The organism is Microbacterium sp. UBA1612, from assembly GCF_002321605.1.
Lineage (GTDB): Bacteria > Actinomycetota > Actinomycetes > Actinomycetales > Microbacteriaceae > Microbacterium > Microbacterium luteum.
Genome location: NZ_DCMW01000003.1, coordinates 252,816 through 295,984 on the forward strand (window position 1 = coordinate 252,816; position 43,169 = coordinate 295,984).

A 43,169-nucleotide genomic window follows, 5' to 3' on the forward strand; every position below is an offset into this window, starting at 1 on the left:
CGAAGGCGAGGCGTAATCGCAGGCGAGGCCTACATATGTAGGGATGGCAAGCAAACGGGAGCGGAAGTGTCACGGTCGGCTCGGCGGCACCACTCTGACCGGGGAGAACATCAGATAGAGCACGGCCAACCCGGCAGCAGCGGGAACCGCGACCCATGCCGGGAACACCGCGAGGGCAATCAGGACGATCGCCGCGAAGACGAGAGGAACCCATCGTTGCCACTGCCGCGTCTCGCGCATGTTGTCCGCCAATCGATCCGGTGATCCGCGAATCGAGGCTATATCTACATATCTAGCTAAAGCAAGTGGCGCGACGTTCTCGACGCTTTCGGTGGCTCGCCCGTGGGTGCGGCGATCAGCCAAACGAGCAACCCTAGAGCCACGATGGCAATGAGGAACCAAGGGGGAATGAAAGCCACTGACATCAAGAGCGCGCCGGTGATGAGCGTGGCTCTCACCCATCGCCTCCGACACCATGCGGATGGACCCCGGCGAACCGCGAAGGTGACGGCGCCGCGCGCGATGTCGCCGCAATCTACGCCGAGCTCGTCGGCGTAGTCCAGATCGGCCGCCCACGTCTCGGCCATGATTCGGCGCTCTGGGCGGGGGAGCAGCGCAGCGGCCACCCTTACCGTGAGCCGTGCTGCCCGCCTCCTGCTGTCCATGTCTAGGCTTCCGCCAGGCCCGCCGGCCGGACCCGCGATGAACGCATCGTCTTCTGCTTGTTTTCCAGGGTGGTCACCGCCGCGGCGGCTAGCTCCCGCGCTTCCTGCTGAAGCTGGTAGTAGCGACGCCTCGGGCCCCGCCGGGATGTGTCGTCCTCCCACGCGCTGGAGACCCAGCCCGAAGATTCGAGGCGATCGAGGATCGGATAAACGCTGCCACTCGGCCGACCCGTCGTCTTGACGATCTGAAGCCCCCACACAGGACCCTCAGCCGCGACGAGCATCTTCAACACGTCAATCGTGGCCGGCGTCAGTCGAGACAATCGCTCCATATGTCGAGATAATACGCCGGACAATCCAGCGAAACCCACAGCGATCAGTGTCGCAAGGATCAGCAACTCCGCACGATGTTCGATAGGGAGACCGCCTGCCGCTGGCGAAGGGGGACGCCATCCCGCGCATCCGCGGCGTCCTGGCGGCAGGAGCCCCGTGCGGCGGGCGCGGACGACGCCCCAATCGTTCGGCGACGACATCTGAGAGATCACCCCCTCATAGGGCAAGCCATCACGGGCGGCGCTTATGGGGCGGCTGTATTCGAGTCTGAGGATGTCTGAGCGGATGAGCTTGACGACTCTGCCCATCAAGCGGCTGCCTGCGACGCCGAAGGTGGGCGAGGAGCAGCCAAGCCGGGATTGCACTTTACCTGGTCGAGATCGTGGTGGCCTCGCGCCTGCAATCGTGGACTGGGCGCGCTCTCGGAGCTTATGACTCCATCCGACACCTCAAGCAGCAGCCGAGAAAAGTGCTAATGAAAGTGCTAAGCAACCTGTAGGTCGGGGCATCGCGGTGAAGTTATCCACGGGTCACATGCCGTAGATCGTTGATCTTATGCGGCAGAACGCCGAACCGAGATTCGCGGGGCGAGGGGGTCGAGGTCAGTTCAAGTCCCCCCTCGCGCACAGTCCGAAAGGGTCCCGATATCGGGGCCCTTTCGTCGTTACGCTCCGTCGCCGCTCCCTCGCCGCTCGGCGCCGCTCGGCGCGAGAAACCACAAACGCCGCGAGAAACCACGCCTTGCGTGGTTTCTCGGGGAAAACGGCGTTTTTCGACGGGAGGCGGCGAACGTCAGGCCACGCCGACGCCGAACAGCAGCCCCAGGACGTAGGTGACGGCAGCCGCACCCCACCCGATCGCGAGCTGGCGCAGCGCGCGACCCATCGGCGGTGCCCCCGACAGGATCCCGACGAGTGCGCCCGTGGCCAGCAGTGCGAGGCCGACGAGTGCGAGGGCGAGGAGGACCGCTGCGAGTCCGGTGAGCCCGAAAAGCCACGGCAGTACGGGGATGATCGCGCCCGAGGCGAAGAACAGAAAACTCGAACCCGCGGCTCGCCAAGCGCCGCCGATCACGTCGTCGCCGTCGAGGTCGGCGGCCACGACGAGGGACGTCGAGCCGCCTTCGCGCGCCGAGCCGACCACCTGGCGGGCGCGCGCATCGGCCTCGTCGGCCGGCATCCCCCGCGTGCGGTACACCAGGGCGAGCTCGTTCGCATCCAGATCGAGGTGAGCGAGCGCGTCGTCGGCGTAGTCGCTCGGGCGCGCTGCCTCGAGCAGTTCCCGCTGAGAACGCACCGACACGTACTCGCCCGCCCCCATCGACAGCGCGCCCGCGAGCAGCCCGGCTATGCCGCTGAAGAGCACGAACTGCGGCGCTACTCCCGTCGCGCCGATGCCGAGCACGAGCGCGAGGTTCGACACCAGTCCGTCGTTGGCACCGAACACGGCCGCGCGGAACACCCCCGACAGGCGACGTCGTCCGCGCGCCGCGAGGCCTCGGACCACCTCGTGATGCACGCGCTCGTCGGCAGCCATCGCCGGCGTCGCCGCCGGATCGTCGTCGTACGGTGAGCGGGCCTCGGCGTTCTGCGCGAGAGCGAGGGCGAAGACCGATCCGAAGCGCGTCGCCATGAACCCGAGGATGACGCTGGATGCGCTGCGATGCGGCAGCCGTTCGGGCTCTCCGCCGAGAAGTGCGAGCCAATGCGCCTCATGACGGCCCTCGGCCTCGGCGAGGGCGATGAGGATGGCGCGCTCTTCGCCCGTACGGCGAGACGCGAGACGACGATAGACGTCGGCCTCGGCGCGTTCGTCGACGAGGTATCGCGCCCAGCGGCGTCGTTCCCTCGGGGTGGCGATCGGTGTGGTCTCGGGCACACTTCACGCTAGCCATCGCGGGCACCTACGCCACTCGTGTCGGCCGGTATTGCCAGCATTTCGGAGCTCCGAAGCCGCCGGAAGCGGTGCCGTCGACGTCAGGAGCGCACGCGGGAGCGCAGCACATCGATGCGGGACTGCAGCTGCGCCACCGTCGCCTGTGCGACCGCCGGTCCGCCGCACACCCGCCGCAGCTCGGCGTGGACGGCGCCGTGCGGCTCACCCGATTGCCGGGCATAGAGTCCCACGAGGCTGTTGAGCAGCTGCCGCTGTTCGCGGAGCGTCCGGTGCAGCGCCGGCGGGAGCGTCTGTTCCGGCGAAGGCGGCTGATCGGTGGCCGACTCCCTCGACTCGCGTTCCTTGCGATGCCGGCCCTGTCGGGCCTGACGCTGCATCAGAAGCTCGTGCACGTGCTCGGGTTCGAGGAGTCCGGGCAGACCGAGGAACTCCTCCTCCTCCGGGGTTCCCGGCACGGCCAGCTGACCGAATTCGCGCCCGTCGTAGAGCACGCGGTCGAAATGAGCGAACGATCCGAGCGCCTCATAGGAGAACTCCTCGGTGAGCGCGTCGGAAGCCTTCTCGTCGCGCTCGGCCGCGTCCATGAGGTCTTCCTCGGCGTTCCAGTCTTCGTCGCCGTCGGAATCGCGATCGAGGGCATGATCGCGCTGGCGCTCCAGCTCGTTGGCGAGAGCGAGCAGCTGGGGGACGTTCGGCAGGAAGACGCTCGCGGTCTCGCCGCGACGGCGCGCGCGCACGAACCGCCCGATGGCCTGCGCGAAGAACAGGGGTGTGGATGCGGAGGTGGCGTACACGCCGACGGCCAGGCGCGGCACATCCACACCCTCCGACACCATGCGCACCGCGACCATCCAGCGCTTCTCACCGCGCGCGAACTCCTCGATGCGCGCTGACGCCTCGGCCTCGTCGGAGAGCACCACCGTGGGCGCCTCGCCGCTGATCTGCTCGAGGATCGCGGCGTAGGCGCGCGCCGCGGTCTGATCCGTCGCGATCACGAGTCCTCCGGCGTCGGGCACATGCTCGCGCACCTCGCTCAGCCGTCGATCCGCCGAGCGCAGCACCGCCGGGATCCACTGCCCCTCCGGGTTCAGGGCCGTACGCCATGCCTGGGACGTGATGTCTTTCGTGTTGTCCTGGCCGAGGTGGGCCTCCATCTCCTCACCGGTCCTGGTGCGCCAGCGCATCTGCCCCGCGTAGACCAGGAAGATCACCGGCCGCACGACGCCGTCCTCGAGCGCGCGGCGATAGCCATAGCTGTAGTCGGTCCGCGAGAGTCGGATACCCTTCGCGTCGGGGTGGTACTCGACGAACGGGATCGGCGCGGTGTCGCTGCGGAAAGGTGTGCCCGACAGGAGCAGACGACGCGTGGCGCGTCGGTACGCCTCCCGCAGCGCATCCCCCCAGCTGAGAGCGTCGCCGCCGTGATGCACCTCGTCGAGGATCACCAGCGTGCGACGGTCGAGCACGAGCTGCTCGTGCACCGAGGCCTTGACGGCCACCTGGGCATAGGTGACGGCCACACCGTGGTAGTGCCGAGCGGGAGCGACGTGACGATTGCTGAAGGCGGGATCCAGGCGGATCGACACCCGGGCAGCGGCATCCGCCCACTGCGTCTTCAGGTGCTCGGTCGGGGCGACCACGACGATGCGGTCGACGACGTCCCGCCGCAGCAGTTCCGTCGCGAGGCGAAGCGCGAACGTGGTCTTGCCGGCGCCGGGGGTCGCGGCAGCGAGGAAGTCGCGCGGACCGGAACCCGGACCATCGGGGCCGTCCATCGAGAAGTACAGGTCGAGCGCTTCGGCCTGCCAGGCACGCAGACGCTGCGCGGTGCCCCACGGAGCGCGTTGCGGGTACGTGGGCGAGAGGTGTTCGGCCGCGAAGCTCCCGAGGTGAGCGTCGGAAGGATGCGCGCCGTTTGCGGGAGGAGACTCGTCGAGCACCCGGCATCCCTCCCTGTCGTGTGATCCGCTGATGCGACTGACTACCTTAGACGAGCCCCGCGACGTCGGCTCCCGGCGGCGGCCGCGCGGGGATAGCCTCGTATCGGTCACGAACCGAAGGAGATCCATGGCAGGCGCGAGCGCGAACCGCACCCCGTTCGTCGAGAACACCGGACCGCATCCGTGGCGTCGTTACGTCGCGATCGGCGATTCGTTCACCGAGGGCATCGGCGATCCGGAGCCGGCTTCGCCGGGTGGGCATCGGGGATGGGCGGATCGGGTCGCCGAGGTGCTCGCCGACCAGGTGGAGGACTTCGCGTACGCCAATCTCGCCGTGCGGGGGCGCCTCATCGGGCAGATCGTGGCCGAACAGGTCGAACCCGCGCTCGCGCTCAAGCCGGACCTCGTGACGTTCTCGGCGGGGGGCAACGACGTCATCCGCCCGGGGAGCGACCCCGATGCCGTCGCCGAACTGTTCGAGGACGCCGTCGCACGTCTGTCGCGCGACGGCGCGACCCTCGTGGTCTTCACCGGGATCGACACCGACTTCACGCCGGTGTTCCGCGGCATCCGCGGCAAGGTGGCGATCTACAACGAGAACATCCGCGCGATCGCCGACCGCTACGACGCGATCGTCGCAGACCAGTGGGCGCTGAAGGAGGTGCAGGACATGCGGTTCTTCGACGACGACCGCCTGCACATGAATGCGCTCGGTCACCACGAGGTCGCTCGCATGGTGCTTCGGGCACTGAACGTGCCCAACGATCTGCTCGCCATGCAGCCCGACCCGCTCCCCCGGCAGACGTGGCGCAAGGCCCGGTCCGGCGACCTGGTGTGGGCGCGGGAGTATCTCGTGCCGTGGGTGCTGCGCCGCGTGCGGCATCAGTCCTCCGGCGACCACGTCACCGCGAAGCGTCCCGATGCCCTGCCGCTCGGTGGTGCGGCCGGCCGCGTCATCGACGACGGGGATTGAGCGCCCAGACGGCCACCGCACCGGCTGCGGCGACGTTGAGGGAATCGACGCCGCCGGCCATCGGAATCGTCACGACGCTGTCGGCGGCCTCGACGGCGCGGCGACTGAGCCCGTCACCCTCGGCACCCAGCAGGAGCGCCACCCGATCGTGATCGGCGGCCGCGAACGCGTCGAGGCCGATGGCATCGTCGGACAGCGCGAGAGCGGCGAGATGGAATCCGGATGCGTGGAGCATCGTGCGCGCTTGCGGCCAGGCCGGAAGGCGGGTCCACGGCACCTGGAAGACCGTCCCCATGCTGACGCGCACACTGCGCCGGTACAGCGGGTCGGCACACCGCTCCGTGATGAGCACGGCGTCTGCTCCCAGAGCCGCGGCACTGCGGAACACCGCTCCGACGTTGGTGTGGTCGACGATGTCCTCCAGCACCACGACCAGACGCGCTCCGGCGACGGTCTCATGCACGCTCGGAAGGGCCGGACGCGCCATCGAGGCGAGAGCGCCCCGGTGAACCGCATAGCCCGTGACCTGCTCGGCGATCTCGGCCGGGACGACGTACACGGGGGTATCCGGATGCGCCGCGAGAAGCGAGTCCGCGTCGTCGAGCCACTTCTGCTGCACCAGAAGCGAGCGCGGGGCGTGACCGGCCCCGAGAGCGCGAGCGATGACCTTCGCCGACTCCGCGATGTACAGACCGCCTTGCGGCTCGCTCACGCGTCGGAGCGCGATGTCGGTCAGGTCGCGGTAGTCCCGCAGCCGGGGATCCCCCGCATCGTCCACGCGTTCGACCCGCACGTTCGGCTCCCTTCCTCGGCCCTGACGTAACATCCTCGCAACTGCAGGCGAATACACTCGCATCGGAGGTGACCGGGTGACACTCACGACGGCGGGCGGTGCGGCGCTCTCCCCCACGGTGGCGGACGCCATCGACGCCCTCGCGGGGCGGCGGGTCGCCGTGCTGACGGGCGCGGGCGTGTCGACCGACTCCGGGATCCCCGATTACCGCGGCGAGGGGGCGCCCGTGCGCACCCCCATGACCGTCGAGCAGTTCCTCTCCAGCGACGAGGCCCGGCGCCGATACTGGATCGGCAGCCACCTGGGATGGCAGGCTTTCGCCGGTGCCGCTCCGAATCCCGGGCACGCCGCACTCGCGACACTCGAGGAGCACGGCGTCACGACGGGAGTCATCACGCAGAACGTCGACGGACTGCACGTGCGCGCGGGGAGCCGCCGCGTCGTGGAGCTGCACGGCACGATGCGACGTGTCTTCTGCACCCACTGCGGACAGGTCTTCGATCGTCGCGACCTGGCCGAGAGAGTCGAAGCGGAGAACCCCTGGATCACCGTTCCCGACAGCGTGGAACTCGGGCCCGACGGAGACGTGCTTCCCGGAACCACGGACGGTTTCGTCGTGCCGGTGTGCACCGTCTGCGGCGGGATGCTGAAGCCCGACGTCGTCTTCTTCGGCGAGTTCATCCCCGCCGAGAAGTTCCGCGAGGCGGAGCAGCTCGTCCGAGCCAGCGATGCCCTCGTCGTGGCCGGATCCTCCCTCGTCGTCAACTCCGGCATCCGGCTCCTCGAGCGGGCCCGTCGTCGCCGACTCCCGATCGTCATCGTCAACCGCGGGCAGACCCGGGGCGACCGCCGGGCGACGGTGAAGGTCGACGCCGGCACGACGGAAGTGCTCCAGGCGTTCGCCGCCGCGTTGCCCGCCCGGGTCGGCGGCGCGTCTAGTCTCGAGGGGTGACCTCCCTCCTCCTCGTCCGCCACGGTGAGACCGATTGGAACCGCCAGCGGCGCATCCAGGGTTCCACCGACATCCCCCTCAACGAAGCCGGTCGGGCGCAGGCCGCTGATGCCGCGCGCCACCTGCGCGACATCCTCGACACCAATGCGCCCGTCGCCATGGCCGCGAGCGATCTGGGTCGCGCTCGCGAGACCGCGCAGATCATCGCCGACGCTCTCGGCGTGGGCGGCGTGGGTGTTTACCCCGATCTGCGCGAGCGCGCCTACGGTGAGGCGGAGGGCCTTCGACCCGAGGAGTTCTCCGAACGGTGGGGCTCCTGGGACCGCGCGGAGGTGCCCGGAGCCGAGGCGTGGCCGGATGTCCGACGCCGCGCCCTGCGCGGCCTGCGCTCGGCGGTCGGCGACGCCCGCAGCCGTACGGCGCCGGGGACGAGCACTGTCATCGTGGTGAGCCACGGCGCGCTCATCCGCGAGGTGATCCGCCACGCGAGCGCGGGCGAATTCCCCCTCGACGGTGAGCGCCTGCCGAACGGCTCGATCCACCGCCTCCGCTTCGAGCACGACCATCTGAGTCTGCTCTCGTACGAAGCCGCCGAGGATGCGCTGCGCATGACCGCGACCACCGAGGCCGTCGCGCCGGCCGGCCGCACGGCCTGACTCACGCGCCGGGGGCGACCTCCGCGCGTCGAACGATCGATCGCGCATGCCGAAGCACGGGCTCGTCGACCATCCGTCCGCGGAAGGTGAAGACACCCCGCTCCCCTTCGGCCGCCGCGAGGACCGCCCGCGCCCACGTCGTCTCATCGGCACCGGGCGCATAGGAACGGCGGATGACTTCGACCTGCGACGGATGGATGCAGGCGGTCGCCGAGAAGCCGGAGGCGGCCGCGTCGACCGCTTCGCGTGCGAGACCCTTCGTGTCGGCGATGTCGAGGTGCACCGCGTCCACCGCGATCCCGCCGTGGGCCCCCGCCGCCAGGAGGACCCGGGCGCGCGCTGTGCGTGCGATGTCACGGTAGCGTCCGTTCTTCTTCCGGCTGGAGGTGCCCCCGAGGCTGGCGACGAGGTCTTCGGCGCCCCACATCAGGCCGGAGACGTTCGGCAGCGACGCCAACGCCTCGGCGGCGACGATTCCGGTGGCCGTCTCGCACAGTGCGATCACCCGGAATCGCGCGTCGATTCTCGCGAGCTGGCGCGGATCTTCCGCCTTGGCGACCATGATCGTCCGGAAATCGGTCTGCGAGAGAGTCGCCATGTCCGCCACGAAGTCCGCCGTGCCCGTGGCATTGACCCTCACGATGACGCGATCGGGGTCGAGCTCGGCCTCGATGAGGGCGCCGCGTGCACCCGTCTTCGCCCCTGAGGCGACCGCGTCCTCCAGGTCGATGATCACCGCATCCGCGCGAGCCGCCGCGGTGGCGAAGCGTTCGGGCCTGTCGGCGGGGCAGAAGAGCAGAGCCGGTCCCCACGGTGCGTCGGTCATGACTCCCCTTCCGGATCGGGTGCGAACCACATCAGTGCCGTGCGCGTCGCCGTGGCGACCACGTCGTCGCGCTGGTTGCGTCCGGTGTGACGCATCGTCACCACGCCCTGTCCCGGCCGCGACGCGGATGGTCTGACCGCGAGGATCTCCGTCTCGGTGTAGAGCGTGTCACCGTGGTGCAGCGGGGCCGGAAACGTGACGTCGGTGAGTCCGAGCTGCGCGACGAGCGTGCCCTGCGTGATCTGGGTCACCGAGGCCCCCACCATCGTGGCGAGGGTCCACATCGAATTGACCAGCCGCTCGCCGAACGGCTGCGTCGCAGCGTAGGCGGCATCCAGGTGCAGCGCCTGAGTGTTCATCGTCAGAGCGGAGAAGAGGGTGTTGTCGGTCTCGGTCGCCGTCCGGCCCGGTCGGTGCCGGTATCGCGCGCCGACCACGAGCTCGTCGGCGTAGAGACCGCGCTGCTCGACCACGTGGTCGGACGGCGGGTGGGAGGAACGAGCGTCGGCGGCATCCATCGCGGCCACGCTACCCCGCGAGTCCGAGCGCCCGCGAGATCACCAGCAACTGCACCTCGGTGGTGCCCTCGCCGATCTCGAGGATCTTCGCGTCGCGGTAGTGCCGCGCGACGGGGAACTCGTTCATGAAGCCGTTGCCCCCGAAGATCTGCGTGGCGTCGCGGGCGTTGTCCATCGCCGCCTCCCCGGCGGTGAGCTTCGCGATCGCCGCCTCGGCCGTGAACGGCTGACCCGCGCCGCACAGCCGGGCCGCGTGGTGCCATGCCAGGCGCGCGGTGTGCACGCGCGCCTGCATGCGCGCGATCGTGAACTGGATGCTCTGACGCGAGGCCAGACGCTCTCCGAACACGACGCGCTGCCGCGCGTAGGCGATCGCCTCCTCCAGGCACCCTTCGGCGGCCCCGGTGGCCAGCGCCGCGATCGCGATCCGCCCTTCGTCGAGGATGTTCAGGAAGGCGGCGAACCCGCGTCCGCGCTCGCCCAGCAGGTTCTGCTCCGGCACACGCACCCCGTCGAAGACGAGCGGGTGCGTGTCGGAAGCATGCCAACCCACTTTGTCGTAAGCCGGTCCGACGGTGAAGCCCGGTGTTCCGCTGGGCACGATGAGCGTCGAGATCTCCTTTCGGCCGTCGCGCTCACCCGTGACGGCGGTCACCGTGACGAAACGCGTGATCGGCGTGCCGGAGTTCGTGATGAACTGCTTCGCGCCGTCGATGACCCACTCGTCACCCTCGAGGCGAGCCGTGGTGCGCGTGGCGCCCGCGTCGGATCCCGCCTCGGGTTCGGTCAGGCCGAACCCGGCCAGGGCTCGCCCCGCGACGAGGTCGGGCAGCAGCTCCTGTCGCTGCTCCTCCGAGCCGAAGCGGTGCACGGGCATCGCGCCCAGGCTCACCGCCGCCTCGAGGGTGATGGCAATGGACTGGTCGACGCGCGCGAGGGCCTCCACGGCCAGGCACAGCGCGACGAGGTCGCCGCCCTGCCCGCCGACGTCCTCCGGGAACGGCAGTCCGAACAGGCCGAGTTCGCCCATCTGTGCGACCACGTCCATGGACAGCGTCCGGGTGCGGTCCGCTTCGTAGGACTGGGGCGCGACGACGTCCTCGGCGAACTCCCGCACCAACCGTGCGAGCTCGCGCTCCTCGTCGCTCAACCCGTGATGTTCCATGTCTCCCTCTCCCTCCGCTGAGCACGCGACCGCGTCATGCGTCGGTCGGTCCGGCCACGTCGACGACCACGTCGCCGCGGCGCACGTGATCGCCCATGGCGACGCGCAGCCGCGCTCGCCCGGCACGCGGCGCGAGCACCGGGTGCTCCATCTTCATGGCTTCGATCGTCACCAGCACCGCACCGGCGGCGACCTGTTCATCGTCAGTGACGTGGACCGCCACGACCGAGCCCGGCATCGGCGCGACGGCATCGAGGGCGTCGACGCCGGTGCTCCCGCCGGACGCCGCGCGCCGGCGCCGTGCGACCTCGTTGCGGGTGAGCGGCCTCGCCGACACCGTCTCGCCGCGTCGATGCGCCCACCAGGTGCCGTCGCTGGCGCGTGCCACGATCGCGTCGGCAGCCGCGGCGTCATCCGCTGCGGCCTCCTCGATGTCGTCCTCGACGAGGAAGGGGATGCGGGCGCCGTCGGCGCCGGACAGGCGCCATCCGTCCCGGCGGCCCCACGGCGAGCCGGTCGCGGGCGCAGGATGCCGGCCCAGCTCCGCGGCCGCCCACCGGGCGAGGTCGTCCGCGTCGGGTCGGGTCGCTCGGGGGATCTGACGTCGTCCGATGAGTCCGGTGTCGAGGCGACCGGCGCGCACATCCGCGTCACGCGCGAGAGCGCGAAGGAAGGAGATGTTCGTGTCGACGCCGAGCACGATCGTTTCCGCGAGGGCCCGGTCCAGAGCGTCCCACGCATCCTCCCGTGTGGACGCGTGACTGATCACCTTCGCGATCAGCGGGTCGTAGTGCTCCGTCACGGTGGCACCCGTCTCCACAGCAGCATCTGTGCGCACCCCCGGCGCCGCCCGCCACATCGCGATCTCACCGGTCTCGGGGAGGAACCCCCGCGTCGGGCTCTCCGCGTAGACCCGTGCTTCGACGGCGTGACCGTCCAGGCGCACGTCGGCCTGGGCGATCGGCAGCCGTCCCCCCGCGGCGACATCCAGCTGCATGGCGACGAGGTCGCGCCCGGTGATCATCTCGGTGACGGGGTGCTCGACCTGAAGCCGCGTGTTCATCTCGATGAAGAAGTACTCGTCCGGGCGATCCGCCGCCACGAGGAATTCGACCGTGCCCGCACCCCGGTAGTCCACCGATCTCGCGGCCGCGCACGCGCTCTCGCCGATCCGGGCGCGCGTCTCATCGTCGATCGCGGGCGAGGGCGCCTCCTCGATGACCTTCTGATGCCGCCGCTGCAGCGTGCACTCGCGTTCGCCGAGGTGGATCACCCCGCCGTGCGCGTCGGCCATGATCTGCACTTCGATGTGCCGCGGCGCCTCGACGAGTCGTTCGATCAGGAGGGCGTCGTCCGCGAACGACGCGCGGGCGATACGCCGCGCGGAGGCGATGGCGTCGAGCAGCCCGTCCTGCTCGTGGACCACCTGCATGCCCTTGCCTCCACCGCCGGCGGAGGGCTTCACGAGCAGCGGGTATCCGATCTCCTGGGCCTGACGGAAGATCTCCCCCTCCGTGCTGGCTCCGACCTTGAAGCCGGGCAGCACCGGCACCCCATGCGCGGCGACGTGAGCTTTCGCGCGGATCTTGTCGCCCATCACCTCCAGAGCGCGATCGCCCGGACCGATGAAGACGATCCCTGCCGCGTGACACGCCCGCGCGAACCCCGCATTCTCCGACAGGAATCCGTAGCCGGGGTGGATGGCCTCCGCGCCGGTCCGACGCGCGGCGCGGATGATCGCGTCACCGTCGAGGTAGCTGGCGATCGCCGGCGCCGGGCCGATCCCGACCGCCTCGTCGGCTTCCCTCACGTGGGGGGCGTCGGCGTCGGCGTCGCTGTAGACCGCGACGCTGCGGATTCCGCGTCTGTGCAGCGTGCGGATGACACGTCGGGCGATCTCGCCGCGGTTGGCGACGAGCACGGTGGCGAAGGGACTCTCGTTCATGTCACATCCGGAACAGTCCGAGTCGTGGCTCGGCCAGGGGAACGCGGGTGACGACGTCGAGCGCCAGCCCCAGCACATCGCGTGTGTCGACGGGGTCGATGATGCCGTCGTCCCAGAGTCGGGCCGTGGCATAGTACGGATCGCCCTGCTCCTCGTAGCGGGATCGGATCGGGGCCTCGAAGGCCTCCCGTTCGTCTGTCGTCCACTCCTCGCCGCGCACCACCATCGCATCCTCGCGCACGGTGGCGAGCACCGCCGCGGCCTGACGCCCGCCCATCACCGAGATGCGACTGCCGGGCCAGGACCAGAGGAAGCGCGGTGAGGAGGCGCGTCCGCACATGGAGTAGTTGCCCGCACCGAATGATCCGCCGATCACGACGGTCAGCTTCGGAACGCGGGTCGTGGCGACGGCGGTGACCATCTTCGCGCCGTCCTTCGCGATCCCCCCGGCCTCGGCGTCGCTGCCGACCATGAACCCGGAGATGTTCTGCAGGAACACCAGCGGAACACCACGCTGGTCGCACAGCTCGATGAAGTGCGCGCCCTTCAGGGAGGACTCGCTGAAGAGGACGCCGTTGTTGGCGACGATTCCCACGAGATGACCGTGGATGCGCGCGAAGCCCGTGACGAGTGTGGTGCCGTAGCGACTCTTGAACTCGTGGAAGTCCTCGCCGTCGATCAGACACGCGATGACATCGCGGACGTCGTAGGGCCGATTGACGTCGAGAGGGACCAGGTCGTAGAGGTCGGTCGCCGGCCGACCGGGGTCACGCACGACGACCGCCTCCGTGCGCGGCGGGGCGGGAAGGGTCGAGACGATGTCGCGCACGATCTGAAGGGCGTGATCATCGTCGTCGGCGAGGTGGTCCACCACCCCGGAGCGCTCGGCGTGGAGTCGGCCCCCGCCGAGGTCCTCGGCGGTCACCACCTCGCCGATCGCCGCCTTGACCAGAGGTGGACCGCCGAGGAAGATCGTGCCCTGGTCTCGCACGATCACCGTCTCGTCGCTCATCGCGGGCACATAGGCACCGCCGGCGGTACACGAGCCGAGAACGGCGGAGATCTGCGGGATGCCGGCGGCCGACAGTCGAGCCTGGGTGTAGAAGATGCGCCCGAAGTGGTCGCGATCGGGAAAGACCTCATCCTGCATCGGCAGGTATGCGCCGCCGGAGTCGACGAGGTAGATGCACGGCAGTCTGTTCTCCCCCGCTATCTCCTGTGCGCGCAGATGCTTCTTCACCGTCATCGGGAAGTAGGCGCCGCCCTTCACGGTCGGGTCGTTGCAGACGACCATGACGTGGCGACCGTGGACGAGCCCGATCCCGGCGACCACGCCCGCGGCCGGCGCGACGCCGTCGTACAGTCCGTCCGCCGCCAGCGGCGCCACTTCCAGGAACGGGCTGCCGAGGTCCAGCAGGCGCCGGATGCGCTCGCGCGGCAGCAGCTTCCCGCGTGAGACGTGTCGCTCGCGCGCCGCGTCCGGGCCGCCGCGCGCCACCTCGGACAGCCGCCGGCGCAGCCGGTCCGCGAGCTCCGCCTGACCCGACGACGCCTGGGCGCGGGGCGCCTGGACCGAGGATGCCTCCATGCCCGTCTCCTTCGACGTCACGATCTCGTCACGCACGTTGTCGCCGATGACGAGCGTTGGCTAGTGTTCACATCACAGTTAGCGCTGACTAACTGAGCACCACGTTAGCGAGGATTAACTGAGATGACAAGGAGCGCCACGGATCGTGAGCGCGCCAAGGCGGATCGCCATGACGCGCTGCTCCGCGAGGCCGCACGACTGTTCGCCGATCGCGGGTTCAGCGGCGTGAGTCTGGAGGACCTCGGCGCCGCCGTCGGCGTGTCGGGACCGGCCGTCTACCGGCACTTCTCGGGCAAGCAGGCTCTCCTGGCGGCCATCCTCGTCGGCGTCAGCGAGCGACTGCACGCGGGTGGGACGGAGGTCGCCGCCGCGCACGACACGGCCGCCGACCGCCTGGTCGCTCTCGCGCGCTTTCATGTCGCCTTCGCCCTGTCCGAAGCCGACGTCATCCGCGTGCAGGACCGCGATCTCGCCAATCTCTCCGATGGCGACGCCCGGACGGTACGGCGTCTCCAGCGGGACTACGTCGCCATCTGGACGGACACCCTCGGCGCGCTGCTGCCGCACGCGGAGCCGGCCGAGCTGCGCGTGCGCGTCTACGCCTGCTTCGGTCTCATCAACTCCACACCGCACAGCGTGCGCGGCGTTCGCTGGAGTGTCCCGGACGGCCCAGCCGCGCCGGTCCTGGAGGCGATGGCGCTGGCGGCCCTCACCGCGGATGCCGACGCCTGATCGGGCGCTCACGCCAGGAGCATCGCGCGTGCAGGGTCAGCCAGCAGCGCGCCCACGTCCCGCAGGAACGACGCAGCCTGTTCGCCGTCGACGACGCGATGGTCGAAGGACAGACTCAAGGTGACGACACTCCGCAGTGCGATCGCGCCTTCGTGCTCCCACGGCATGCGCCGGACCGCACCCAGGGCGAGGATGCCGGCCTCCCCCGGATTGAGGATGGGCGTTCCGGCATCGACGCCGAACACGCCGACGTTGGTGATCGAGAACGTGCTGCCGGTGAGTTCGGCGGGCGTCGACCGCCCCGACCGGGCACGCTCGGTGAGGGCGGAGAGCTCGGTCGCGAGTTCTGCGAGCGTCATCGCGTCGGCATCCGCGATGCGCGGCACGAGAAGACCGCGCGGGGTCGCGGCGGCGATCCCGAGGTTCACATAGCCGAACTCCACGATCTCGCCGGCGCGCTCGTGCCACCGCGCGTTGAGCGACGAGTGGCGCCGGAGCGACAGACAGACGGCCTTGGCGGCCACGGCCAGCACACCGATCCGGGCAGGCGCCGCATCCCCCCGGACGCGCGCGATGAATTCCATCGTCTCGGTCGCGTCCACCGTCAGGAACGTGGTGGCGTGCGGCGCCGTGAAGGCGCTGGCGACCATCGCCTCCGCGGTGCGCCGACGCACGCCGCGGACCGGTACGCGCGTTTCCCGCTCGCCAGCCGGTTCCTGCGAGGGGGCGCGCTCGCGCGAGGCTGCCGGCGTGCGTCCCCGTCCGGCGACGTCTTCGACGTCTCGACGCGTGATGAGCCCGTCGGGACCCGCGGGCGTGATCAGGGCGATATCCACGCCGAGCTCCTTGGCCAGCTTCCGCACCGGTGGAGTGGACCGCGGTCGCTCGGCGAGGATGTCGGCGGCCGTGTCGGTCAGACGGATCGCGTCATGAGGTGCGGCCTCGAGCATCGCCGTGTCGGCGCAGGCGCTCGATTCCCGGGCCGCGGCGCGGCGACGACGTCGCCGTGCGGGTGTGCCGACGGCCGCTCCGTAGCCGACGAGGTTTGCCGGCACGGGCTCATCCTCCGCCTCCCGGGTCGCAGCGACCTCGACGGCATCCCCTTGGCCCCCGCCCGCTCCGCCGGTCCCGTCTCCTCCGGCGTCGCCCGACGCAGCAGCGGTGTCGACGCTCACCAGGACGGCACCCACGTCGACGACGTCGCCCGGCGCCGCGTGCAGTGTCCTGACCACCCCGGCGAAGGGCGAGGGGATCTCCACGACGGCCTTGGCCGTCTCGACCTCGGCGAGCGTCTGATTCAGCGACACCGTGTCGCCCTCGGCGACGTGCCACTGCACGATCTCGGCCTCCGGCAGCCCCTCGCCCAGGTCCGGGAGTCGGAAGTCCTCGCTCATCGAACCGCCTCCTCCGCCTCCGGGATGGCCACCTCGTCCTCGAACCCCGTCGGGCTCGCGGGTCGTCCCAGCACCCGGTCCACCGCATCGAGGATCCGATCCAGATCGGGCAGGTGCAGTGCTTCGAGCTTCGCCGGCGGGTAGGGGATGTCGTGCCCGGTCACCCGTTCCGGCGGCGCCTCGAGGTAGTGGAAGCATCGCTCGACGAGGCTGGTGATGACCTCGGCCGCCATCCCGGCCTCACCGCCGGCCTCGTGGGTGACGACGACCCGGCCGGTACGTCGCACCGATGCCGCGAGCGTGCGGTAGTCCACGGGTGACAGGGAGCGCAGATCGATGACCTCGATCGACACGCCGTCCTCCTCGGCGGCGGCCGCGGCATCGAGCGCGGTCGTCACCTGGGCCCCGTACGTGACCAGCGTCACATCATGTCCGGGGCGGGCGACACGCGCAAGGCCCATCGGCGAGGCGTCGGCGAGATCGACGTCGAGGTCGACGTCGCCCTTGCGGTGGTAGAGCCGTTTCGGCTCGAAGAAGACGACCGGATCGTCGCACGCGATCGCCTGCCGGAGCATGACGTACGCATCCTGCGGCTGCGACACCGCGATCACCCGAAGGCCGGACGTGTGCACGAAGTAGGCCTCCGGCGACTCGGAGTGGTGCTCCGCAGCCCCCACCCCTCCCGCCCAGGGGATGCGGATGGTGAGCGGCATGCGCACGCGTCCTTGCGTGCGATAGTGGAGCTTCGCCACCTGACACACGATCTGGTCGAAGGCCGGGTAGACGAACCCGTCGAACTGGATCTCGACCACGGGTCGGAATCCGCGGTAGGCCAGCCCCACCGCGGTGCCCACGATGCCCGCCTCCGCGAGAGGGGTGTCGACGACGCGCGCCGGCCCGAACTCGTCGAGGAGCCCGTCCGTGACGCGGAAGACGCCGCCCAGACGCCCGATGTCCTCCCCCATCAGCACGACGCGCTCGTCGTCGCGCATCGCTCTGCGCAGACCGTGGCCGAGCGCTGCAGCCATCGTCAACCGGCTCATCGCGCGTCCTCCTCGTCGTCGGCGAATCCGTCGAGGTACGCCCCGAACCGGCGACGTTGTGCCGCGAGCGCGGTGTGCGGCTCGGCGTAGACGTCGTCGAACACCGCGAGCGGCTCCCGCGAGCGCGCGTGGAGTGCCGCGTCCCGAACCGCTGCCGCGAGCTCATCCGCCCGGTCCGCCACGCCGGCTTCGAAGGCGTCGTCCCACGCGTCCTCGGCCTTCAGGAGCGCCTCCAGCCGCATGATCGGGTCGCGCTGCGCCCACGCCTCGAGGTCTTCCGGAGCGCGATAGCGCGTCGGATCGTCGGAGGTCGTATGAGGCCCCATGCGATACGTCACGGCCTCGAGGAAGGCGGGGCCCGCTCCGGAGCGCGCATGATCGGCTGCCCACCGCATGGCGGCCAGACACGCGAGGACGTCGTTTCCGTCGATCCGCATGCTCGGGATGCCGAAGCCGGGCGCGCGCCCGGCGATCGGGAACCTCGCCTGCACCGTGACCGGCTCCGAGATCGCCCACTGATTGTTGGAGCACACGAAGACGACCGGAGCAGCGAAGGACGACGCGAAGACCATCGCCTCGTTGACGTCGCCCTGGCTCGTGGCGCCGTCGCCGAAGTAGGCCACGGCGATCTCCCCGCCGCGGTCGCGCTGGATGCCCATCGCGTACCCCACCGCGTGCAGCGACTGCGCCCCGATGATGATCTGCGGGGGCGCGGTGCGCATGCGCTGCGGATCGTAGGTCGCGTGGACCTCACCACGCCAGGAGAGCACGACATCCGCGGGCTCCGCGCCGCGCACGAGCCCGACCCCGAGCTCGCGGTAGCTGGGGAACACGAAGTCGTCAGGCCGCAGGGCGCGAGCGGTGCCGACCTGCGCCGCCTCCTGCCCTCGGCAGGGTGCCCAGAGGCCCAGCTGACCCTGACGTTGCAGCGCGACCCCCTCGGTGTCGACGCGCCGGACGAGCGACATGTCCCGGTACAGGTCCCGCAGGAACGCATGATCGACGTCGTCGACCCAGGGATCGAGTTCACCGTCGCAGACGCGAGTGCCGTCAGCGCGGATCAGACGGGCGACCTCGTCGATGTCGGTCGCGGGATCAGCGGTCGGATTCAGGGTGTGCATCGTCGTCATCCCTTCCGGCGGTCCTGCCCTCGTGAGGCCGAACCCGCCGCGTCGGCCGGCATCCTCGCCGGTGCTGCCGACGATACGGCGGTATAACACCTAGCTCAAGCATGCGCCCGCACCATGAGCATGTTGCGTACATCCACCCCCGTCATGCGTGCTAATGTCTCGCACTATGACCACTCTGGACCGCACCGATCTGGAACTGCTCTCGGCCCTGTCCGCCGACCCCCGCGCGACGGTCGTCGCCCTCGCCGAACGACTCGGCCTCTCGCGCAACACGGTCCAGGCACGCATGGCCAGACTCGACCGTTCCGGTGTGTTCCTGTCCTACGAGCGCGCGATCTCGGCATCGGCCCTCGGCTTCCCGATCGAGGCGTTCATCAGTGTCATGGTGCGGCAGGCGGACCTGCCCCGCATCCGCGCGGAACTGGCCCGCGTTCCCGAGGTCGTTCAGGCGGACGGATTGAGCGGTCAGGTCGATCTGCTCGTACGCGTCGCATGTCGCGACACCCAGCACCTCTTCGACACGGATGGCCGCATCCTGGCCATCGACGGTGTGGAGCGCACCGAGACCTCTCTCATCATGGGAGAGGTCATCGGGTACCGCGTGGCGCCCTTGATCGATCTCGCCACCCGCGAAGCCTGAGCCGCGCGGAAGACGCTCACGCGGCGAGGAAAGCCTCGATGGCCGCCGCCGCCGCCTGGGGCGTCTCGTAGTGGATGAGATGCCCGACGTCGGGAATCTCCACGAGCGTCGACTCCGCGAACGTGGCCGCGAGCAGGCGCTCGGCCTCGATCGGGGTGATGTCATCCCTGTCAGCGGCGATCAGGAGCGTCGGCACCGTGATGCGCGGGGCGAATTCCCGCACGTCGTGCGAGACGGAGGCGACGAATGCGTCATGGAGCACGTCGCGGTCGGCGAATCGGGAGAAGTAGGTGTCGTGCTGGTCGTGCACGAACCGACGCACCTCCGCATCCTTCGTCTTGGCCATCGACACGCTCATCACCCGCACGATGACGCCGTTGCGGAGCAGCGCCTCCCCCAGCGGTCGAGGAAGGGCCGCGCCGGCCCGGTAGTACAGCACGGCAAGGCGGGTGAGGATGCCGCGGGGCCCCTCGAGCGCGGGCGCGCCGATCGGGTTCACCAGGACGAGCCGCGGGGTCGCCAGCCCGTCTGCCACCGCGGAGGCGGCGATGATCGAGCCGAAGGAGTGCCCCAGGACGACCGCGCCGGGTGCGACCGCCGCTGCGAAGGCGATCAACCACCGCGTGTAGGTGTCGATGTCGTGCGTGAGGCCCGGGATCGAAGGTGTCTCTCCGAAGCCCGGCAGATCCGGCATGACGAAGCGCACTCCCGGCAGGAACGCCACGACCGGTTCGAGACCGTGATGCTCGCCCCGGAATCCGTGGACGGCGAGGATGGTCGTCGTGGCATCGCTGTCGCCGTACTCCCACCAGACGGTGGGCGACCCCAGCACCTCGGTCTCGTGTCGCTGCACCGGGATCGCCGCGAGACGCGCGGCGTAGGGGTGCGGAGCGGACACCCGCCGAGTCTACGCGGGACGCCGTGCGCACAACGACGACAGCCCCGCCGAAGCGGGGCTGTCGTGAACGGGCTGCTTACTTGGAGCCGAAGTTCTTGAAGCGCTGGTTGAACTTCTCGACGCGACCGGCCGAGTCCATGATGCGCTGCTTGCCCGTGTAGAACGGGTGCGAGGACGACGAGATCTCGACGTCGATCACCGGGTACTCGACGCCGTCGAGCTCCATGGTCTTGTCGCTGGTCACCGTCGAACGGGTGAGGAAGGTCTCGCCCGAGCCGAGGTCGCGGAAAACGACCGCCTGGTAGTCGGGGTGGATGTCAGTCTTCATGGCGTTCCTTGAGGGGTCGGGCCCCTTCGGTTCTGAGGGACCGGTGAAAGTCGAGGCGCAACGGCACCAGCGCACGAGTCTACCAGGGATCGCCTCGGCGCCGGGAATCGAGGTCAGTGCGCCGCGCGGGCGGCGTAGCGGCCGTCGTGTTCGGTGAGGTCGATCGGGACCCCGAACGCCTCGGTGAGAGCCGCGGAGGTGAGGGTGTCGGCGAGGGGCCCGGCACCGACGACACGGCCGTCGCGCAACAGCAGCACGTGTGTGAAGCCCACGGGGATCTCCTCCACGTGATGCGTCACCATGATCATGGCCGGCGTCGTCGGCGCCTGTGCGTAGCCGCCGAGAAGGGAGAGCAGCTCTTCCCGTGCGCCGAGGTCCAGGCTCGCGGTCGGCTCGTCCAGGAGCAGCAGCTCCGGGTCGGTCATCACGGCCCGGGCGATCGACACGCGCTTGCGCTCGCCGTCGGAGAGCGTGCCGAAGGTGCGGTCGGCGAGTTCGTCGAGCTTCCACTCGGCGAGCACCCGCAGCGCACGGCGCTCGTCGATGTCCTCGTAGTCCTCGCGCCAGCGCCCGAGCACGCTGAAGGCCGCGGTGAGCACCACGTTCAGCACCGTCTCCTCCGGCGGCACGCGACGAGCCACCGCGGAGGAGGCGAATCCGATGCGCGGCCGCAGTTCGAACACGTCGCTGCGCCCCAGCCGCTCACCGAGGATCGTGACGGTGCCCGACGTCGGGTGCATCATGGTGTCCGCCATCTGCAGCAGCGTGGTCTTGCCGGCGCCGTTGGGGCCGAGGATCACCCAGCGCTCGTCGTCGTTCACCGACCAATCGAGGTGATCGATGATGTCCCTGGCGTTGCGGCGGACGACGACGTCGGAGTATTCGAGCACCTGCGGCATGCATCCCAGCCTATCGGCCGGCGGCGGCCACTTCGCGGTACAGGGCGGCGGTCTGTTCGGCGATGGCGCCCCAGCTGAAATGCTCGGCGGCTCGGCGGCGTCCCGCATCGCCGTACGCGCGGGCACGTGCGGGATCGGACACCACCTCGGTGAGCACGCGAGCGAGATCCGCGACGAACGCGTCGGGGTCGACCGGCGTTCCCGTGCCGTCCTGCACCTGCTCGATCGGCACCAGACGGCCCGTGACGCCGTCGACGACGACCTCGGGGATGCCGCCGGTCGCCGTACCGACGACGGCCGCTCCGCATGCCATGGCCTCGAGGTTGACGATGCCGAGCGGCTCGTAGACCGACGGGCACACGAAGGTCGTGGCAGCGGCGAGAATCGTGCAGAGCTCGTCGCGTGGCAGGAGCCGATCGATCCAGACGACCCCCTCCCTGGTCTCCTGCAGGCCGCGCACGAGTCCCTCGACCTCCTCGAGGATCTGGGGCGTGTCGGGAGCGCCGGCGCAGAGGACCACCTGCACGTCGGCGGGCAGCGACTCGACGGCGCGAAGGAGATAGGGCAGCCCCTTCTGGCGTGTGATGCGACCGACGAACACCACTGACGGACGGTCCGGATCGATGCCTGCCGTGCTCAGGAACGCGTCGTCGCGCACGGGTCGCCACTGGGCGACGTCGATTCCGTTGTAGATGACCCGCACCTTGTCGGGATCGAGCGCCGGGTAGCTGCGAAGGATGTCCCGACGCATGCCGTCGCTCACGGCGACGATCGCCGCCGCCGCCTCGTAGGCGGTCCTCTCGATGAAGCTCGACACCGCGTAGCCGCCGCCCAGCTGCTCCGCCTTCCAAGGGCGCAGCGGCTCGAGACTGTGCGCGGTGACGATGTGCGGGATGCCGTGCAGCAGCGACGCGAGATGACCGGCGAAATTCGCGTACCAGGTGTGGCTGTGGACCACATCCGCTCCCCCGATGTCGCCGACGATCTCGAGGTCGATGCCGAGCGTCTGCAGGGCGCCGTTCGCACCGGCGAGTTCGGCAGGCACGCGATACGAGGTCGTGTCCTTCTCGTCACGGTCCGCGCCGAAGGCACGCACCTGCACCTCGATCGATCCGCGCAGCGCCGCGACGAGCTCGGTGACGTGCACCCCCGCCCCGCCGTAGATCTCGGGCGGGTACTCCTTGCTGACGATGTCCACGCGCATGGGTCGAACGCTAGTGCATGCGGGTGAGCCGTTACACCCCTGTCCGAATCACACGCCACCCCTGGTCCGCACGCTCGCGCGCACCCTAGGGTGGAGCCATGCCACGGACGCCGAAGGTCTTCGGAATCATCCTCGCCGGCGGCGAGGGCAAGCGACTCATGCCGCTGACGGCGGACCGGGCCAAGCCCGCGGTGCCGTTCGGCGGTCAGTACCGACTCATCGACTTCGCGATCTCCAACCTGCTCAACTCCGGCCTGCGCCAGATCGTCGTGCTCACGCAGTACAAGTCGCACAGCCTGGACCGTCACATCTCGCAGACGTGGCGCATGTCGGCGCTCCTCGGCTCCTACGTCACGAGCGTTCCGGCGCAGCAGCGACTCGGCAAGCGGTGGTTCTCGGGGTCGGCGGATGCCATCCTGCAGAGCCTGAATCTCATCAACGACGAGAAGCCCGACATCGTCGTCGTCATCGGCGCCGACCACGTCTACCGCATGGACTTCCAGCAGATGCTGGCTGCGCACATCGAGTCGGGGGCGCGCGCCACCGTGGCGGGCATCCGTCAGCCGATCGAGCTCGCGAACCAGTTCGGCGTCATCGACGTCGAACCCGACGATCCGTCACGGATCCGGGAGTTCCTGGAGAAGCCCCACGATCCGATCGGCCTCGCCGATTCGCCCCACGAGGTGCTGGCGTCCATGGGGAACTACATCTTCGACACCGACGCCCTCATCGAGGCGGTCGAGGCCGACGGTGAGATCCCCACCTCGAATCACGACATGGGCGGCGACATCGTCCCCTACTTCGTCGGTCGCGGCGAAGCGGGCGTCTACGACATGAAGCGCAACGACGTGCCCGGATCGACGGATCGCGACCGCTACTACTGGCGCGACGTCGGAACCATCGACTCCTTCTTCGATGCGCACCGCGACCTGATCTCGACGCTGCCCATCTTCAACCTCTACAACACCGAGTGGCCGATCCACTCGCAGACGGTCAACTCGCCGCCGGCGAAGTTCGTGCGCGACTCCGTCGGACGCATCGGCAACGCGATCGACTCGATCGTCTCGCTCGGCTCCGTTCTGTCGGGAACGCACATCGAGCGGAGCGTCGTGGGGCCATGGACGCTCGCGGGCGGAGGGTCCACCATCACGGACGCGGTGCTGTTCGATCACGTGCGCGTGGGACAGGGGGCGCGGATCCACCGGGCGATCCTCGACAAGAACGTCGTGCTCGCCGACGGGGCGACCATCGGCGTCGATCGCGATCGCGACCTGGCCCGCGGCTTCACGGTGACCGATTCCGGCATCACGATCGTCGGCAAGGGCGTGCACGTCGAGGCCTGAGCGCAAGTAGCGTGTGAGGGTGCCTGACTCCCCCGCGTTCCTCGTCGTGCTCGACGCCGATTCGACCCTCATCCGGAACGAGGTGATCGAGTTGCTCGCCGACGAAGCCGGCCGCGGCGCCGAAGTCGCCGCGGCGACCGAGGCAGCGATGCGCGGCGAGGTTGATTTCGCCGCTTCCCTCCGCTCCCGCGTCGAGGCCCTCGCGGGGGTTTCGGTGTCGGCCTTCGAGCGGGTCATCGCCCGCATCGAGCCGACCCCGGGGGTGCGGGAGTTCCTCACGGAGATCCATCGCCGCGGGGGCGTCGCCGCGGTGGTGTCCGGCGGGTTCCACGAGATCCTCGACACGGTGGCCCCATCGCTGGGCGTCGATCGGTGGCGAGCGAACCGCTTGGACCAGCGCGACGGAGCACTCACCGGCCGCGTCTCCGGGCCGATCGTCGATGCTCGGGCGAAGGCCGACGCCGTGCGCGAGTGGGCCGATCAGGAGCACATCCCGCTTCGGCAGACGATCGCGATCGGTGACGGGGCGAACGACCTCGAGATGATGCGCGTGGCGGGACTCGGCGTCGCCTTCAACGCCAAGCCGACCGTGCGCGCTCACGCGGATCTGGTCGTGGGCCCGATCGATCTGCGGGAAGCGATCTCGCTCCTGCCCTGACACAGCTCCCGCCTGTGTCGGCCCCTGACGCTACCGTGAGGCTCATGGACATCCTTCTCGTTCCCGGCCTCTGGCTCGATGCCTCCTCGTGGTCCGATGTCACCGCGCCACTCGTCGCGAACGGTCACCGTGTGCATCCGCTGACGATGCCGGGCACCGGCGCCCCGGCATCCGAGAGCGACGAGATCGGAATCGACGACTGGGTCGGAGCGGTCGTCCGCGAGATCGACGCTGCGACGCATCCCGTGGTGCTGATCGGACACAGCGGGGGCGGAAACGTCGTCTACGCGGCTGCCGACCGGCGCCCGCACGCCGTGGCGCACGTGATCCTGCTCGACACCTTTCCGCCCGTTCCGGGAGCTGGCATCTCGGACTTCCCCGTCGTCGACGGTGTCGTGCCGTTCCCCGGGTGGGAGTTCTTCGACGAGGACGACGTCGCCGATCTCTCGCCGGAAGTGCGTGCCCGCGCGGGGGCCCGCACGAACTCGGTTCCGCGGCACGTGCCCACGGACGCCCTCCGACTGACGGACGAGCGGCGTCGCGGTGTGCCCGTCACCATCGTGACCGGGACCGTGCCGGCGAACGTGATCCGAGAGATCGCGGCGGACCCCGCCCCGTGGGCGGCGGAGCTGGCAGCCGTCGAGGATCTCCGCATCATCCAGCTCCACGACGACGGTGCGGCAGGAGGGCACTGGCCGCAGTTCTCGGCTCCGGAGCGAACGGCTCGAGCGCTCCTCGAAGCGGTGCGGGAGACCCCCGGCGCCCCCGGCGAGGAGTCCGGGCACCCGGCGGGTCAGTGACCCATGCCGAGGCCGCCGTCGACCGGGATCACGGCGCCGGAGACGTAGGCGGCCGCGTCGGAGGCGAGCCACGCAACCACACCGGCGACCTCATCGGATGATCCGAAGCGACCGGCGGGAATGCTCTTCTTGTAGTCGGCCTGGGTCTGCTCCGGCAGTCCAGCGGTCATGTCGGTCTCGATGAAGCCCGGGGCCACGACATTCGCGGTGATCCCGCGCGCGCCGAGCTCGCGGGTGAGCGACCGGGCGAAGCCGACCAGCCCGCTCTTGGACGCGCTGTAGTTGATCTGACCGGCAGAGCCCAGCAGCCCGACCACGCTGGAGATCAGGATCACCCGACCCCAGCGCTTCTTGAGCATGCCCTTCGAGGCGCGCTTGACGACGCGGAACGATCCGCCGAGGTTCGTGGACACCACGTCGTCGAAGTCGTCCTCGCTCATCCGGAGGAGGAGGGTGTCGCGTGTGATGCCCGCGTTGGCCACCAGCACGTCGACGGGTCCGAGCGCGCCCTCGACCTCGGTGAAGGCGGCGTCGACGGCAGCCGCGTCCGTCACGTCGGCCCGCACCGTGAGCGTGCCCTCCGGGCCCTCCCCGCTGCGCGCGGTCACCGCGACGCGGTAGCCCTCTGCGACGAACCGCTCGGCGATGGCGCGGCCGATGCCACGGTTTCCCCCGGTGACGAGGACGACGTGCTCAGAGGACATAGCTGATGCTCCTTCATGCTGCGGGCGGGGACCCGCCTCAGCCTAGCGGGCACGCGATTGACACCCGTCCGTCGGCACTGCCACGCTGGAAGCGCCCTCGAGAAAGGCCTCCCATGACACAGCCCGACCCCCATGGCGGACCCTTGTCGCCCGGCGCGTATCCGCCGCCGGCTCACGGTGCGACACCACCGCCCTACGGCGCGGGAGGTCCTGCGGGCGCGCGGACGAACACCCTCGCGATCGTCTCGCTGATCGCCTCGATCAGTGCTTTCGTGATCCTGCCGTTCCTCGGCTCGCTCGCGGGGGTCATCACCGGGCACATGTCGCTGTCTCAGATCTCCCGCACCGGCGAACAAGGTCGCGGCCTGGCCCTCGCCGGCCTGATCGTCGGCTACGTCGGCCTGGCCCTGGCGGTCATCGGAGTCATCGCGGTCATGCTCTTCTTCGGCGTCTTCCTCACCGCTGTGTCGCAGTCGACCTACAGCTGACCCGCGGGCTCCCGGGTGCGCAGCGGGCGTACCCTGGAGGGACCGTGAAGCACTCGCACCACACGCCGTCGGCGACGTCCCTCCCCCGCGCACCGCGCGAGGGCGCGGACTCCCGCGCGCGCACGTACCTCGTCACCATGGGGATCCGCGTGCTGTGCTTCGCGCTGATGGTCTTCGTCACCCCGTACGGATGGTGGACGTGGGCCTTCGCGGCTGCTGCGATCTTCCTCCCCTACGTTGCCGTGGTGTTCGCGAACGTCGGGTCCGATGTTCGCGAGACCGGCGTCGAGAGCCCCGAACGGGCGCTGCCGGCGGCGGCGGTCCGCTCCGCGCCAGAGCGTGACGACGAAGCCGTGCAGCAGGCGCGGCCCCGTGTCATCCGCATCGAGGAGACACGTCGCGAAGGCGAGAACAGGGGTGGGTGACGCGCGTTGCTCTCGAGCGGGATGCCGCGAGACCGCGCGCTGGCGCATCGACTGGCGGAACCCGCGCATCCACGGGGCCGACCGTCGCAAGACGTGGGTCGCCTGCGATGCGCACCGCGCCTTCCTGCGGGATTTCCTCGCCGCGCGTGATTTCCCGCTCGATGTCTCCGAACTCGAGGCGACGTCATGAGCCGGCGCACGGCGCCGACGGCCGTGCGGTGGTCGGGATACGTCGCCGTCGCGGTGCTGTTCGCGATCGCCTGCGCGTTCCTGTCCCATTGGCAGTTCGAGCGGAACGAGTCGCGTGCCGCCGAACTGGAGCTCGTCGACCGCAACTACGACGCCGTGCCCGTCGGTCTGGCGGACCTCGTCCCGGAGGGATCGACGCTCGACCCCGAAGACGAGTGGCACCCGGTCGTGATGACCGGCGAGTACCTCCCGGCGGATCAGCTGCTGGTGCGAAACCGTCCCCACGGCGGCACCGCGGCGTTCGAGGTGCTCGTTCCCTTCCGCCTCGAGGACGGGCGCATCCTGATCGTCGATCGTGGGTGGGTGCCTCCCGGCGAGAGCAGCCGCGAGCCCGACGCCGTCGCAGCCCCTCCGGAAGGCACCGTCGAGGTGACGGTGCGTCTGCGACCGGGAGAGGCTCTCACGTCGTCCGGAGAGTCCGTGGACGGCGGGCAGATCCCCACCATCAACCTCCCGCTCATCGCGGCGGTCGTCGCCGACGGCGAGCGAGTCGAGCAGAGCGCCTACGGCGCCCTGGTGTCGGAGCAGCCCGCGCCGGCGACGACGCTCGGCGCACTCGACGACCCGTCGGCCGACCCCGGGCCGCACCTGTCGTACGCCATTCAGTGGATCCTCTTCGCGATCATGGGCTTCGTGTTCATCGGATACATGATCCGCACCGAGATCCGCGCGCGACGCGACGATGACGAAGACGACGAGAAGCCGGCGGACACGACCGGACCCATCGCCCGGCGACGCCGCGACCACGATGCGGATGCCGAGGACGCGCTCGTGGACGCCCTCGGCCGGTGATCACGCCAGCGTGATCAGCTCGATGTAGTCGCGCCCCCAGATGTCCTCGACACCGTCGGGGAGGATGAGGACCCGCTCCGGGTTCAGCGCCTCCACGGCGCCCTCGTCGTGGGAAACGAGCACGACCGCGCCCTCGTAGTGGGCGAGGGCTCCCAGGATCTCCTCGCGCGAAGCGGGGTCGAGGTTGTTGGTGGGCTCGTCGAGGAGCAGCATGTTCGCCGACGACACCACGAGGGTCGCCAGCGACAACCGGGTCTTCTCACCGCCCGAGAGCACTCCCGCAGGCTTGAGCACGTCGTCACCGGTGAACAGGAACGACCCCAGCACCTTGCGCGCCTCGGTCGCGGTGATGTCGGGCGCTGCGGACATCATGTTCTCGAGCACCGAACGGTTCACGTCGAGGTTCTCGTGCTCCTGCGCGTAGTAGCCGACCTTGAGACCATGGCCCGGCTCGATGACACCCGTGTCGGCCCGGTCGACGCCGGCGAGGATACGAAGGAGGGTCGTCTTGCCGGCACCGTTCAGGCCGAGCACGACGACCTTCGAGCCGCGGTCGATCGCGAGGTCGACGTCGGCGAAGATCTCCAGCGACCCGTACGACTTCGACAGCGCCTTGGCCATCAGCGGTGTCTTGCCGCACGGGGCGGGCTTGGGGAAGCGCAGCTTCGCGACGCGGTCTTCCTGGCGCACCTCGTCGAGACCGGAGAGCATCTTCTCGGCGCGTGCGACCATCTGGTGCGCGGCGGCCGCCTTGCTCGCCTTCGCACCGAAGCGTGCCGCCTGCAGCTGCAGCGCGGTCGCCTTCTTCTCGATGTTGGCCCGCTCCTTCTTGCGCCGTTCCTCGTCGGCGACCCGCTGTCGCAGGTAGTTCTTCCAGTTCATGTTGTACACATCGATGACCTGACGATTGGCATCGAGGTAGAACACGCGATTGACCGTCTCGCCCACGAGCTCCACGTCGTGGCTGATCACGATCAACCCGCCCTTGTAGGACTTCAGGAACTCGCGCAGCCACACCACGCTGTCCGCGTCGAGGTGGTTGGTGGGTTCGTCGAGGATCATCGTCTGGGCGTCCGAGAAGAGGATGCGCGCCAGCTCGATGCGCCGGCGCTGCCCGCCCGACAGCGTCTTCAGCGGCTGGTCCAGGATGCGGTCCGGCAGGGAGAGATTGTGGGCGATCGAGGCCGCCTCGGCCTCCGCGGCATAGCCCCCCAGGGCCTCGAACCGCTCGGTCAGGTTGGCGTACTTCCGCATCGCCCGCTCCGCGACGGCGGAGTCGTCCGAACCCATGGCTTCGGAGGTCTCCCGCATGCCGATCGCGATCGTGCCCAGGCCGCGGGCGTCGAGGATCCGGGTGCGAGCCAGCATCTCCGGATCGCCGGACCGCGGGTCCTGCGGCAGGTAGCCCAGCTCGCCGGAGCGGTCGACGCGCCCGGCAGAAGGCAGCACGTCGCCGGCCAGCACCTTGGTGAGCGTGGTCTTTCCGGCGCCGTTGCGCCCGACGAGCCCGATCTTGTCGCCGTCGGAGACGCGGAAGGAGACCTCCGACATGAGCACGCGGGCGCCCACGCGGATCTCGAGGTCGTGCACGGCAAGCACAGCGATCGTCCGTTTCGTTGGTGACAGGGGACAAGGGAGGCCGACGGCCAGCCTCCTAGTATAAGTCGGGAACGGCCCGGAGACCGCCGGGCACGACCTCCGAAGGAGCGCCATGACCCTCGCTGCCCCCTCCCCCGCCCGTCGACGCGTGCTGGCCGATGTCATCGCACGGCCCGAAGGACGCGCCCGCGCGCTCGCGACCGACGCCGCGCTCATCCTCGCCGGCGTCGCCGTCGTGGCCGTGCTCGCGCAGGTGTCCGTGCCGCTGTGGCCGGTCCCGATCACGGGTCAGACCCTCGCTGTCGTGGTCGTCGGCGCCGCCCTCGGCGCACGGCGGGGCGCGCTCGCCCTTCTCGCCTACCTGGTGATCGGGCTCGCCGGGCTCCCCGTCTTCGCGGACTTCACCGGAACGGTCGCGGCGGTCGCCAAGCCCAGCTTCGGATTCATCCTGGGCTTCATCGGGGCGGCATTCGTCGCGGGCTGGTTCGCCGAGCGCGCGTGGGACCGCAAGCCCTGGCTCGCTTTCGTCGGCTTCGTCGCCGCCAGCGCCGTCCCCTTCGTCGTGGGCATCCCCTACATGGCACTCATCCTGAACGGCGTGATGGGACTGGAACTGTCGGTGTGGCAGCTCCTCCAGGCGGGACTGTTCCCCTTCGTCATCGGCGGCGTGGTGAAAGCGGCGATCGCCGCGGCGGTCATCCCGGGAGCCTGGGCCCTCGTGCGCCGCGTCGACACATCCCGCGACTGATTCGCCTCCCCGCTGCGAGCCGAGGGGTTCGAGAGCACTCCGAATGTCGGGTAAAGTAAGCCTGCCCTAACACCTAGGAGGAATCTTGTTCCGCTCCCCCCGCACACGCATAGCGCTCGCCGCCGTGACCGCCACCGCACTCGGTGTCGCCCTCGCAGGCTGCGCAACAGGTGTCCAAGAGTCCGAGGACGCATCGTCGTCGACGACCGGCGACACCTTCCCCGTGACGATCGAGCACGCTCTCGGCGAGACGGTCATCGAGTCGCAGCCGGAACGGGTCGCCGCGATCGCGTGGAGCAACCAGGACGTCCCCCTGGCCCTCGGAGTCGTTCCCGTGGGGATGGACTCCCAGGTGTGGGCGTGGACCGGCGAAGCCGAGCTCGGCGTCTACGAGTGGACGCAGGATGCGATCGACGAGCTCGGCGGTGAGGAGCCCGTCATCTTCTCCTCATCCGACGGTGTGGACTTCGAAGCCATCGCCGACACCGCCCCCGATGTGATCCTGGCCGCCCAGTCGGGCCTGAGCGAGGAGGACTATTCCACGCTCAGCGAGATCGCCCCTGTGGTCGCGTATCCCGAGATCGCCTGGTTCACGCCGTGGCGAGACACCATCATCCTGAACGCCGAAGCGCTGGGCATGGCCGAGGAAGGCGAACAGCTCGTCGCCGATCTCGAGCAGCAGATCGCCGACGCGACGGCGGAGGCCGACTTCGCCGGGAAGACGGCGGCGTTCTTCTACGCGAGCCCGGCCGACCTCTCCACCGTCTCGCTCTACACCGGCGGTGACTCGCGGACCGCCTTCCTCGACGACCTCGGCTTCGATCTGCCGCAGGTCGCGATCGACGCCGCGGCGGAGGGTTCCTTCTACCAGGACTTCAGCGCGGAGAACGCCGACCAGCTCGCCGACGTCGACATCATCGTCAGCTACGGCGACGGCAGCCTGCTCGAGGCGATGCAGGCCGACCCGCTGTGGAGCACCCTGCCCGCCGTGCAGAACGGCGCCGTCGTGGAGGTCGGAAACGGAGACGCCCTGAGCGCCGCCGTCAGCCCGACCGCACTGTCGATCCCGTGGGTCCTCGACGAGTACGTCGCGATGCTCGAGGACGCCGCCTCGCAGGCTCAGTGACGCTCCTCGCCGCGAACACGCGCCGCGCGCCCGCCTCTCGTGCGAGCGCGCGGCCGCGTGTCGTGGCCCTCGTCATCGGACTCGCTCTCCTCGTCGTCACCGTGATCCTCTCGCTGGCATTCGGTTCCAGGCCGGTCAGCGTCACCGAGGTCGTCGACGGCGTCACCACGTGGCTGCGCGGGCAGACACCCACCGAGATCGGTGCACTCGCGGTGCAGAGCCGCATCCCCCGCACCGCGCTCGCCATGCTCGCTGGTGCGGCGCTGGCCATCTCCGGCGCCCTCATGCAGGCCATCACCCGCAATCCGCTCGCGGACCCCGGCATCCTCGGCGTCAACACCGGCGCCGCGCTGGCCGTCGTCATCGGCATCGCCTTCTTCGGCCTGGCAGACACGTGGGGTTACCTCAGCTTGGCCCTCATCGGCGCCGGCCTCACCGCCGTCTTCGTATACTTCGTCGGATCGGTCGGCGCCGGCGGCACGACGCCCATCAAGCTCGCGCTGGCGGGAGCTGCGACGACCGCCGCCCTCACGTCGCTCGTGTCAGCGATCCTGCTGCCGCGTCAGAACGTGCTCGACGAGTTCCGCTACTGGCAGGTGGGCAATGTCGGACGAGCGGAATGGGAGACCATGGCGGTGGTCGCGCCCGTTCTCGTCTTCGGCGCCATCGTCGCCATCTTCTCCGCCTCGGCTCTGAACGCGCTCGCGATGGGCGATGACGTGGCGACGGGCCTCGGCGTGCACGTCGGACGCATCCGCATCGTCGCCGCCATCGCGGGGGTCGCCCTGTGCGCCGCCGTCACCGCGGTCGCCGGCCCGATCGGCTTCGTCGGGCTCATGGTCCCGCACGTGGTGCGCCTCGTCTCCGGGCCGGACCAGCGGTGGCTCCTCCCTCTCTCCGCGATCGGCGGCGCCATCCTCCTCGTCGCGGCAGACACGATCGGACGTGTCATCGGCTCCCCCGGCGAGGTCGAGGCGGGCATCATCACCGCATTCGTCGGGGCCCCCGTTCTCATCGTCATCGCTCGCCGCACCCGGATGAGGGCGCTGTGACCGCGACAGCAGAGATCATCGACGGAACCGCCGCCGCGGTCCGCGCAGGCCGCCGCGCACGGACGCGTCGCCGCACGATCGCGGTCGCCGCGCTGGTGATCCTTCTGATCGGCCTCAGCATCGCGATGCTCACGCTGGGCAACACCGTCTACCCGCTCGGCGATCTGATCGCGGTCATGCTCGGCAACGACGTTCCCGGGGCATCCTTCACCGTGGGCACACTCCGAATACCCCGTACCCTCACCGGTGTCCTCGCGGGTGTCGCGTTCGGCGTCGCCGGCGTGACCTTCCAGACCATGCTGCGCAATCCTCTCGCCAGTCCGGACGTCATCGGGATCACCTCCGGTGCCAGTGCGGCGGCGATCCTCTCGCTGATCGTGCTGGGCTGGGGCAGCGGGGCCACCATGACGCTGGCCCTGCTCGCCGGCGTGGGAACGGCCGTCGTCATCTACATCGCTGCTCGTGGTGGCACGTCGACCGGCGGCCGTCTGATCCTCATCGGCATCGGCATCGGCGCCATGCTCGACGCCGTCGTGGCCTACCTCCTCGTCCGCGCCCAGGTCTACGACGTCGCCGTCGCCGCACGATGGCTCGCGGGCAGCCTCAACGGTGCGCGGATGGAGGACGTGCCGCCGCTTGCCGTCGCGGTGTTCGTCCTGGTGCCGATCGTGCTGCTGCTCAGCAGGGATCTGCGCGCCCTGGAACTCGGCGACGCGTCGGCCACCGCCCTCGGGGTGCGTGTCGACCGCACGCGGCTCCTTCTCGTCGTCTCGGCGGTCGCCCTGGCCTGCTTCGCCACCGCCACGACCGGACCGATCGCCTTCGTGGCCTTCCTCGCCGGACCGATCGCCACCCGGATCGTCGGCGCGGGCGCATCCGTGGTCGTCCCGGCGGCGCTCACGGGGTCGTGCCTCGTGCTCGCGGCCGACCTCCTGGGGCAGTTCGCCTTCGACACGAAGTTCCCCGTGGGCGTCATCACCGGCATCCTCGGAGCTCCCTACCTCCTGTACCTGCTCATCCGTACCAGCCGCCGCGGAGGCTCTTCATGACCCACGCACACCAGCTCCGCACGGAGGGCCTCGTCGCCGGCTACGCGGGCGCCGTCATCGTCGACGACGTCGACCTCGACGTGCCCGCCGGCAGGATCAGTGTGATCGTCGGCGCGAACGCGTGCGGCAAGTCGACGCTGCTCAAGACGATGTCGAGGCTGCTCGCGCCGGAGAGCGGAACGGTCGTCCTCGACGGCCGTCGCATCGACCAGATCCCCACCAAGGAACTCGCCCGATCGCTCGGACTGCTCCCGCAGCAGCCGATCGCCCCCGAGGGCATCGTGGTGTCGGAACTCGTCGGACGCGGGAGGCACCCGCACCAGAAGCTCTTCCGGTCCTGGACGACCGAGGACGACGTCGCCGTCGCGCACGCCCTCGACGCGACCGGTGTGAACGACCTCGCCGACCGCCCGATCGACGAACTGTCCGGCGGACAGCGGCAGCGCGTGTGGATCGCCATGGCACTGGCTCAGGAGACGGGCGTGCTGCTGCTGGACGAGCCGACGACCTTCCTCGACGTCAGTCACCAGGTCGAGGTTCTCGACCTGCTCACCGATCTGAACCGCCGGCGGGGCACGACGATCGTCATGGTCCTGCACGACATCAATCTCGCGGCGCGGTACGCCGACCATCTGTTCGCCCTCAGACGCGGTCGACTCGTCGCGAGCGGTCCGCCGTCGGATGTCATCACCCGCGAACTCATTCGCGACGTCTTCGACCTGGACTCCCTCGTCATCGACGACCCGGTCTCGGGGTCTCCGATGGTCCTCCCCCGTGGACGCCACCACATCCTCGACCCCCTGGACGGAGTGACACCATGACAGACAAGCCCTACCGGTTCTTCCGGGTGCGTGTGACGGCCATCAGCGACCTGACCCCCAGCTTCCGACGCTTCACCTTCACCGGCGACGACCTCGACGATTACGGCGACCCGGGCTTCGATCAGCGGATCAAGCTCATCTTCCCCACCGCGACAGCACCACTGGAGGCGATGCCGACCGGAGACGACTGGTACGCGCAGTGGCGGGAGCTCCCCTCGGACACCCGCCCCCACATCCGCACCTACACCACGCGACGCGTGCGTCACGAGCTGCGAGAGGTGGATGTCGACATGGTCGTGCACGACGTCGCCGGCCCCGCCTCCCGGTGGATCGACGACGCGAGGATCGGCGACGAGCTGCTGATCCTCGCTCCGTCCACGGCCGCGACCGGCGTGAGCTTCGGCATCGACTTCGTCCCGCCTGAGCGCACCGACGCCGTCCTGCTCGTGGGAGATGAGACCGCGGCCCCCGCGATCGCGGTCATCCTCGAGCAGCTCCCGCCGGAGGCTCGCGGACACGTCGTTCTCGAGCTGCCCGAGCCGGCCGATGCGGCCTACATGCCGACCCATCCCGGGTTCGGGATGTCCATCGGGCACCGCACCGCCGACACGCGGCACGACTTCCTCACCACGACCGTGCCGCACGTCGCCGAACGTCTCGCGCCCGGCGGGACGGGAGCCGACGTCGAAGAGATCGACATCGACACCCAGCTCCTCTGGGAGGTGCCGCGCACGGCCAAGGGCGGCGCCGCCTTGATGAGCGCACCGCTCTACGCGTGGCTGGCCGGGGAAGCCGGCGGCATCAAGGCGCTCCGTCGTCATCTCGTCAGTGAGCGGGGCGTGGATCGCCGAGCGGTCGCCTTCATGGGCTACTGGCGCCTCGGCCGCGCCGAGATGTGAGAAAGGGCGCGACCGCGCAAGCGGTCGCGCCCTTCACCTCGGTCACGAGGAGTGCGCGTCAGATCGCGAAACCGAGGGCACGCATCATGTCGCGCCCATCGTCGGTGATCCGCTCCGGACCCCACGGCGGCATCCAGACCCAGTTGATCCGGAATCGATCCACCACGGCGTCGAGCGCCTGCGCGGTCTGCTCCTCGAGCACGTCCGTCAGCGGGCAGCCGGCGGACGTGAGTGTCATGTGGATCACGAGGGCGTCGTTGTCGTCGTCCCACGCGAGGTCGTAGATGAGCCCCAGATCGACGACATTGATCCCGAGCTCCGGATCCATGACGTCTTTGAGCGCTTCGGAGACCTCGTCGTACTTCTCGGTCGTGAGCGTGACGGTCATGTAACGATTCTACGCGCCGGCGTCGACGGTCGGCTCAGCGACCTGCGGAACGAAGCGATCGTAGCCCTCGTCCTCCAGCCGGTCGGCAAGTTCCGGGCCGCCCTCCTCGACGATGCGGCCCTTGACCATCACGTGCACGTGATCAGGCCGGATGTAACGCAGGATGCGGGTGTAGTGGGTGATCAGGAGCACACCGAGGTCGGTCTGCTCCTTCGCCCGGTTGACACCCTCGGACACGATCTTGAGGGCGTCGACGTCCAGCCCGGAGTCGGTCTCGTCCAGCACGGCGAGCTTCGGGCGGAGCAGCTCGAGCTGCAGGATCTCGTGGCGCTTCTTCTCGCCGCCGGAGAATCCCTCGTTGACGTTGCGCTGCGCGAACGTCGGGTCCATCCGGAGATTCGTCATCGACTCGCGGACGTCCTTGGTCCACGAGCGGATCGCGGGTGCTTCGCCGTCGATGGCGGTCTTGGCGGTGCGGAGGAAGTTCGTCACGGTCACCCCGGGGATCTCCACAGGGTACTGCATCGCCAGGAAGAGCCCGGCGCGGGCGCGCTCGTCGACGGACATCTCGAGCACGTCCTCGCCGTCGAGCGTGATGGATCCGCCCGTCACGGTGTACTTGGGGTGTCCGGCGATCGTGTACGCGAGCGTCGACTTTCCCGACCCGTTCGGGCCCATGATGGCGTGCGTCTCGCCCGTTCGGATGGTCAGTGTGACGCCGTTCAGGATGGGGGTGGCCCCCTTCTCGGTCTCGACCGTCACGTGCAGGTCGCGGATCTCGAGGACAGTCATGATGTGTTCCTTCGTCAAGTCAGGTCTTTGGTCACGGCCGGATCGATCATCACGTCGTCGCCGTCGATCTCGACGACGTAGACGGGGACCGGTTCGAAGGCCGGAAGGTTCTGAGGTCTGCCGGTGATGAGCGAGAACGCCGAGCCGTGCGCCCAGCATTCGAGGGTGTCCCCCTCGACGAATCCTTCGGACAGCGAGATGTCGCCGTGGGTGCAGGTGTCGCCGATCGCGTGCACGACGCCCTCTGCGTCCAGGACGACCGAGATCGGCACGCCGTCGAGCTCCACGCGGTGCGCGGTGTCCTGCTCGAGCTCGCTCAGCGAACAGGCTCGCTGTGCGCTCACGCGGCGCCGTCCTCGAGCTCACGCTCGATCGCGGCCGTCAGTTCGTCCTGCAGCGCCGGGATGCCGATCCGCTGCACGATCTCGGACAGGAAGCCGATGACGACGAGCCGACGCGCCTCATCCTCGGCGATGCCGCGAGCCTGGAGGTAGAACAGCTGCTCGTCGTCGAAGCGGCCCGTCGCACTGGCGTGCCCGGCGCCCTGGATATCGCCCGTCTCGATCTCGAGGTTCGGGATCGAGTCGGCTCGTGCACCGTCGGTGAGCACGAGGTTCCGGTTCGCCTCGTACGAATCCGTTCCCACCGCATCGGGACCGATCAGCACATCGCCGATCCAGACGCTCCGGGCGGAAGCCCCCTGCAGGGCGCCCTTGTAGAGAACGTCGCCGACGGTGTGGGGGCCCTTGTGGTGCAGGTACACCTGGCTCTCGAGATGCTGACCCGAGTCCGCGAAGGACAGTCCGTACAGGCGCGCCTCGGAGCCCGGACCGGCGAGTTCGACCGACGGGTTCACCCGCACGACGGAGCCGCCGAAGGTGACGACGACGTGCGTGAGCGTCGCGTCCTTGTCGACTCTCGCCTGGTGCGACGCGGCGTGCACGGCGTCGTCGTCCCACCGCTGGACGGTCACGAGCTTCAGCGTGGCGCCGTCGCGGACGATCACCTCGACGTTCTGCGCGTACGCCGCCGATCCGCTGTGGTCCAGGACGACCGTCGCGCGGGAGTTCGGAGCCGCCTCGATGACCAGATGCGCGTTGCCGTGACGCTCGGCGCCCGCGCCACGGAGCGAGAGGACGAACGGTTCGTCGAACTCGCCGCCGTCGGGCACGCGCAGGTGCAGCGCGTTCGCGCCCCGCTTCCACGCGATCGCGCTGATGAGATCCTCGGGCCGGAAGACCTCGCCCCTCGGTCCGGCGTCGTCATCGGCCGGGGCCACGATGAGGTCGGCGATCGTCTCTCGGTCATCGGAGACGGCCGGCGCTCCCTGCCCGTCGGTCTCCTCGTCGACGAAGAGGGTCCCGAGGCGGTCGAGCGGCGCGTGGCGCCAGTTGACCTCGCGGCCGGTGGGACGCTCGAAGTCCGCGGGGTCGAACGATGTCGGTCGCTCTGAGCGAGTCTGAACCGGGACGAACGATCCTGCCCCGTCCGAATGCGGCACTGATCCGGGCACCGTCGCGGGTGCCTGAGTGGTGGTCGTCATCTAGCCGACGGATCCTTCCATGCCCATCTCGATGAGCTTGTTGAGTTCCATGGCGTACTCCATGGGCAGTTCGCGGGCGATGGGCTCGATGAAGCCGCGCACGATCATCGCCATGGCTTCGTCCTCCTCGAGGCCTCGCGACTGCAGATAGAACAGCTGCTCCTCGCTGACCTTCGAGACCGTGGCCTCGTGGCCGAGCTGAACATCGTCGACCCGGATGTCGATCGCCGGATAGGTGTCCGAGCGCGAGATGGTATCGACCAGCAGGGCGTCGCATCGCACCGTGTTGGCGGAATGATGCGCGTTCTCCGCCACACGGACCTCGCCCCGATAGCCGGCTCGCCCGCCACCGCGCGCGATCGACTTCGACACGATCGAGGACTGCGTGTACGGCGCCATGTGGATCATCTTCGCCCCGGCGTCCTGGTGCTGACCCGGACCGGCGAAGGCGACCGAGAGCGTCTCGCCCTTGGCGTGCTCGCCCATGAGGAAGATCGACGGATACTTCATCGTGACCTTGGAGCCGATGTTGCCGTCGACCCACTCCATCGTCGCGCCCTCGTGGGCGACGGCGCGCTTGGTCACCAGGTTGTAGACGTTGTTGGACCAGTTCTGGATCGTCGTGTACCGCACGCGGGCGTTCTTCTTGACGACGATCTCGACGACGGCCGAGTGCAGCGAGTCGCTCTTGTAGATCGGGGCGGTGCAGCCCTCGATGTAGTGAACGTAGGAGTCCTCGTCGGCGATGATCAGCGTGCGCTCGAACTGCCCCATGTTCTCCGTGTTGATACGGAAGTAGGCCTGCAGCGGGATGTCGACGTGCACGCCCTTCGGAACGTAGACGAACGACCCGCCGGACCACACCGACGTGTTCAGCGCGGCGAACTTGTTGTCACCCGCCGGAATCACCGTGCCGAAATACTCCTCGAAGAACTCCGGGTGCTCGCGCAGCGCGGTGTCGGTGTCCATGAATATGACACCCTGACGCTCGAGGTCCTCCTGGATCTGGTGGTAGACGACCTCGGACTCGTACTGGGCCGCGACGCCCGCGACGAGGCGCGCACGCTCCGCCTCCGGGATACCGAGCTTCTCGTACGTGTTCTTGATGTCCTCGGGAAGGTCTTCCCACGACTGCGCCTGCTTCTCCGTGGAGCGCACGAAGTACTTGATGTTCTCGAAGTCGATGTCGGAGAGGTCCGCGCCCCACGTCGGCATCGGCTTGCGTTCGAACAGCTGGTGACCCTTGAGGCGGGCCTTCAGCATCCACTCCGGTTCGTTCTTCAGGCGGGAGATATCGCGCACGACGGCCTCCGAGAGGCCGCGCTTCGCGCTCGCGCCGGCGACGTCCGGGTCATGCCATCCGAACTCGTACACCCCCAGGCCATCGAGCTCGGGACGATCGATCAGCACATCCGACATGGCTCAACTCCTCTCTCTTGGGCCGCAACGTTGTCATCCGCCCCGGCATTCCCCGCCCTTCGGGAGTTTGGAAGGTGGATGCCGCTCAGGTGGGCCCGATCACAGGCGCCTCGTTACCGCGCCTAGACTGTCAGTGATGCGAAACGCGACAGCGTCGCATCCCGAACCACTCGATTCTACAGGGTTCACCGGCGGCCGCACCGAGAGCGGCCCGATGCCGTGCACCCGGAAGGCCGCGCATGCCCTCCTCCGTCTCCCCCGTCGAGAACGCCTCTTCCGTCGAGTCCTCCGGTGGCATCCGTGGGCGGATCGTCGCGTTCCTCCCCGACCGTGTCGACCGGCGTGTCGTGGCCGCGGCCTGGGCGACTCTCGTCGTGCAGATCGGCATCGTGGCCACCGGCGGTCTCGTGAGACTGACGGGCTCCGGTCTCGGATGCCCCACATGGCCGCGCTGCACCGACGAATCGTTCGTGGCGACGCAGGAGATGGGCATCCACGGCGTCATCGAATTCGGGAACCGCCTGCTGACGTTCGTGCTGGTGGCGGTGGCGATCGTGACGTTCCTCTTCGTCGTGCGGATGCGTCGACGCCGTCGCGACCTCTTCTGGCTCGCCCTCGCGATCGGCCTCTACGTGCCGCTGCAGGCGATCATCGGCGGCATCACCGTCCTGACGAACCTCAACCCCTACGTCGTCGGCCTGCACTACTTCGCGTCCGTGGTGCTCGTGGCCCTGTCGGCCGGCCTCGTGGTGCGGGTGTACGCCGTGCCGGGTCCGCGACGCGTCGCCGTACCCCGGACCTACCGCGCGCTCGTCGCCGTCACGGCCGTCGGCGTGCTGGTGACGGTCGCCGTCGGCATCCTCGTCACGGGTTCGGGGCCGCATGCCGGCGACGGCGGTGCGGCACGGAACGGTCTCGACCCGGAACTCATGCAGCATGTCCACTCCTGGCCGGCTTATGTGACGCTGGCGCTCTCGCTGGCGATCTTCGCCCTCGCCTTCCGGATGCCGGCCCCCCTTCGGCTGCCGCTGTGGACAGGGCTGCTCCTCCTCACCGAGGCCGCGCAGATCGCCGTGGGCCTGTGGCAGGCACGCGCCGGCCTCCCGATCGTGCTGGTGAACATCCACATGGTGCTCGCGGTGGTCCTCGTCGCAGCCATGACCGCGGTCGTCCTGCACCAGTCGCTGCCGGCGACCCATCCGCGATCAGACCCGGCCCCGCGCTCATAGCGGACTCATCGGATTCACCCACCCGCAACCGAGGAACCGCATACCGCGCGCACGGACGCTCCCGGAATCGTGTCCTCGGTCGCGGCCGACCGGCCGCACGTGAGGAGCAGATGACAATGACCACCCGTCCCAGCCTCGTGCGCAGCATCCCGTTCTGGATCCTTCTCGCAGGCTCCCTCGGCACGGCCGGATACGGCGCGAGCATGGTGACCGGAACGCTGGACTCGATGACCACGACCCTCCTGGACGGAACGGCGACCGGCGTCGACGTCTACGTCGGCCAATCGACGGCGGTCATCGGTGCCGTGCTCATCGGCGCAGGTGTCATCGGCGTGCTGCTGACCCTCGCCGTCGCGGCCGTTGCGACCCTGCGCCCGTATCCTGCACCGGAGATCGTCGAGGCTGTCGACCCGGCGGCCGACTCGGAGGAGAACGACCTGACGCCGGATGCGCCGCAGAGCGAACCCGAGATCACGCGCCCGGAAGCGGACGCGGAGACCGACCGCGTCGGCTGACCGCACGCGCGGCCCGCTGCGACTCAGAAGGGCAGCAGCGGGTCGACGGCGATCGCGACGAACAGCAGGGTCAGGTACGTGATCGACGCGTGGAACACCCGCATCGGCTTCGGCTCCGTGCCGCGGACGGCTCGGTTGTAGAGAACGTGCGACTCGTAGACGAACCAGCCGCCGAACACGAGGGCTGATGCGGTGTAGACGATGCCCATCGACGCGACCGGGATGAGCAGCAGGGAGCACACCACCGTGGCCCACGCGTAGAGGATCACCTGCAGCCCCACCTGCGATCCGTTCCGGGTCGCTCCGAGCATCGGCACGTCGACGTCGTCGTACTGGTCCTTGTACTTCATCGACAGCGGCCAGTAGTGCGGCGGCGTCCACAGGAAGACGAGCACGAAGAGGATGACCGGAGGCCACGCGAGCGAACCGGTCACAGCGGTCCAGCCGATGAGCACCGGGAAGCAGCCCGCGATCCCGCCCCACACGATGTTCTGCTCGGTGCGGCGCTTCAGGAGCATCGTGTAGATCACGACGTAGAAGAAGATCGCGCCCGCGGACAGCGCCGCCGCCAGAGCGTTCGTCGTGACGAACAGCCACGCGGTCGAGCCCACGGCCAGCGCCCATGCGAACACGAGGGCCCCGCGCGGAGAGACCTCGCCGGTCACCAGCGGTCGGTTGACGGTGCGCTGCATGTGCGCATCGATGTCGCGATCGAGGTACATGTTGAACGCCGCCGCCGAGCCGGCGCTCATCGAGCCGCCGATGACCGTCGCGAGCACGAGCCACAGGTCGGGCAGACCGCCCTCGGCGAGGATCATCACCGGCACCGTCGTGACCAGCAGCAACTCGAGGACGCGGGGCTTCGTCAGCGCGACGTAAGCCAGGATCGTCCGGCGGATCGATCGGGTTCCCTCGGTTCGCCGGGTGCCGGTCTGAGCCGTCGTGGTGTGCATCTCCCCCGCCATCGCCGCCTGAACAATCGCTTCAGTCTATGGCATGCTCGCGCGACCACACTCCCGCCCGACGACGTGCGACCTCCGACGCGGGCGCCGGCACGGATCACGGCCGTGTGACGGCCTGAGGGCGAATCGCTATGCTGAGAGGACACGCGCGCCGCACGCGCCGATCCCATCCCTCGCCACCGGCTGATTCGGGGATCCGTGCGCGTCAGCGCACCCTCGAGAAAGGCCCTCTGTGTCGGAACTGCGTTGGGAAGAGATCGATCGGCGCGCGGTGGACACCGTGCGCGTGCTGGCGGCGGATGCTGTCGAGAAGGTCGGCAATGGTCACCCCGGAACGGCGATGAGTCTCGCTCCGGCGGCGTATCTGCTGTATCAGCGGGTGATGAACCACGACCCCGCGGATGTGCACTGGCCGGGTCGTGATCGTTTCATCCTCTCTGCGGGGCATTCGTCGTTGACGCAGTACATCCAGCTGTATCTGGGTGGGTTCGGGTTGGAGCTGCAGGACCTGAAGGAGCTGCGGACGTGGGGGTCGAAGACCCCGGGTCACCCGGAGTTCGGTCACACCGACGGTGTGGAGATCACGACCGGACCGTTGGGTCAGGGACTGGCCTCGTCGGTCGGGTTCGCGTACGCGGCCCGGTATGAGCGGGGCCTGTTCGACCCGGAGTCCGCGCCGGGTGAGTCGCCGTTCGATCACACCATCTATGTGATCGCCTCGGATGGGGACATCCAGGAGGGCATCACCAGCGAGGCCTCCTCGTTGGCCGGGCATCAGGAGCTCGGCAATCTCGTCGTCATCTACGACGCGAACCAGATCTCGATCGAGGACGACACCGACGTCGCGTTCACCGAGGACGTCGCCGCCCGCTACGCCGCGTACGGCTGGCATGTGCAGACGGTGGATTGGAAGAAGACGGGCGAGTACGTCGAAGACGTCGCCGAGCTTCACGCAGCCCTCGAGGCGGCGAAGGCCGAGACGTCGAAGCCGTCGATCATCGTGCTGAAGACGATCATCGGGTGGCCCTCGCCGGGCAAGCAGAACACCGG

The 43,169-nt window shown here is 69.3% G+C and carries 45 protein-coding genes and 1 pseudogene; 21 read left to right on the plus strand and 25 right to left on the minus strand.

From position 1 onward, the window contains the following. Positions 1-69: 69 nt before the first annotated feature. From B3S45_RS01765 to B3S45_RS01780, 4 genes are all read right to left on the minus strand, one after another. Positions 70-240 carry a hypothetical protein gene (locus tag B3S45_RS01765; RefSeq protein ID WP_242086871.1) on the minus strand — a complete coding sequence of 57 codons (171 nt, stop codon included), beginning with the start codon at positions 238-240 and terminating at the stop codon, positions 70-72. A 427-nt stretch (positions 241-667) separates the two neighbouring features. Then, positions 668-997, minus strand: a complete 330-nt coding sequence (locus tag B3S45_RS01770) for a PadR family transcriptional regulator (RefSeq protein ID WP_286717051.1) — start codon at positions 995-997, stop codon at positions 668-670. Between the two features lie 793 nt (positions 998-1,790). Continuing rightward, the gene (locus B3S45_RS01775) at positions 1,791-2,876 is read right to left on the minus strand and encodes a VIT1/CCC1 transporter family protein (RefSeq protein WP_286717053.1); all 1,086 of its coding nucleotides are present in this window, start codon (positions 2,874-2,876) and stop codon (positions 1,791-1,793) included. A gap of 98 nt (positions 2,877-2,974) precedes the next feature. Further along, complete coding sequence (locus tag B3S45_RS01780) at positions 2,975-4,834, minus strand: DEAD/DEAH box helicase (RefSeq protein WP_286717055.1); 1,860 nt, start codon at positions 4,832-4,834, stop codon at positions 2,975-2,977. Positions 4,835-4,961: 127 nt separating this feature from the next. Between B3S45_RS01780 and B3S45_RS01785 the strand changes: the two genes are divergently transcribed. After that, entirely contained in the window at positions 4,962-5,807 is an 846-nt protein-coding gene (locus B3S45_RS01785) for an SGNH/GDSL hydrolase family protein (protein ID WP_194383171.1), read from the plus strand. Here the strand turns inward: B3S45_RS01785 and B3S45_RS01790 are convergent. Continuing rightward, entirely contained in the window at positions 5,788-6,600 is an 813-nt protein-coding gene (locus B3S45_RS01790; RefSeq protein WP_286717057.1) for a TrmH family RNA methyltransferase, read from the minus strand. The two genes, B3S45_RS01785 and B3S45_RS01790, sit on opposite strands and share 20 nt — an antisense overlap. Before the next feature lie 76 nt (positions 6,601-6,676). Here B3S45_RS01790 and B3S45_RS01795 point away from each other — a divergent pair, with 76 nt between their 5' ends. Then, positions 6,677-7,552, plus strand: coding sequence for a Sir2 family NAD-dependent protein deacetylase (locus B3S45_RS01795; RefSeq protein ID WP_071043551.1), 876 nt, complete (start codon positions 6,677-6,679; stop codon positions 7,550-7,552). Next, entirely contained in the window at positions 7,549-8,208 is a 660-nt protein-coding gene (locus B3S45_RS01800; protein ID WP_286717058.1) for a histidine phosphatase family protein, read from the plus strand. The genes B3S45_RS01795 and B3S45_RS01800 overlap by 4 nt, the downstream gene beginning before the upstream one ends. Position 8,209: 1 nt before the next feature. Here B3S45_RS01800 and B3S45_RS01805 read toward each other — a convergent pair whose 3' ends face one another. Genes B3S45_RS01805 through B3S45_RS01825 form a run of 5 tightly spaced genes read right to left on the minus strand, consistent with a single transcriptional unit; the run spans position 8,210 to position 14,250 of the window. Continuing rightward, positions 8,210-9,034, minus strand: coding sequence for an HpcH/HpaI aldolase/citrate lyase family protein (locus tag B3S45_RS01805; protein ID WP_071043553.1), 825 nt, complete (start codon positions 9,032-9,034; stop codon positions 8,210-8,212). Further along, a complete protein-coding gene (locus B3S45_RS01810) occupies positions 9,031-9,552 on the minus strand; it encodes a MaoC family dehydratase (RefSeq protein WP_071043747.1) in 522 nt (173 codons plus the stop codon). The genes B3S45_RS01805 and B3S45_RS01810 overlap by 4 nt, the downstream gene beginning before the upstream one ends. A 10-nt stretch (positions 9,553-9,562) precedes the next feature. Beyond that, complete coding sequence (locus tag B3S45_RS01815; protein WP_286717062.1) at positions 9,563-10,717, minus strand: acyl-CoA dehydrogenase family protein; 1,155 nt, start codon at positions 10,715-10,717, stop codon at positions 9,563-9,565. A 34-nt stretch (positions 10,718-10,751) separates the two neighbouring features. Next, positions 10,752-12,662, minus strand: coding sequence for an acetyl/propionyl/methylcrotonyl-CoA carboxylase subunit alpha (locus B3S45_RS01820; protein ID WP_286717064.1), 1,911 nt, complete (start codon positions 12,660-12,662; stop codon positions 10,752-10,754). 1 nt (position 12,663) lies between these two features. Next, positions 12,664-14,250 (minus strand): carboxyl transferase domain-containing protein, encoded by a 1,587-nt coding sequence (locus tag B3S45_RS01825; RefSeq protein ID WP_286717065.1) that lies wholly within the window; start codon positions 14,248-14,250, stop codon positions 12,664-12,666. A gap of 123 nt (positions 14,251-14,373) precedes the next feature. Between B3S45_RS01825 and B3S45_RS01830 the strand changes: the two genes are divergently transcribed. Then, positions 14,374-14,982 (plus strand): TetR/AcrR family transcriptional regulator, encoded by a 609-nt coding sequence (locus B3S45_RS01830; RefSeq protein ID WP_071043555.1) that lies wholly within the window; start codon positions 14,374-14,376, stop codon positions 14,980-14,982. Between the two features lie 8 nt (positions 14,983-14,990). Here B3S45_RS01830 and B3S45_RS01835 read toward each other — a convergent pair whose 3' ends face one another. The 3 genes from B3S45_RS01835 to pdhA are packed head-to-tail and all read right to left on the minus strand — an operon-like array spanning position 14,991 to position 18,549. After that, on the minus strand, positions 14,991-16,376 hold the full coding sequence (locus B3S45_RS01835; RefSeq protein WP_286717066.1) for a dihydrolipoamide acetyltransferase family protein: 1,386 nt from the start codon (positions 16,374-16,376) through the stop codon (positions 14,991-14,993). After that, positions 16,373-17,419, minus strand: coding sequence for an alpha-ketoacid dehydrogenase subunit beta (locus tag B3S45_RS01840; protein ID WP_071043557.1), 1,047 nt, complete (start codon positions 17,417-17,419; stop codon positions 16,373-16,375). The genes B3S45_RS01835 and B3S45_RS01840 overlap by 4 nt, the downstream gene beginning before the upstream one ends. Further along, entirely contained in the window at positions 17,416-18,549 is a 1,134-nt protein-coding gene (gene pdhA / locus B3S45_RS01845; protein ID WP_071043558.1) for a pyruvate dehydrogenase (acetyl-transferring) E1 component subunit alpha, read from the minus strand. The genes B3S45_RS01840 and pdhA overlap by 4 nt, the downstream gene beginning before the upstream one ends. A 166-nt stretch (positions 18,550-18,715) precedes the next feature. Here pdhA and B3S45_RS01850 point away from each other — a divergent pair, with 166 nt between their 5' ends. Beyond that, on the plus strand, positions 18,716-19,189 hold the full coding sequence (locus B3S45_RS01850) for an Lrp/AsnC family transcriptional regulator (protein ID WP_194383183.1): 474 nt from the start codon (positions 18,716-18,718) through the stop codon (positions 19,187-19,189). Positions 19,190-19,205: 16 nt separating this feature from the next. Here the strand turns inward: B3S45_RS01850 and B3S45_RS01855 are convergent, their stop codons facing one another. The 4 genes from B3S45_RS01855 to glgA form a co-directional block, all read right to left on the minus strand. Then, entirely contained in the window at positions 19,206-20,087 is an 882-nt protein-coding gene (locus B3S45_RS01855) for an alpha/beta fold hydrolase (RefSeq protein ID WP_194383184.1), read from the minus strand. A gap of 76 nt (positions 20,088-20,163) precedes the next feature. Beyond that, entirely contained in the window at positions 20,164-20,415 is a 252-nt protein-coding gene (locus B3S45_RS01860) for a type B 50S ribosomal protein L31 (protein ID WP_071043561.1), read from the minus strand. Positions 20,416-20,528: 113 nt separating this feature from the next. After that, on the minus strand, positions 20,529-21,314 hold the full coding sequence (locus tag B3S45_RS01865; RefSeq protein WP_286717069.1) for an ABC transporter ATP-binding protein: 786 nt from the start codon (positions 21,312-21,314) through the stop codon (positions 20,529-20,531). 10 nt (positions 21,315-21,324) lie between these two features. Beyond that, the gene (gene glgA / locus B3S45_RS01870; protein ID WP_071043563.1) at positions 21,325-22,518 is read right to left on the minus strand and encodes a glycogen synthase; all 1,194 of its coding nucleotides are present in this window, start codon (positions 22,516-22,518) and stop codon (positions 21,325-21,327) included. 98 nt (positions 22,519-22,616) lie between these two features. Here glgA and B3S45_RS01875 point away from each other — a divergent pair, with 98 nt between their 5' ends. Genes B3S45_RS01875 through B3S45_RS01885 form a run of 3 tightly spaced genes read left to right on the plus strand, consistent with a single transcriptional unit; the run spans position 22,617 to position 25,319 of the window. Further along, complete coding sequence (locus B3S45_RS01875; RefSeq protein WP_071043564.1) at positions 22,617-23,861, plus strand: glucose-1-phosphate adenylyltransferase; 1,245 nt, start codon at positions 22,617-22,619, stop codon at positions 23,859-23,861. 19 nt (positions 23,862-23,880) lie between these two features. Beyond that, on the plus strand, positions 23,881-24,519 hold the full coding sequence (gene serB, locus B3S45_RS01880; RefSeq protein ID WP_071043565.1) for a phosphoserine phosphatase SerB: 639 nt from the start codon (positions 23,881-23,883) through the stop codon (positions 24,517-24,519). A gap of 44 nt (positions 24,520-24,563) precedes the next feature. Next, on the plus strand, positions 24,564-25,319 hold the full coding sequence (locus B3S45_RS01885) for an alpha/beta fold hydrolase (RefSeq protein ID WP_286717073.1): 756 nt from the start codon (positions 24,564-24,566) through the stop codon (positions 25,317-25,319). Here B3S45_RS01885 and fabG read toward each other — a convergent pair. Next, a complete protein-coding gene (fabG, locus tag B3S45_RS01890) occupies positions 25,313-26,023 on the minus strand; it encodes a 3-oxoacyl-ACP reductase FabG (protein WP_071043567.1) in 711 nt (236 codons plus the stop codon). The two genes, B3S45_RS01885 and fabG, sit on opposite strands and share 7 nt — an antisense overlap. A gap of 113 nt (positions 26,024-26,136) precedes the next feature. Between fabG and B3S45_RS01895 the strand changes: the two genes are divergently transcribed. Genes B3S45_RS01895 through B3S45_RS01910 form a run of 4 tightly spaced genes read left to right on the plus strand, consistent with a single transcriptional unit; the run spans position 26,137 to position 27,977 of the window. Continuing rightward, positions 26,137-26,511: a DUF4190 domain-containing protein gene (locus B3S45_RS01895; protein WP_176759369.1), complete on the plus strand. Its 375-nt coding sequence runs from the start codon at positions 26,137-26,139 to the stop codon at positions 26,509-26,511. A gap of 44 nt (positions 26,512-26,555) precedes the next feature. Beyond that, on the plus strand, positions 26,556-26,936 hold the full coding sequence (locus B3S45_RS01900; protein ID WP_194383188.1) for a DUF3099 domain-containing protein: 381 nt from the start codon (positions 26,556-26,558) through the stop codon (positions 26,934-26,936). After that, positions 26,929-27,126 (plus strand): hypothetical protein, encoded by a 198-nt coding sequence (locus B3S45_RS01905; RefSeq protein WP_071043569.1) that lies wholly within the window; start codon positions 26,929-26,931, stop codon positions 27,124-27,126. Before B3S45_RS01900 ends, B3S45_RS01905 begins: the two co-directional genes overlap by 8 nt. After that, positions 27,123-27,977 (plus strand): SURF1 family protein, encoded by an 855-nt coding sequence (locus B3S45_RS01910; RefSeq protein ID WP_194383189.1) that lies wholly within the window; start codon positions 27,123-27,125, stop codon positions 27,975-27,977. Before B3S45_RS01905 ends, B3S45_RS01910 begins: the two co-directional genes overlap by 4 nt. Here the strand turns inward: B3S45_RS01910 and B3S45_RS01915 are convergent, their stop codons facing one another. Further along, a complete protein-coding gene (locus tag B3S45_RS01915) occupies positions 27,978-29,576 on the minus strand; it encodes an ABC-F family ATP-binding cassette domain-containing protein (RefSeq protein WP_194383190.1) in 1,599 nt (532 codons plus the stop codon). Positions 29,577-29,688: 112 nt separating this feature from the next. Between B3S45_RS01915 and B3S45_RS01920 the strand changes: the two genes are divergently transcribed. From B3S45_RS01920 to B3S45_RS01945, 6 genes are all read left to right on the plus strand, one after another. Then, positions 29,689-30,324, plus strand: coding sequence for a biotin transporter BioY (locus tag B3S45_RS01920; RefSeq protein ID WP_194383191.1), 636 nt, complete (start codon positions 29,689-29,691; stop codon positions 30,322-30,324). Positions 30,325-30,409: 85 nt separating this feature from the next. Continuing rightward, positions 30,410-31,450 (plus strand): iron-siderophore ABC transporter substrate-binding protein, encoded by a 1,041-nt coding sequence (locus B3S45_RS01925; RefSeq protein WP_194383193.1) that lies wholly within the window; start codon positions 30,410-30,412, stop codon positions 31,448-31,450. Continuing rightward, complete coding sequence (locus B3S45_RS01930) at positions 31,447-32,502, plus strand: FecCD family ABC transporter permease (protein WP_194383194.1); 1,056 nt, start codon at positions 31,447-31,449, stop codon at positions 32,500-32,502. The genes B3S45_RS01925 and B3S45_RS01930 overlap by 4 nt, the downstream gene beginning before the upstream one ends. Then, positions 32,499-33,551 (plus strand): FecCD family ABC transporter permease, encoded by a 1,053-nt coding sequence (locus B3S45_RS01935; protein ID WP_194383195.1) that lies wholly within the window; start codon positions 32,499-32,501, stop codon positions 33,549-33,551. The genes B3S45_RS01930 and B3S45_RS01935 overlap by 4 nt, the downstream gene beginning before the upstream one ends. After that, on the plus strand, positions 33,548-34,372 hold the full coding sequence (locus B3S45_RS01940; RefSeq protein WP_194383196.1) for an ABC transporter ATP-binding protein: 825 nt from the start codon (positions 33,548-33,550) through the stop codon (positions 34,370-34,372). The genes B3S45_RS01935 and B3S45_RS01940 overlap by 4 nt, the downstream gene beginning before the upstream one ends. Next, a complete protein-coding gene (locus B3S45_RS01945) occupies positions 34,369-35,271 on the plus strand; it encodes a siderophore-interacting protein (protein ID WP_194383197.1) in 903 nt (300 codons plus the stop codon). Before B3S45_RS01940 ends, B3S45_RS01945 begins: the two co-directional genes overlap by 4 nt. A gap of 58 nt (positions 35,272-35,329) precedes the next feature. Here B3S45_RS01945 and B3S45_RS01950 read toward each other — a convergent pair whose 3' ends face one another. The 5 genes from B3S45_RS01950 to sufB are packed head-to-tail and all read right to left on the minus strand — an operon-like array spanning position 35,330 to position 39,413. Continuing rightward, entirely contained in the window at positions 35,330-35,659 is a 330-nt protein-coding gene (locus B3S45_RS01950) for a metal-sulfur cluster assembly factor (protein ID WP_071043576.1), read from the minus strand. A 9-nt stretch (positions 35,660-35,668) separates the two neighbouring features. Continuing rightward, positions 35,669-36,451 (minus strand): Fe-S cluster assembly ATPase SufC, encoded by a 783-nt coding sequence (sufC, locus tag B3S45_RS01955; RefSeq protein WP_071043577.1) that lies wholly within the window; start codon positions 36,449-36,451, stop codon positions 35,669-35,671. A 14-nt stretch (positions 36,452-36,465) separates the two neighbouring features. Continuing rightward, entirely contained in the window at positions 36,466-36,795 is a 330-nt protein-coding gene (locus tag B3S45_RS01960) for a non-heme iron oxygenase ferredoxin subunit (protein WP_071043578.1), read from the minus strand. After that, positions 36,792-37,994: a Fe-S cluster assembly protein SufD gene (sufD, locus tag B3S45_RS01965; protein ID WP_194383198.1), complete on the minus strand. Its 1,203-nt coding sequence runs from the start codon at positions 37,992-37,994 to the stop codon at positions 36,792-36,794. The genes B3S45_RS01960 and sufD overlap by 4 nt, the downstream gene beginning before the upstream one ends. Beyond that, complete coding sequence (gene sufB, locus B3S45_RS01970) at positions 37,995-39,413, minus strand: Fe-S cluster assembly protein SufB (protein WP_194383199.1); 1,419 nt, start codon at positions 39,411-39,413, stop codon at positions 37,995-37,997. A gap of 239 nt (positions 39,414-39,652) precedes the next feature. Here sufB and B3S45_RS01975 point away from each other — a divergent pair, with 239 nt between their 5' ends. Then, positions 39,653-40,642, plus strand: a complete 990-nt coding sequence (locus tag B3S45_RS01975) for a COX15/CtaA family protein (RefSeq protein WP_194383200.1) — start codon at positions 39,653-39,655, stop codon at positions 40,640-40,642. A 116-nt stretch (positions 40,643-40,758) separates the two neighbouring features. Continuing rightward, complete coding sequence (locus tag B3S45_RS01980) at positions 40,759-41,157, plus strand: dinucleotide-utilizing enzyme (RefSeq protein ID WP_194383201.1); 399 nt, start codon at positions 40,759-40,761, stop codon at positions 41,155-41,157. A 23-nt stretch (positions 41,158-41,180) separates the two neighbouring features. On the opposite strand, the gene B3S45_RS01985 is transcribed toward B3S45_RS01980, so the two are convergent. Next, positions 41,181-42,110, minus strand: a complete 930-nt coding sequence (locus tag B3S45_RS01985) for a heme o synthase (protein WP_194383202.1) — start codon at positions 42,108-42,110, stop codon at positions 41,181-41,183. A 241-nt stretch (positions 42,111-42,351) separates the two neighbouring features. Here B3S45_RS01985 and B3S45_RS01990 point away from each other — a divergent pair. Further along, positions 42,352-43,169 (plus strand): annotated as a pseudogene (locus B3S45_RS01990) (transketolase); the annotation flags it as partial.

Coding starts and splice junctions, on each gene's coding strand:
- B3S45_RS01770 (WP_286717051.1), bottom strand. CDS start 997: ATGGAGCGATTGTCTCGACTGACGCCGGCCACGATTGACGTGTTGAAG.
- B3S45_RS01885 (WP_286717073.1), top strand. CDS start 24,564: ATGGACATCCTTCTCGTTCCCGGCCTCTGGCTCGATGCCTCCTCGTGG.
- B3S45_RS01985 (WP_194383202.1), bottom strand. CDS start 42,110: ATGCACACCACGACGGCTCAGACCGGCACCCGGCGAACCGAGGGAACC.
- B3S45_RS01860 (WP_071043561.1), bottom strand. CDS start 20,415: ATGAAGACTGACATCCACCCCGACTACCAGGCGGTCGTTTTCCGCGAC.
- B3S45_RS01785 (WP_194383171.1), top strand. CDS start 4,962: ATGGCAGGCGCGAGCGCGAACCGCACCCCGTTCGTCGAGAACACCGGA.
- sufD (WP_194383198.1), bottom strand. CDS start 37,994: ATGACGACCACCACTCAGGCACCCGCGACGGTGCCCGGATCAGTGCCG.
- B3S45_RS01975 (WP_194383200.1), top strand. CDS start 39,653: ATGCCCTCCTCCGTCTCCCCCGTCGAGAACGCCTCTTCCGTCGAGTCC.
- sufC (WP_071043577.1), bottom strand. CDS start 36,451: ATGACTGTCCTCGAGATCCGCGACCTGCACGTGACGGTCGAGACCGAG.
- fabG (WP_071043567.1), bottom strand. CDS start 26,023: ATGTCCTCTGAGCACGTCGTCCTCGTCACCGGGGGAAACCGTGGCATC.
- B3S45_RS01940 (WP_194383196.1), top strand. CDS start 33,548: ATGACCCACGCACACCAGCTCCGCACGGAGGGCCTCGTCGCCGGCTAC.
- B3S45_RS01945 (WP_194383197.1), top strand. CDS start 34,369: ATGACAGACAAGCCCTACCGGTTCTTCCGGGTGCGTGTGACGGCCATC.
- pdhA (WP_071043558.1), bottom strand. CDS start 18,549: ATGACGACGATGCACACCCTGAATCCGACCGCTGATCCCGCGACCGAC.
- B3S45_RS01895 (WP_176759369.1), top strand. CDS start 26,137: ATGACACAGCCCGACCCCCATGGCGGACCCTTGTCGCCCGGCGCGTAT.
- B3S45_RS01910 (WP_194383189.1), top strand. CDS start 27,123: ATGAGCCGGCGCACGGCGCCGACGGCCGTGCGGTGGTCGGGATACGTC.
- B3S45_RS01865 (WP_286717069.1), bottom strand. CDS start 21,314: ATGCCGCAGGTGCTCGAATACTCCGACGTCGTCGTCCGCCGCAACGCC.
- B3S45_RS01980 (WP_194383201.1), top strand. CDS start 40,759: ATGACCACCCGTCCCAGCCTCGTGCGCAGCATCCCGTTCTGGATCCTT.
- B3S45_RS01835 (WP_286717066.1), bottom strand. CDS start 16,376: ATGAGCGAGGACTTCCGACTCCCGGACCTGGGCGAGGGGCTGCCGGAG.
- B3S45_RS01805 (WP_071043553.1), bottom strand. CDS start 9,034: ATGACCGACGCACCGTGGGGACCGGCTCTGCTCTTCTGCCCCGCCGAC.
- sufB (WP_194383199.1), bottom strand. CDS start 39,413: ATGTCGGATGTGCTGATCGATCGTCCCGAGCTCGATGGCCTGGGGGTG.
- B3S45_RS01840 (WP_071043557.1), bottom strand. CDS start 17,419: ATGAGCCGGTTGACGATGGCTGCAGCGCTCGGCCACGGTCTGCGCAGA.
- B3S45_RS01950 (WP_071043576.1), bottom strand. CDS start 35,659: ATGACCGTCACGCTCACGACCGAGAAGTACGACGAGGTCTCCGAAGCG.
- B3S45_RS01850 (WP_194383183.1), top strand. CDS start 18,716: ATGACCACTCTGGACCGCACCGATCTGGAACTGCTCTCGGCCCTGTCC.
- B3S45_RS01815 (WP_286717062.1), bottom strand. CDS start 10,717: ATGGAACATCACGGGTTGAGCGACGAGGAGCGCGAGCTCGCACGGTTG.
- glgA (WP_071043563.1), bottom strand. CDS start 22,518: ATGCGCGTGGACATCGTCAGCAAGGAGTACCCGCCCGAGATCTACGGC.
- B3S45_RS01830 (WP_071043555.1), top strand. CDS start 14,374: ATGACAAGGAGCGCCACGGATCGTGAGCGCGCCAAGGCGGATCGCCAT.
- B3S45_RS01875 (WP_071043564.1), top strand. CDS start 22,617: ATGCCACGGACGCCGAAGGTCTTCGGAATCATCCTCGCCGGCGGCGAG.
- B3S45_RS01825 (WP_286717065.1), bottom strand. CDS start 14,250: ATGGAGGCATCCTCGGTCCAGGCGCCCCGCGCCCAGGCGTCGTCGGGT.
- B3S45_RS01765 (WP_242086871.1), bottom strand. CDS start 240: ATGCGCGAGACGCGGCAGTGGCAACGATGGGTTCCTCTCGTCTTCGCG.
- B3S45_RS01820 (WP_286717064.1), bottom strand. CDS start 12,662: ATGAACGAGAGTCCCTTCGCCACCGTGCTCGTCGCCAACCGCGGCGAG.
- B3S45_RS01920 (WP_194383191.1), top strand. CDS start 29,689: ATGACCCTCGCTGCCCCCTCCCCCGCCCGTCGACGCGTGCTGGCCGAT.
- B3S45_RS01810 (WP_071043747.1), bottom strand. CDS start 9,552: ATGGATGCCGCCGACGCTCGTTCCTCCCACCCGCCGTCCGACCACGTG.